This is a genomic window from Streptomyces sp. NPDC050528 (assembly GCF_044457795.1).
Classification (GTDB): domain Bacteria; phylum Actinomycetota; class Actinomycetes; order Streptomycetales; family Streptomycetaceae; genus Streptomyces.
Genome location: NZ_JBITHH010000009.1, coordinates 286,108 through 340,968 on the forward strand (window position 1 = coordinate 286,108; position 54,861 = coordinate 340,968).

The following is a 54,861-nucleotide window of genomic DNA, read 5'->3' on the forward strand; positions in this document are numbered from 1 at the left end:
GCTCCGGCGTCACCGGACTCGCCTCGTCGGTACCGTTCCTCTTCATCGCCCTGGTACTGGTCGCGCGCGGCCGGGCGCTCCCCCTGCGCGGCACGTTCCTCGACCGCCTCCCGGCACTGGGCACCGGCAAGGTGCGTCCGGTCCCGCTCGCCCTGGCTGTCGTGATCGGGCTGATCCTGGTGAGTGTGTCCACCCCACTGTGGGCCGACGCGATCACCAGCACCCTCGTACTCTCTCTCATCATCCTGTCGATCATCGTGGTCACCGGCTACGCGGGGCAGGTGTCGCTCGCGGCCTACGCCCTCGCCGGGACCGGCGCCTTCATCGCCGGACACGCGGCGGCGGACTGGGGCTGGCCCTTCGAACTCGCCCTGCTGGCAGGCGTGTTGGGCACCGTACCGATAGGCCTGCTGTTCGCGCTGCCGGCCGTACGCACGCGCGGGGTCAATCTCGCGATCATCACGCTCGGGCTCGGCACCACCCTGGAGGCGATGGTCTTCCAGAACACCGACCTGTCGACGACACCCGGCAGCGACGGCATCGCGGTCGGCAGGCAGACGCTCTTCGGCATCAGCATCTCCGGGGTCGACCATCCGCAGCGGTACGCCGCCGTGGTCCTGGTCCTGTTCGTCGCCGCCACGCTCGTGGTCGCGAACGTCCGGCGCAGCCGCACCGGCCGCCGACTCATCGCCGTACGGGCCAACGAACGGGCCGCAGCCGCCCTCGGTATCGACGTCCGCGCGGCCAAGCTCTACGCCTTCGGCCTGTCCTCGGCCATCGCCGCGCTCGCCGGAGTGCTGACCGGTTTCCGCTCGACCTCGGTCGTCTTCTCCGACTTCGCGAGCTTCGACTCCGTCACCGCGCTCGGGCTCGCCGTCATCGGCGGTGTCGGCTTCCTCGTCGGCCCGCTGATCGGCGCCACGTTCGCCGCCGGTACGGTCGGCGCCCGGTTCGGGGACCTGGTGGTGCCCGGGCTGAGCGAGTGGATGCCGCTGATCGGCGGGATCATCCTGGTACTGACCCTGGTGGGCAACCAGGACGGCATCGGCAAGGAACTCGGCAGGCAGGCAAGGGGACTTGAGCGAAAGCTGCGCCCACAGCGCGCTGCCGTCACACCCGAGGAGGAGACGGATCCCCTGCCAGACGTACCGCGCGCCGCACCCCTCCCCCTCCGGATACGCGACCTCACCGTCCGCTATGGCGGTGTCGTCGCCGTCGACGGGCTCTCGCTGGACGTCGAACCGGGCCGGGTGGTGGGTCTCATCGGCCCCAACGGCGCCGGCAAGACCTCCGCCATCGACGCCGTCACCGGCTTCACCCGGGCCGCGTCCGGCAGTGTCCGCCTCGGTGAGCGGGACGTGACCCGGGTGCCGGTGCACCGGCGGGCCGGGGCCGGGCTGAGCCGGTCCTTCCAGTCGCTGGAGCTGTTCGAGGACATGACGGTCCTGGACAACCTCTACGCCGCCTGCGAGCGGCCCGGGCGCTGGACCTGGCTCACCGACCTGGTCCGTCCCGGCAGCCGTCCGCTGCCCGCCCAAGTGCTCGTCGCCGTACGGGAGTTCGGGCTCCAGGACAGTCTGGACCGGCCGGTGGGCGACCTTTCGTACGGCGAGCGGCGGTTGCTGGCGATCGCGCGGGCGGTGGCGACCTCGCCGTCGGTGCTGCTGCTGGACGAACCGGCTGCGGGGCTGTCCGACGACGAGACACGGGAGTTGGCCCAGTTGGTGCGGCGGCTGGCCGAGGACTGGGGCATGGGGGTGCTACTCGTCGAGCACGACGTCGACATGGTGATGAGCGTCTGCGACCAGGTCGTCGTCCTCGACTTCGGCCGCCGGATCTGCGCCGGCACTCCGGACGAGGTGCGCCGCGATCCGGCGGTCCGGGCGGCCTACCTGGGCGACCTGGAGCCGGAGACGACGGCGTGAGAGCGGCCGCCCGGCCCGAGGCGACGACGTCCACCTCGGCCGGGCTGCCATCTCCCCCGCCACTCGGGTTCGGACGGTGGGCGGGCATGATGCCACCGGCCCGCGGGCTTCCGCGCCGTGGGCCGGTCGGAGGCGATCCGGTGGGTGAAGTGGCCGACGCCGACGCACAGTTGGCGGATCGCGTTGGTGCGGCGACGCTCGCAGATGTGCCCCCTGCGGGACCGTGTCACGCCTCGCGCAGGTCCGCCACGTAAGGCGCGTGGGACAGCAGTCCGCCGTCCACCCGCAGGGTGTGCCCGGTGACGAAGGCGGACTCGTCGGAGGCGAGGAAGACGACGGCCGACGCGACGTCCTCGGGTCGGCCGAGGCGCGGGGTGAGGTGATGGCGGAGCATCTTCTCCCGGATCGCCCCGTGCGCCGAATCGGCGCTCGCCTGCGTGACGATGAACCCCGGGGCGATGGCGTTGCAGCGTACGCCCTGCTTGCCGTACTGGGTGGCAACATACTGCGTGAGGTTGATGAGGGCGGCCTTCGAGGCTCCGTAGGCGGGGTTGCGCAGGTCGCCCGCGAGACCGGCGCCGGACGAGGTGTTGATGATCGAGCCGGCGCCGCGGGCGATCATGTGCGGGACGACGGCCTGGATCGCGACCATGGTGCCGCGCAGGTTGATCCGCATGGTGTCGTCCCAGACCGCCGGGTCGGCCTCCAGGACGGCGAGGTCCTTGCGGGCGGCCAGGTGGGTGGCCGCCGCGTTGTTGTGCAGGACGTCGAGGCCGCCGTAGGTGTCAACTGCCGTGGCCACCATGGCCCGTACGGAGTCGATGTCGCCCAGGTCGACCGGGACCGCCGTGGCGGATCCGCCGGCGGCCCTGATCTCCTCCGTGACCGCCTTGGCGCCGTCGAGATTCAGATCCGCTACGACCGTGTGGGCGCCCTCGGCCGCCACGCGCCGGGCGGTGGCGGCACCGATGCCGGATGCGGCTCCGGTGACGATCACGATCTTGTCGTCGAGTCGTCCCATGGCTCAACCACCTTTCTCAGTCGGTGAGTTCGCTGCCGACGACAGAGACGAAGGAGACGCATTCGCCGGGTCCGCCGCCGAGGTTGTGGGTCAGGGCGAGCGAGCGGCCCTCCGCCACTGACCCGACCGTGCGCTCAGGCGGTGCCTCGCCGCGCAGTTGGAGCCAGGCCTCGAACATCATGCGCAGGCCGGAGGCGCCGATGGGGTGGCCGAAGGCCTTGAGGCCGCCGTCCGGGTTGACCGGCAGCGAGCCGTCCAGGTCGAAGGCGCCGCTGGTGACGTCCTTCCACGCCTGTCCACGCTCCGAGAAGCCGAGGTCCTCCATGAGCACCAACTCCGTTGGTGTGAAGCAGTCGTGGACTTCCGCGAGGGCGAGTTCGGCGCGCGGGTCGGTGATGCCCGCCTGCCGGTAGGCCTCCTGGGCGGAGACGACGACCTCGGGGAAGGTGGTGAAGTCGTAGTCGGCGTCGAGGAGTCCGTCCGCCGGTCCCGCGACGAAGGACAGGGCCTTCACGAAGATCGGCTTGTCCGTGTACCGGTAGGCGTCCTCGGCGCGTACGACGATCGCCGCCGCCGAACCGTCGGAGACCCCCGAGCAGTCGAACACGCCGAGCATGCCCGCGACGATCGGCGCCGACCGGATGCGCTCCAGCGGCACCTCCTTGCGGAACTGGGCGCGGGGGTTGCGGGCGCCGTTGACGTGGTTCTTCCAGGCGATGCGGGTGATGACGTCCTTCAACTCCTCTTCCGCGAGGCCGTACTTGGCGGCGTAGGCGGGAGCGAGGAGGGAGAAGTTCGCCGGGGCCGTGATCTCGCCGCGGCTGTCGTCGCCGGCGCCCGGCATCGAGGTGCCCGAGAGTCCGGACATGCCGGAGTCCTTGAGCTTCTCCACGCCGACCGCCATCGCCACGTCGTAGGCGCCGGACGCGACCGCGTAACAGGCGTTGCGCAGCGCCTCGGAGCCGGTCGCGCACATGTTCTCCAGGCGGGTGACCGGCTTGTACGGCAAGTGCAGCGGGCGGCTGAGGGTCAGTCCGGAGACTCCGGAGGCCTGGGTGCCGAGCCAGAACGCGTCGATGTCGTCGAGCGTGATGCCGGCCGAGGTGACCGCCTCGCCCACGGCGTCGATCAGCAGGTCGTCCGCCGAGCGGTTCCAGTGCTCGCCGAAGGGCGTGCAGCCCATGCCGACGATCGCGACCCGGTCCCGGATTCCGTGCGAGCTCATGCGCCTGTCCCCTCGGTCTCGCCGGTGCGTACCGGCCGGGCCTTCCAGAAGTAGTTGTGGACGCCTGCGGCGGTGACCGTGCGCCGGAAGGTCATCTCGACCCGGGCGCCGATGACGGCGTCGGCCTCGGTGGCGTCGGTGAGCTGGCAGCGGAACCTGCCACCGCCGTCGTAGTCGACGACCACGACGAGCATCGGCGGGCTCGGGGTGTGCGCCAGCCGGTCCACGGTGAACGTGGCGACCGTGCCCCGCACCTGTTCCATCGGCTCGTCGGTCATGGCGTCGACACTCCGGCAGGAGACGCACACCCGGTCCGGCGGCAGATGCCGGGTCCCGCACTTCTCGCAACGCGAGGCGACGAAGCCGTACTTCCAGCTGTTGCGGCGGTGCGCGGGCGGGGCGTAGGGCGGCTCGGGGTCCGGGCGCCGGGGCGGTTCGCGGTCGAGGAGACCACGCCAGGAGAGGTAGGTGGCGTACGGCATGGGGGCACCGCCCTCGGCGATCTGCGCGGCGACCGGGCGGGCGGCCCGGTGTGCGGGCAGGGCGTCTGTGGTGCGCAGGAGCAGGACTCCTGCGCCGTCGCCGAGGACGACGAGCGCGATGATCCGGCCGGGTTCGGCCCGGTCGAGGACGTCGGCGAGGAGCAGACCGGGCTGGGCGGTGCCCGCGTTGCCGATCTCCGCGGTGAGGTCCGCGGTCGCCGCCTCGGGCCGTACGCCTGAGGTACGACGCACCGTCGCGCACGCGCGCGCGTGCAGGCCGGTGACGACGAGGTGGTCGATGGCGCCCCGGTCCAGGCCCGCCTGGTCGAGGGCGGCGGTGAGCGCCTTGTCCGCGAGGGACACGTAGATCTCCTCGGCGAAGCGCTCCTCCCAGACGCGGGAGGCGGGCGCGCCGGGCAGCCGCCAGCGGTCGAGGATCTCGTCGCTGACCGTGTCGTGGGCGAGCAGCTCCGCGATCACGGGAGCTCCGTTGCGGTGACCGCCGAAGGCGAACGCCGCCGCGCCGTCGCCGCCTGTGCTCTCCTCGGCGCCGCCGGGCAGGCCGGTGCGCAGGTCGGACAGGAGCGCGAGCGTCGGTACCGGGGAGCGGGCCGCGGTGACCAGGGCGCCGAGGCCGGAGCGGACGGAGCCCGCCATGTCGACGGCAAGGACGTGCGGGTCGAGGCCGAGCGCCGCGTGGACGGCGGTCGCGTTCGTCTTGTCGAGGTAGGCGGGCGCGGCGGTGGCGAGGAAGAGCTGACCGACGCGGGTCCGCAGCCCGTCCCTGGCCAGGGCGGACCGGGCCGCCTCGACGGCCATCGAGGTGGTGTCCTCGTCGTAGCCCGCGACCGCGCGCGTGCCCCGGGACGGGGTCGTCCCGAGGGTGGCGGCGATGTCGGCGCGGGCGAGACGGTGGTACGGCACGTAGGCGCCGTATGCGATCAGTCCGGCCATCAGCGTCCTCCCTTGGCGTTGGTCGTGTGGGTCGGGCGCTCGAAGACCGCGGCGAGGCCCTGGCCGCCGCCGAGGCACATGGTCTCCAGGCCGAACCGGGCCTGGCGGCGGTCGAGTTCGCGCAGCAGGGTGGCGAGGATGCGGCCACCGGTGGCGCCGACGGGGTGGCCCAGCGAGATACCAGAGCCGTTGACGTTGAACCGCTCGAAGTCGGCCTCGGTCAGGGCCCATTCGCGAGTGCAGGCGAGCACCTGGGCGGCGAAGGCCTCGTTGAGTTCGATCAGGTCGATGTCGGCGAGTTTCAGTCCCGCGCGCTCAAGTGCCTTGGCCGTGGCGGGTACCGGGCCGATGCCCATCGTCTCCGGCGGCACGCCCACCACGGCCCAGGAGACCAGGCGGGCCAGGGGGCGCAGGCCGAGTTCGGCGGCGCGCTCGGGGTGGGTGACGACGCAGAGGGCGGCGCCGTCGTTCTGTCCGCTGGCGTTCCCGGCGGTGACCGTCGCCTCGGGGTCCTGCCGTCCGAGTACGGGACGCAGGCTCGCGAGTTTCTCCAACGTCGAGTCGGGGCGCGGGTGTTCGTCGGTGTAGACGACCGTCTCGCCCCTCCTGGTCCGTACGCTGACGGGCACGATCTCGTCGGTGAAGCGGCCTTCCCGCTGGGCTGCGACCGCCTTCTCGTGGGAGCGCAGGGCGAGTCGGTCCTGCTCCTCGCGGGGGATGTCGTACTCGCGCCGCAGGTTCTCGGCGGTCTCCAACATCCCGCCGGGAACAGGGTGGTTGACGCCTCCGGAGGTGACCCGGCCGCGGGCCAGCCGGTCGTGCAGGGTGGTGCCCGCGCCGCGCACGCCGAAGCGGACGCCGGTGGTGTAGAACTCGGCCTGGCTCATCGACTCGACGCCGCCGGCCAGCACGAGGTCGCTCGCGCCGGTCTGCACCTGCATCGCCGCCGTGATGATCGCCTGCAGTCCGGAGCCGCAGCGGCGGTCGATCTGCAGTCCCGGCACCTCCACCGGCAGACCGGCGTCCAGTGCGGCGACGCGGCCGATGGCCGGGGCCTCGCCGTTGGGGTAGCACTGACCCAGCAGCACGTCGTCGACGGCGGCGGGCGGGATGCCGGTGCGGTCCAGTACAGCGCGTACGACGGCGGCGGCCAGCTCGGTCGCCGGTACGTCGCGGAAGACGCCTCCGTAGCCGCCGACGGGGGTACGCACGGGTTCGCAAATCACCGCGTCACGCAGGAGGGCGGACATCAGCCATGCCTTTCACGAGGGGTCACATGTACCGGCCGCCGGTCACCTCGAGAACGGCTCCGGTGATGTAGCTCGCCATGTCGGAGGCGAGGAAGAGGACGGCCTGGGCGACCTCGGCGGGCTCGCCCGCGCGGGCCAGGGGGATCTCGGCGAGCTTCGCGTCCCAGGCGGCCGGGGGCATCGCCTCGGTCATGGCGGTGCGGATCAGGCCGGGCTGTACGGCGTTGACGCGGATGCCCGCCTTCGCCAGTTCCTTGGCGGAAGCCTTGGTGAGGCCGATCAGTCCGGCCTTGGCCGCGCTGTAGTTGGTCTGGCCGAAGTTGCCGACCTTGCCGGCGATGGACGAGATGTTGACGATGCTGCCGCCGTGTCCGTGCGCGCGCATCGCCTCGGCGGCGTGCCGGGTGCCGTTCCAGGCGCCGGTCAGGTGGACGTCGACGACCGCCCGGAAGTCGGACAGGGCCATCTTGCGCAGGGTCGCGTCGCGAGTGATCCCGGCGTTGTTGACCATGACGCCGACCGGGCCGAAGGTGTCGGAGCAGTGGGCGACCAGAGCGGCGACTTCGTCCTCGTCGGTGACGTCGCAGCGCAGCGAGGTGGCAGCGACGCCGTTCTTGGCGAGGCGTTCGGCGGCTTCCGCCGCGGCATCCTCGTTGATGTCGCCGAGGACGACGGACGCGCCCGCCGCACCGAGGACACCGGCGATCTCGAAGCCGATGCCCTGTGCGCCGCCGGTGATCACCGCGTTGCGGCCGTCCAGAAGCCCCATGTCAGCCCGCCCTTTTGGCTCGACGCCGTCCCGCACTATTCCTTCTAAATAGATAACCTATTATGCTGAAACAATCAATACAGCGATCGGCTGGGGCGAGCGAGGCCGGGCGAGGAGAGCACACGGGTGGACATCAGCTATCCCGCGGAGACCGAGACGTTCCGCACCGAGGTCAAGGGGTTCCTCGCCGAGGCGTTGCCGCCGGGCTGGAAGGGCATCGGCGCCCTCGACGAGGAGGCCGCCTGGTCCTTCGCCCGGGACTGGCGGCGACTGCTCGCCGAGCACCGCTACCTCTCCCTCACCTGGCCCGAGCAGTACGGCGGCCGGGGCCTGTCCAAGCTCCACCAGGTGGTCCTGATGGAGGAACTGGCCCTGGCCGGTGTGCCGTTCGGGCTGCCGCAGGACACCTTCGGCGTGAAGATGCTGGCGAACACCCTGCTGCGCTGGGGCACGGACGAACAGCGGAGCCATTTCCTGCCGCGCATCCTCAGCGGTGAGGACACCTGGTGCCAGGGCTACTCGGAGCCCGACGCGGGATCCGACCTGGCCTCGCTGACGACACGCGCCGTCCGCGAGGGCGGCGAGTGGGTCATCGACGGCCAGAAGGTGTGGACGTCCGGCGCCCACCACAGCGACTGGATCTTCGTCCTGGCCCGCACGGACCGCGACGCTCCCAAGCACCGCGGCATCTCCTTCCTCCTCGTCCCCCTGGACCAACCCGGCGTCGAGGTACGGCCGTTCCGCATGATGAGCGGCCAACTCCACTTCAACGAGGTCTTCTTCAACGGCGCCCGCACCCGCGCCGACCTGGTCGTGGGCGGAGTCGACAACGGCTGGACCGTCGCCCAGAGCCTGTTGGGCGTGGAGCGCGGGGAGGAGGCGGCCACCAACCCGATCCTGTTCCGGGCCGAGGTGGAACGCCTGGTGAAACTGGCCCGCCTGTACGGCAGGGACCAGGACCCGGTCATTCGGCAGCGGATCGCCTGGTGCTGGTCCAAGGTCGAGATCATGCGCTATCTCGGCTACCGGATCCTCACCGGCTGGCTCAAGGGCGCGGAGCCGGGTCCCGAGTCGTCGATCGCCAAGCTGTACTGGAGCGAGTACCACACGAAGGTCACCGATCTCGCCATGGACATCATGGGCCTGCACGCCCAAGTACCGGTCGGCCGACCGCCGTTGCGCACCTACCGCACCGACGACCCCGGTGCCGCGAACTCCTCGGCGTCCTGGTCGACGACATACCTGATCGCCCGCTCCGGCACGATCTACGCGGGCACCTCGCAGGTACAGCGGAACATCCTCGCGGAAAAGGTGCTGGGGCTGCCGCGCGAGCCGAGGGCGACGGCTGGTTGAGGCGGGGCCGACGACGGTTGGGTGACGGCCGGCTCAGGGACTGCCCGTTACGGCTGCTTCGGCAGCGGCCGGTCGAGGTCGCTTCAGGGACGGCCGTTCGCGTCAGATTCGACGGCAGCCGGTCAACGCCGGCTCAGGGACCGCCGGTTACGGCAAGCTCCGCGAAGGCCGGTCAAGGTCTGGTTCAGCGGCTGCCGGTTATGGCGAGTTCGACGGCGACGGGTCAAGGCCGGCTCGGCAACGCCTCGGGGCTCGGTCGATCAGCATGGCTCACGCGCGATGGTCCGGCCGATCGGCCCATGTGGGAGGCGCTCGAACTCCTGGCGCGCATGTCGGTCGGTTACGGCCAGGCGCCGTCGGTCCGCGAATCCTCGGTCCGCCTGGTTGAGCTGGCGCCTGCCAGCCACCGGCGTGCGCCGCCGCGCCTCCGCCCGCGCGCGCCACGGTCCGCACCAAGATCACGCGGCTGCGGCCGTCCCGGTCGGGTCCAAGTAGGCCCGGTCGGGGCCGATTCCGCGTCCGCGCGGTCGGCCGCGACCGCCCCGCCTTCACCCGGCCACCCCTCAGCCCCGCGGCCTCACTCCCGCGTCTCGAAGGTCCCGAGTCCGGGAACCGGGCGCGGCCCGGTCCCCGGGCGCCAGCCCGCGTCGAGTTTGCGCAGGCCCACGCCGTCCGGTGCCCAGATGTGGCAGCTGTTCAGGACGCCGGCCGTGGCGCGCGGGCCGTTCGCGGGTTCGCCCGCCTCTCGGCGGCGCGCGTTGGCCGACATGGCCGCCTGCACCACGGCGGGGCCGAGCACCCGGGCCAGTTCGTAGAGGTGGGAGCAGCCCAGGACACCGCGGAACCGCTCCTGGATCGCCCGGTTGTATCCGGCGGTGACGCCGAGGCCGACCAGGCTGTCGAAGACCGGGGTGATGAACGGGCATTCAGCGTGCGGAAAGGTCAGCATGTCGGCCTCGGCGGCCACAATGGTCATGTCCGCGAGGCGTACCCGCACCGCCAGCACCATCCGGTGGATGTCGGCGGCCTCCGGCTCGGCCCACGGCCGTTCGTCCCGCAGCTCCGCCTCGACCGAGATCTCCTCACCGCCGGGCTCCTGGTGGGCGGTGACGGTGATGCTGCGGCGGTGCAGCGGGAGTTCGGCGCGGCTCACGACGAGGCCTCCGCCGGCTCCGGCACGCTCTCTCCCAGCCCGTCGAACTCCGGCGACCGGCGCTCGATGAAGCTGCGCACGCCCTCGCGGTAGTCGGGGGCGCGTTTCGCCGTGGCCAGCAGCGTGGCGGCGGTGTCGCGGCTCTCGGTGAAGCTTCTCGCCTGGTCGTCGGCGAGCTGCCGTTTGATGAGGGACATCGCGTACGGGCTGGCGGAGCGGGCCAGTTCCGTGGCGTACGCGAGCGCCGCCGGAAGCAGTTCCTCCGGCTCGACGAGACGGTTGACCAGGCCCATCGCCTTCGCCTCCGTGCCAGTGACACGGCGCGAGGACAGCAGCAGGTCGCTCGCGTTCCCGTAGCCGACGATCCGGGGCAGGAGCCAGGACACGCCGTCCTCGGCCACCAGGCCGCGCGCGCTGAACGCGGCGGCGAACTTGGCGCCCGGCACGGCGAACCGCACGTCGCACATCAGCGCCTGGTTGAAGCCGATGCCGGCGCAGGCACCGTTGACGGCCGCCACCAGGGGCTTGGGGAACGACATGGGCCGGGTGCGCGGCGGCAGCCGGTCGGTCGGCCACGGGCGCGCGCCGGAGGACGCGCCGTCCAGCACGCTCATGTCCATGCCCGGGCAGAAACTGCGTCCCGCGCCGGTGAGGACGACGGCCCGTACCGCCGGGTCCGCCTCCGCGCGGTCGAACAGCTCGTTGTAGAGCAGCTCCATCTCCAGGGTCCAGGCGTTGTGCCGCTCGGGCCGGTTCAGGGTGAGCAGCATGACTCCGTCGCCGGTCAGCTCACTCAGGATCACCGGGGCCGCATGCTCGTTCATCGAGGTCACTCCCAGAGCCCGTTGGCCTTATAGCTAGATGAATCATCTATATACCCAACCATGGCCAGGGCACCAGATCAGTCGCCGCCGAGAGAAGATCACCCAACCCTTGACCTGGTACCCTCGATGCACTAAGACGATTCATTTTGCTATATGACGGAGGAGCCCGCCGTGGCCGAGGCAGCCCGTGCAGAAACGCCAACCGTGCCCGTCCCCGCGCGTGGCCGCGTCGGACGTCAGGTGCGTGTCCCGAAGACCGCCGAGCTGGTCGCCGCGGAGCTGCGCCGCCAGATCGTACGAGGCGAGCTGAAGCCGGGCGACGCCCTGCCGCCGGAGTCGGCGCTGATGGAGCAGTTCGGCATCTCCCGGCCGACGCTGCGCGAGGCGTTCCGCGTCCTGGAGTCGGAGTCGCTGATCACGGTACGGCGCGGTGCGCACGGTGGCGCCCGGGTGAGCGCGCCGGACTCCGATGTCGCGGCCCGCTTCGCCGGACTGATCCTCGAGTACCGCGGTGCCACGCTGGGCGACGTCTACCGCGCCGCGGCCGTCATCGAGCCGCCGTGCGTGCGCCAACTGGCCGCCAAGCACACCACGGAAGACATCAAGCGACTGCGTGACGCGGTGGCGGCCGAGAAGGCGGTCCTCGACGACCCGCTGGGCCTGGTCGACGCCCAGGACACCTTCCACGCCCTGCTGGTCGAGCTGACGGGCAACCAGACGCTGATCCTCCTGTGCGGCATGCTGCGCAACATCATCGACCGGGCCAACGCCTCGTACACCGCCGCCGCCACCGACGCGGCGACCCAGAAGGCACAGGCCCTCAAGGGACACCGGGCCCATGTGCGCCTGGTCGGGCTGATCGAGTCCGGCAAGGCCGACGAGGCGGAGAAGCTGTGGCAGCGCCACATCAGCGGCGCCGACGACGTGGTGAACGGGGCCGGCCCCAAGACGGTGCTCGAACTCATCGACTGACCAGGCGAATCCTTCATCGACCGACCGCGCCGATCGAGGATCACCGAGCCGTTCCCGCCGCCACCCCTTGCGCCTCCGAAACAGTTAGATAATTATAGGAGGCGTACTGAATAGATCTGGGGTCCGGAGGCGACGGCCATGGCCGAACAGCGCAAGCGAATCTTCGACTGCGACCAGCACATGTACGAGGAACGGGACTCCTTCACCCGCTACCTCCCGAAGGAGTTCCTCGGCCAGGCAGTGGCCCCGGTGACACTCCCGGACGGCCGCGAGGTGATCCTCGCCGGGGACCGGATCGTGGTCTGCCTGGAGCCGGAGTTCGGGCAGGTCTACCGGCCCGGCTCGCTCAAGGAGATGCTAAAGGCGATGGCCTCGGGCAACCCCGACGAGACGTACCAGTTCGAGCCGATGCACGAGTCGTACCAGAACCGCGAGGCCCGGCTGCGCGTCATGGACGAGCAGGGCCTCGACCAGACGATCATCTACCCGGGCGGGTGGGCGCTGGTCGCCGAGGAGTACGTACAGGGCGTCGAGCCGCTCTACGCCAACTACCACTCGTTCAACCGCTACATGAACGAGGTGTGGGGCTTCAACCACCAGGACCGCATCTACTCCCCCGCGCTGCTGTCCCTGCGCGACCTGGACAGCGCGGTCAAGGAACTGGAGTACGTCCTGGAACGGGGCGCCCGGTTCATCATGCTGCCGACCGGACCGCAGTACGGCCGCTCACCGGGCGACCCGTACTTCGACCCGTTCTGGAAACTGGTCAACGAGGCCAAGGCCAGCGTCTGTTACCACATCAGCGAGTTCTACTACAACTCGCATGTCGCCCCGGCCTGGGGCCACGACGCGAGCCCGATCCACTTCCGGATGTCCGCGTGGCAGTGGATGAACACCTACGGCCAGCGCCCCATCGAGGAGACGCTCTCCGCGCTGATCTTCGACAACCTCTTCGAGCGCTTCCCCGACATCAACGTCCTGGTCTCCGAGTTCGGCGCCGAATGGGTGCCCCACTTCGTCCGGCACATGGACAAGAGCCGCGGCATGGGCCGCAACGGCCCCTGGATCGGCGGGCAGTTGAGTGAGCGGCCCAGCCAGGTCTTCCGCAAGCACATCCGCGTGGTGCCCTACCCGGAGGACGACATCCCGAGCCTGGTCAAGCGGCTCGGCTACCACGAGTCGATCGTGATGGGCTCGGACTTCCCGCACGCGGAGGGCATCGCCAACCCCGCCGACTACCGCAAGCTCCTCGCGGAACTCGACGAGTCCGTCCAGGACGACATCATGTACAACAACGCCCAGCAGCTGATCAGCCGTTGAGCCCCTGACGCCCCAACAGAACGGGCCCGGTACCGATTTCGGTACCGGGCCCGTTCCCGTTTCACCGCGACTCATCCCAGGTCCGCCGCCAGGTTCGCGATGTCGGCGAGCAGCGCCGTACCGCGCGGGGTGTGGTCGTAGCCGGCGAGTGGATAGCCGTTGCTAAGGCAGGCGAAGGACAGGCCCGACTCCGGGTCCATGAAGCCGAGTTGGTAGGCGGCGCCCGCGCTGCCGAAGAGTGACGGCGAGCCGGTGGACGGGAGTTGGCTGCCGGCGTCCGGCCCGGCCACCGTCACGAACAGACCCATACTGGTGCGACGACTGCCACCACCCCCGTAGATCTGCTCCCCGTACGGGAGTTGGGTCAGCCGGATCCGGGTGCCCTCCGCCACCGCCTCCGGCTTCCACAGGCCCGAGTGCTCCAACGCCTGGAAGTACAGGGCGACATCGGCGGCGGTGGCGACCAGCGCGTGGCTGGGCTCGCCGGCCGCCAGGACGCGGGGGTCGGCGAGGTACCACGGCCCCCAGGGGTCGGGTTCCTGGGTGTCGTCGGTGCGGTCGGTGGCGACCATCGGGGCGACGGTGCCGGGTTGCCGCTCGACCGGGACGCCGAGTTCGATCGAGGTGAGGCCCAGCGGCCGGGCGATCCGCTCGTGGAGGTAGTCGGCGAAGGGCAGCCCCGTACGCCGCTCGACGATCTCGGCGATCAGCCAGGCGGCGGCGGTGAGATGGAACTGGAAGCGGGTGCCGGGCGGGGTGTCGAGCCGCCAGCGCCCGAAGGCGGCGAGCCGCTGCTCCCGGTCCAGCATCTTCGGGTAGCCGAGGGGTGCGAAGGGGAAGCCGGCGGTGTGCGTGAGCACCTGCTCGACGGTCACCGTCTCCTTCCCGTTCGGCGCGAACTCCGGGATGATCGCGGCGACTTGCTCGTCCAGGCGCAGGAGTCCCTCGCCCAACAGTTTCCACACGACACCGGCGACGATCGACCGCCCGACGGACTGCAGGACGTATCGGGTGTCCGGTCCGGCGTCCCCCCAGGTCTCGAACGCCACCAGGCGACCGCCGCGCGCGACGGCGACCTGCGCGGACGGGAGTGGCCCGTGCTCGACCTCCAGACGGATCCGGCGCAGCAGGACGTCCAGCCGGTGCGGGTCCACCCCCACGCTCTCCGGGTCGACGACGGAGTGGTCAGTCATGGGCTTCTCCTTGGCCGGGTTCGCGCAGCCGACGCCGTACGACCTTGCCGTTGGCGTTGCGCGGCAGGTCGGCCACGAACCACCAGCGGACGGGGACCTTGAATCCGGACAGCCGGGCGCGGGCGTGCGACCTGAGCGACGCCGGTTCCGGTAGGGCATCGGGGTCGGCCGGTACGACGAAGGCGACGACGGTCTGGCCGAGCCGTTCGTCGGAGGCGCCCGTGACGGCCACGTCAGCGACGCCGGGGTGCGCGGCCAGGACGGTCTCGACCTCCAGCGGGTGGACATTCTCGCCGCCCCTGATGATCATGTCGCTGCCCCGGCCGTACAGGTAGAGGTAGCCGTCCTCCGCCACACGGCCCAAGTCACCGCTGTGCAGCCAGCCTTCGGCGTCGATCCGGAAGAAGTGGTCGGCGCGGGCGTGGATCTCGCCGATGCCGTCCGGTCCGGTGTCCCGCACCCGCAGATCGACCCCAGGGGCGGACCGTCCCACGGACCGCAGTAGTTCGGTGCGGCCGGCGACCGCCTCCCGGTGGTCCTCGGGGGTGAGCACGCTGATGGGCGAACCCTCGGTCTGCCCGAACATGTTGAGCATGCGGACGCCGGGCATGGCCTCGTACGTCCGCCACAGGGTGCCGGGGCGGACCGGCGCGCCGCCGTACTGGAGGGTGCGCAGCGTTTCGTGGTGCGCCTGGCCCGCCGCCAGCAGGGTCTCCAGCATCGCCGGGACCATGCTCGTGTGGGTGGTGCCGAGTTCACGCAGGAGGGTCCAGCCGTCGACGGTGAAGCGGGGCAGCCCGGTCACCAGTGCCCCCGCGGCGAGGGCGACGGCGATGTTGCCGAGGCCGGCGATGTGATGGAAGGGCGCGCTGCCCCCGTAGAAACTGTCCGGATCGAGCGCGCAGAGACGGCCGTTGACGCGGGCGCGGGCGGCCAGGCGGCGCTGGGTCATGCGGACGGGTTTGGGGAGGCCTGTCGTGCCCGAGGTGTGCAGGACGGCGGCGAGGTCGTCGGGCTCGGCGGTCAACGGCCTTGTGCTCGGACGGAGTTCGGGGACGACGACGGCCCGGCGGCCGGACAGTTTGGCGACCTGCTCGCCGAGTTCGGCGAACTCGGGCTGTGCAACGAGGAGTTGAGCCCCCGACGCCTCGACCACGGCCGCGATCTCGTACGCCGTCATACGGACGCCGAGCGGGGCGAGCGGGTGGCCGGACCCGGCGCCGCCGATGACGAGCGCGAGGGCGTCGGCGGAGGTGGCGGCCAGGGCGGGTACCGGGGCGCCGGGGGCGAGGCCGAGGGTGTCCAGCCAGTCGGCGGCGCCGGCCGCCCGGTCGAGGAGTTCGCGTCCGGTCCAGGTGAGGTCACCGAACCGGACGGCGGGACGGGAGTGGTCGTAGGCGGCGACCACCGTCGCCGTCCAGGTCAACTCCTGCTCGGCGCCCACCGGTTCAGGGCTCCAGCAGGGCCGTCGCGGTGCCGGTGACCACCTCGGCGCCGTCCTGGGTGACGGTTCGCAGCGAGAAGTGGGCGACCGGGCCGTCCGGCGAGTCCTCGACCGCCTCGACTGTCGCCGTGGCGGTCAGGGTGTCACCGGGCCACACCTGGGCCTTGAAGCGCACCCCGAAGGTCAGCAGCGCCTCGACGCCGACCCAGTCGGTCAGGACGCGTCCCGTCATGCCCATCGTGAGCATCCCGTGGGCGAAGACGCCGGGGTAGCCCGCGACCTCGGTGGCGAACCGCTCGTCGGTGTGCAGCGGGTTGAAGTCGCCGGACGCGCCCGCGTATTGGACGATCCGGGTGCGCTTCAGGTCGTCGACCAGCACGCTCTCGCGGGTCTCACCGACCTTGACGTCGTCGGCACTCAGGTTCATCGGGCGTCCTTCCTGGTCGCGGGGCCCTCGGGCACGACGGCCACGGTGCGGGCGCTGACGACCGGTTCGCCGTCGGCGTCCCGGTACTCGGTGATGCGCTCGCTGAACAGCAGACGGCCGGTGCGGCCCTGCTTCTCCCAGCTGCGTCCGGCGACGGTGGTGGCGTACAGGGTCTCCCCCGCGCGCACCGGCCGGTGGTACTCGAAGTGCTGCTCGGCGTGCAGGCCGCCACCGCCCTCGGGCATCACGCCCGGCCCGGCGCCGGACCCGAACCACTCCTCGCCCGGTTTGGGCCGCAGCCGGTAGTCGGGATCGTGGTCGGCGCTCGCCATGGTGAAGGTGGGCGGCGCGAGTGCGCTCTCGCCGACGTAGGCCGGGTTCTCGTCGCCGATGGCCCGGGCGAACGTCAGGATGTGCCCGGCCTCGACCGGGAAGGGCTGCCCTGTCATCTTCCAACTCCTCGGTCAGTACGGCAGGAACGCGTCGCGGGTGGCCTCGTCCGGGTCGAAGTCCGGGGGCAGTCCCTCGAACTTGGGCTCCCGTTTCTCCACGAAGCTGGCGACCCCTTCGCGGAAGTCCGGCGAGCCCGCGAAGAACTCCATGGCGGAGTAGGAGCGGGCGAGTGCTTCGGTGAAAGGCCGGTCGAGATCGCCGTAGACCTGGTGGCGTACGACGGCCATGGCGCGCGGTGAGCAGTTGCGGGCGATGTCTCGGGCGTAGGCGCGGGCCGCGTCGAGCAGGTCCTCGGGCTCCACGACCCGGCTGACGAGGCCGAGTTGCTTTGCCTCGTCGGCGTCGAAGACGCGGCCGGACAGAAGGAGGTCGAGGGCGTTCTCCAGGCCGACGACGCGCGGCAGCACGTAGGGGAGGTTGTACTCGCCGGCGAGGCCGCGGCGCGTGAAGGCGGTGGTGAAGCGGGCGCCGCGGGCAGCGAAGCGTACGTCGCAGATCAGGGCCTGGACCAGTCCGATGCCCGCGCAGGCGCCGTTGACGGCCGCGATGAGCGGCTTGGGCATGTTGCGCCTGCTGTACATGGGCACGCGGGCCTGGAGGTTGAGGGACTGGCCCGGCTGTGCGTTCTGTTCCAGCCGCTGGACGTCCATGCCGGGGCAGAACGCCCGGCCGGCGCCGGTGACGATCACGACGCGGACGGCGGGGTCGGCGGCGGCCTCGTCCAGGAGGGCGAAGAAGCGGCGCTCCATGGGGAGGCTCCACGCGTTCTTGCGCTCGGGCCGGTTGAGGGTGACGGTGGCGACACCGTCCTCGTCGACCTCGTACAGCACCAGGTCCTGGTCCTGGTCGGGTTCGTCGGGCATCGCGTCACTCCTCGGTCAGCGGATCGATGGGGTCGATGGGTTGGATGGGTTCGCCGACGCCCGGTCGCTCGCCGGAGATCGTCACCACCACCTGCCCCCGGGCGCAGACCACCCCGTCGGTCATCACGTCGACGTCGGCGAAGTGCAGCCGGCGGCCCCGTCGGACGCAGCGCGCGTAAGCGACGGCTTCCCGGCCCCGGGCGGGTGCGAGGTACTGCACCGACATCGAGACGGTGCTGAGCCGACTGCCCTTCTGGAAGTCGTGCCCGGCGATCACGGCTCCCGCGCCCGCGGTGTCGATGAGTGCGGAGAGCACCCCGCCGTGGAACACGCCTTCGTGGGCGGTGAGTTGCTCGGCGTAGGGAAGGACGACCTCCACGCCGTCGGGGTCCCAGCGGACCATGCGCAGACGACAGAGGCGGTTGAACGCGACGCCGCGCTCCCAACGGACCCGGAACCACTCGCGGCGTTCGCGCTGTTCCTGGTCGGTGAGGGTTCTCGCCGCGACGGTCATCCGCACGCCCTCCGGTCTCGGCCGGTCAGCCGATCCATATAGTTACATGAATTGGATAGTTGAAGCAATCACACGGGACGCAGCCAGGGCGCCAGATGTATTATTTATATAACTGATTCGATGCCTGTGAACAGAGGGAGACCCAGATGCCGTCGACCGCCCTGGCCGGGATCCGCGTCCTCGACCTGTCCCGCATCCTCGCGGCGCCCCTGGCGACCCAGATGCTGGCCGACCTCGGCGCGGAGGTCATCAAGGTCGAGCGGCCGGGAACCGGCGACGACTCACGGACGTACGGTCCGCCGTTCGCCCCCGGCACGGACACCGCGGCCTTCTACCTCTCCTGCAACCGCAACAAGCAGTCCGTCACCGTCAACCACGCCACCGCCGAGGGGCGGGAGCTGATCCGCTCTCTCGCCGCCCGCTCGGACGTCCTGGTCGAGAACTTCCGCGCGGGGACGCTGGCGAAGTACGGCCTCGACCACGAGAGCCTGCTGGCGCTCAACCCGCGCCTGGTCTACCTGTCGGTCACCGGCTTCGGCCAGACGGGACCGTACGCCCAACGCCCGGGCTACGACGGCATCTTCCAGGCCATGTCCGGGATGATGAGCGTCTCCGGACACCCCGACGAGCCGATGAAGGTCGGCGTCAGCATGGTCGACATCCTCACCGGCCTGTACGCCTCGACGGCCGTCCTGGCGGCACTGCGACACCGGGACGCCACCGGCGAGGGCCAGTTCGTCGACCTCTCCCTGCTGGACTGCGGGCTGGCCTCGCTGTCGCACTTCGCGATGAACTACCTGGTGTCCGGGGAGGTTCCGCAGCGGCGCGGCAACGGCGGCTACGGCGGAATCCCCTCGCAGGCCTTCCAGGGCGCGGACAAGCCGCTCTTCCTCGTCGCGGGCAACGACAAGCAGTTCGCCGCGTTCTGCGCGGCGGCCGACCGCACCGACCTGCTCCAGGACCCCCGGTTCGCCACCACCTCCGCCCGGATCACCCACCGGGAAGAGATCCTGCCGGTCCTCGAAGACATCATGCGAACCCGGACCCGGGACGACTGGCTGGCCCTGCTGGACCAACACGACGTGCCGGCGGGCCCGTTCAACGAGATGCCCGAGGTCTTCGCCGACCCCCAGATCCGGCACCGGGAGATGCTGGTCGAGGTCGACGATCCGGTGTCGGGTCGGCTGCCGCTGCTCGCCAATCCGATACGGCTCACGGCGACCCCGGTCGAGGGCTACGCCCCGCCGCCCGCGCTGGGCGAGCACACTGCCGAAGTCCTGTGCAGGCTCGCCGGAGTGACGGAGGATCAGCTCGCGGGACTGCGCGCGCGGGGGGTCGTGTGACGCCTCACCCGATCAGGGTCCGGCCGCCCTCCAACATCAGCGTCGCGCCGGTCAGATACGCCATGTCGTCGCTCACCAGCGCGGCCACCGCCCGGCCGATGTCCGCCTCAGGTGCGCCGAGCCGCCCCAACGGGATCTCCCTGGCCAGTTCCTCCGCCTTCTGCGGATGCGCGGCCAGATAGTCCTCCGCCGCCGGGCTGAGCGCGGCCGGGCAGACGACGTTCACGCGGATCCCGTACCGTCCCCACTCCCGCGCGGCGACCCGGCTCAGCCCACGGATCGCCTCCTTGGCCATGGCGTAAGCCGCGAATGTCGCCTCGCCCTGCACCGCCGCCGAGGAACCGAGGTTCACGACGCTGCCGCGGCTCTCCTTCAGGTGGGGCAGGGCTGCCTGCATCGCGTGGAAGACTGCCAACGGCCCGCTGCGGTAGGTGAGTTCGACATCGTCGTACGACGTCTTCTCCAGCCGTCGCTGCACCGAGGACTGGGCGTTGTTGACGAGCACGTCGAGCCCGCCGAACTCCCGTACCGTCTCGGCCACCATCCGGTCGACGTCGTCCCGCTCCCCCACGTCCCCGACCACGGTGTACGCCCGCCCGCCGCGCTCGGCGATCTCCCCGGCGGTGTCCTTCAGCTTGGTCTCCGTGCGGCCGGTGATGACCACGGCCGCGCCCTCGGCCGCCAGCGCGAGAGCGATGCCGCGACCCACGCCCTGACCTCCGCCGGTGACCAACGCCGTCCTGCCTGACAACCGTGTCATCACGTCTCCTTCCAGAAGGTCGTCCAGGTGGGGAAGGCGTCGGGCAGCGCCGGTTCCCCCGCGCCCTCCCAGCCGGTGAAGCCCACCGCCTGGGGGCGGTCGGTCACGTCGGCCGCGTACCAGTGCTGTTCGCGGCGCCGGGAGAAGTACCAGTCGCCGTCGACGCGCGCGTAGTCGTCGAAGTAGCAGATCGCCATCACGATCCACCGGTCGCCGACCTCGTGCTCGGCGCGGCAGTAGACCGCGCCGGTCGCGGTGTCGCGGCCGGTGAACTCGATGCGGTGGCCGCAGAGTTGATGCACCGACCGGTGGAAACCGCGCACCAGCGGCTCGATGTGCTGCCGCAGGACCTCTCGTCCCCGGCCGTGGCGCCCCATGTCGACGTCGGGGCGAAAGCAGCCGACCCAGGCGTCCAGGTCGCGGGAGTCCACGGCCAGGGCGTAGCGGATGGGCAGTTGCTGGATGGCCAGGTGCGACTCGATGCGGTCGAGGCGGTCCTCGATCGAGGTCATGGCCGCGGCTCCCTCGGCAGACCGAGGAGCAGTTCCCCGATGATGTTTCGCTGGATCTCGCTCGAACCGCCGTAGATCGTCTCCGCGAGGGAGAGCAGGAACGAGCGCTGCCGGGTGTCGAGTTCGTAGTCCTCGCCCACGATCTGCCCGGCGGGTCCGGCCAACTCCATGGCCAGATGGCCGAGTTGCTGGTGGCGGGTCGAGGCGTAGAGCTTCGCCGTGGTGGCCTGGGCGCCCGGTGTGCGGCCCGCGGTCAGTTCGGCGATGGTCCGCAGGTTGGTGGTGCGCATGATGCGTACGGAGATCCAGGCATCCAGGATCCGGCGGCGCAGCATGGGGTCGTCGAGCGCGCCCCGCGCGCGGGCCAGGTCGATCAGTGCCTCGGCCTCGCGCTCGAAGCCGAGCTGCTGGGGCAGCAGGGTGGTGCCGCGTTCGATGCCGAGCGTGGCCATTGCCGTGCGCCAGCCCTGGCCGACCTCGCCTACGGCCATGTCCGCGCCGGTGCGCGCGTCGGAGAGGAACACCTCGGCGAACTCGTCCTGGCCGGCGAGGTTGCGGATGGGGCGGATCTCCACACCCGGCTGGTCGGTCGGGAGGAGCAGCAGCGTGAGGCCTTTGTGGCGCCGGGAGTCGGGGTCGGTGCGGGTGAGGACGTAGAGCCAGTCGGCGTGGACGCCGAACGAGGTCCACACCTTCTGCCCGTTCACCACCCACTCGTCACCGTCACGCTCGGCGCGGGTGCGGACGGACGCCAGGTCGGAGCCCGCGCCGGGCTCGCTGAAGCCCTGCCCCCACAGTTCCTCGACGGCGAGGATCGGTGGCAGGAAGCGCTTCTTCTGGGCCTCGTCGCCCATCGCGAGGAGCATCGGGCCGAGCAGGTCGAGGGCGTTGACGGTGGCGCGGTAGGGGGCGTTCACGCGGGCGTACTCGTACTCGAAGACGATCTCCTCGATCAGTCCGAGGCCGCGTCCGCCGTACTCCTTCGGCCAGCCCACGCCGAGCCAGTTCCCGGCCGACAGCTCGCGGTCCCAGGCCAGGCGTACGTCCCAGGCCGCGCCGTCGGTGGGGCCGCCCACGCCCCGGTGCTCGGCGAACTCCCCCACGAGGTGTTCCGCGAACCAGTCCCGCAGTTCGTCGCGGAAGTCGCGTACGGCGGGCCCGAAATCCACTTCCATGTCTGCCTCTCCTGGTGTCAGATGCCGAGCCGGGCGGCGAGCAGTTCCCGGTGGTACGCGGGCGTGCCGAGCAGCGCCTCGGAGCTCTTCGCCCGCTTGAGGTAGAGGTGCGCGGGGTGTTCCCAGGTGAAGCCGATGCCGCCGTGGACCTGGATGGTGTCAGTGGCCACCTTGGTGAATGCCTCGGAGCAGAAGGCCTGGGCGAGGGCCGCCGCGACGGCGATCTCCGTCTCGTCACCGGCGTCCAGGGCCCACAGTCCGGCGTACGCGGCCGAGCGGGCGGACTCGATCTCGACGAGCATGTCGGCGCACTTGTGCTTGATGCCCTGGAACGAGCCGATGGGGCGGCCGTACTGCTCGCGGATCTTGGCGTAGCCGACCGCCGTGTCCAGAGCTGCGGCGGCTCCGCCGACCTGTTCGACGGCCAGGAGGACGGCGGCCGTCGCGAGGGTGCGTTCGAGCACCGGCCAGGCCGTGCCGTCGGTGCCCAGCAGGCGGGCGGGGGTGTCCGTGAAGGTGACGCGGGCCTGTTTGCGGGTCTGGTCGAGGGTGGGGAGGGGGGTGCGGGTGAGGCCCGGGGCGTCGGCGGTCGTGACCGCGAAGAGGCTGACGCCTGCGGGGGTGCGGGCGACGACCAGGAGCAGGTCGGCGAGGTGTCCGTCGGGGACGTAGGTCTTCACGCCCGTGAGTCGCCAACCGCTCGCTCCGGCACGGGCGTTGAGGTGGATGCCCGGCTCGTCCCAGCGCCCGCTGTCCTCGGTGAGGGCGAGCGTGGCCACCGTCTCGCCGGAGGCGATGCCCGGGAGGAGATCGGCGCGTGCTGCCTCGTCGTCGCAGCGCAGCAGCGCCTCGGCGGCCAGGGCGACGGTGGCGAAGTACGGGGCGCACAGCAGGGCGCGGCCCGTCTCCTCGAAGACGACGCCGAGATCGACGTAGCCGAAGCCTGAGCCGCCGTACTCCTCCGGTACGGCGAGTCCCTGGAGTCCGATTTCCGTGGCCATCCGCCGCCAGATCCGCGGATCGTGTCCGCTCGGGTCGGCGGCCAGGCGGCGCACGTCCGCCTCGGTGGCGTGCCGGGTGAGGAACGACCGTACGACCGTGCGCAGTTCGTGCTGTTCCTCGCTGAAGGTGAGATCCATGCCGAGCTTCCCGTCCTCGGTGCGCCCGTGTGCCGGACGCTTGCCGCCCGCCTCTCGATACAGTTAGATAATTATAGTATACGTACTGAATACACCAGGAGCGCGACGTGACCGATCCCTACTCACCGTTCACGAGCCTGACCTTCGAGCGGCCCGCGCCCGGTGTGCTGCGCATCGTGCTCGACGCGCCGAACCTCAACGCCGTGGATCCGCGCATGCACGGGGAACTGGCCGACGTCTGGCCCGTCATCGACCGGGACGAGGAGACCCGCGCGGTCTTGGTCCAGGGGGCCGGCAAGGCGTTCTCGGCGGGCGGGACCTTCGACTCCATCGAGGCGATGACCGAGGACTACGCCGTGCGCGCCCGGACGATGCGGGAGGCGCGGGACATGGTCTACGGGGTGATCAACTGCTCGAAGCCGGTGGTCTCCGCGATCCACGGCCCGGCGGTCGGCGCGGGGCTGGTCGTCGGCATGCTGGCGGACATCTCGATCGCCGGACGCAGAGCGAAGATCGTCGACGGGCACACCCGGCTCGGGGTGGCGGCCGGCGACCACGCGGCGATCTGCTGGCCGCTGCTGTGCGGGATGGCCAAGGCCAAGTACTACCTGCTGACCTGCGAGGCGCTGACCGGCGAGGAGGCCGAGCGGATCGGCCTGGTGTCGAAGTGCGTGGACGACGAGGACGTGCACGCCGAGGGCCTGCGGGTCGCGACCCTGCTGGCCGCCGGGCCCGCCAGTGCCCTCAGCTGGACCAAGCGGTCCCTCAACCACTGGTACCGCACGGCCCAGCCGCTCTTCGAGGCCTCGCTGGGGCTGGAGTTCTTCGGGTTCGGCGGGCACGAGGTCGTCGAGGGACTCGCCGCCCACCGCGAGAAGCGCGCCCCGGACTTCGAGGGCGTGGGCGGCAAACACCCGATCGACCTGTGACCCACGGACGCACGAGGCACGAGGAGCGCGCGATGACGGCAGAGCCCACCACCGCCACCGAAATCCCCCCGCTGGTACGGGGGTTGACCTACGAGGAGATGCCGGTCGGGCAGGTCTTCCGCACCGCCCGCCGCACGGTCACCGAGACTGATCTCATCAACTTCGTCACCTGGGGCGGCTTCAACGAGCCCCTCTTCTGGGACGCCTCGCACGCGGCCGACGGCGGCTACAGCGGGCGGCTGGTGCCGGGCGCGTTGACGTACTGCATCGCGGAAGGGCTCGTGCTCCAGACGAACGTGCTGCACGGCACGGGTCTGGCGTTCCTGCACATGGAACTGACCGTGCAGGGCCCGGTGTATGTCGGCGACACGCTGTACGCCGTCGTGGAGACCACAGGGTGTCGGCCGTCCGGCAAGCCCGGCCGGGGTGTGGTGACGAGCCGTATCACCGTACGCAACCAGCGGGACGAGGATGTGCTCGTCTACACGCCGGTGCGGCTGATCCGGGGCCGGGACTACGAGGCTCCGACGCGCTGATCCCGGGGGCCTGGCGGGACCAGGGTCAGCCCGGCCGCCGGGCCCTGTGTCTCGGGTCCGGCGAAGGCTCCGGCCCGCATCCAGTCCGAGGGCATGGGCGGGCGCGGCGGGGGCTCGTGGTCGGGTACCGCCATCGCGTAGAGACGGGTGTAGCGGAACTTCGCCTCCAGGTTGTCGAGCACCGACCAGTACTCGTAGCCGCAGATGTCAACACCCCGCTGGATCACCCGGCCCAGCCAGGACAGCCGGGCGCGCAGCAGGGCGAGGCGCCGGGCGTCGTCGCTGTGGCCGGTCTCGTCGACGAGGTCGAGGTCGCCCATGCCGTTGTCGACGACGGACAGCGGCGGCAGCAGGTCGCCGTAGAGATCGTGGAGGTCCGCGACGGCGTCGGCCAGGCCCTCGGGGAGGATGGGCCAGCCGTACGCCGTCGTCTCCACGTCGTCGAAGGGGACGACCGCGAAGCCCAGGCCGACCAGGAGGCGGTTGACCTCGTTGAGCCTGCTCTGGCACTTGTCGGCCGGCAGCGCGCGGGCGAGGTTCTCCGGTGCGGTGACGCGGAACGGGGTGTGCCAGGACAGGCCGAGCAGGTCCTGCGGGGTGGCGATGACGTCCAGGTCCCCCGGGCGTACGCAGCCGGTGTCCTGGACCGGTGAGACGTCGTCGTCCTCGGTCACCATGTGCTCGCCGAGCAGCAGGGGGTCGAGGAAGAGGCGGTTGGTCCAGCTCAGCAGGCGGTCCAGGGCGAGCCGGTCGAAGGGATCGTCGGTGGCCGCGTAGCCGCCGACGAGGGTGACCGTGGTCCCGATCCGGCCGCTCACGCCGACGGCACGGAGAGCGCGGGTCGCAAGTCCGTTGGCGAGCAGGATGTGGTGGACGGCGGGCAGGCCGGCGCGGCCGATGCCCCGGCCCGGGGTGTACATCCCGGCCACGTGGTCGGCGAGGGTGGGTCCCGCGAGGTCGGTGGAGGTGATCCAGCGGGTGACGCGGTCGCCGTAGCGGCGGCCCAACTCGGCGGCGTAGGCGGCGAAGTGCTCGGCTGTGTCGCGCTCCAGCCAGCCCCCGCGCTCCTCCAGCCACTGCGGCAGCGACCGGTCGAACAGGGTGAGGCAGGGGCGCAGGCCGAGTTCGAGCAGGGCGTCGAGTTCGCGGTCGCAGCGGTCCAGGGCCGCGTGGTCCCAGCTGCCGGGGCCGTCGGGCTGGAGCAGCGGCCATCCGGCGACCATCCGGTGCGTGTCGGGCGTGACGCCGACCAGCTGCCGGATGTCGTCGGTCCACTGCCTGAAGTGCCCCGCGCGTTCCGGCGGGGGCGGCGGTGGGGCCGCGATGGCGTCCGCGGTGGCGACTCCCCAGTCGACACCGTGGAAAGACTCATGCAGGAAACCATCGCTCATGGTCACCGTCCCGGGCGGAATAGCTAACGCATTCAACTGAATGCCCGCCGTCCGGACGCTAACACTTCGGGGATACGACGACAATGTTTCGGACAGATCTCATCGGTCCGTCAAAGTGTCGGGGCGGGGTCGGCCCGTGTACAGGGTGGGGTCGGCGGGCCGCCGGCCATGGCCGTGATCGTCGCGTCGAGGTCGCGGGAGAACATGGCCGGCAGGGCCGAGCGGTCGACGATCCGCAGGCCGGCGGTGCCGCGCGGGCGCGGACGGGCGTCCACGAGATCATCCGCGACCGGGCGCGCCAGGCGAATGCCGACCACATGATGGCCGCGGCGGCCGTGGTCGAGGGCCGCGTCGACGATCTCCTCGTCGTCGCGGGCGGTGAAACCGGGGAGCGTTTCGGCCATGATCCGGTCGGTGATCGCGGTGGCCCCGGAGTCCTGACGCATACGGCGGAAGGAGGCGGCCCCGGCGCGGCGGACGTGCTCGGAACCGTGGTGGTTCGGCGTGGGCGGCGGAGGTGAGCACCTCGATGTTCTTGTCGTCGGAGTCGTCGGAGTCGTCGCGGTGAGAGGTGCCTCCGAGGCGGCGCGGCGGCGCCCCTCGACTGTGGGCGCAGGACATGCCCGATGCCCGTGCCGAGATGCCAACGGCCGTTCCACACACCGGAGTCCGCGAGCGAGCGCGCCGCCCCCGGCTCCGGTGCCGCCTACTCCCCGAAGGGCCGGAACTCCTCCTCCGGCCACCAGGGATAGACTGCCGGCATGTCCTTGCTGACCCGGCCCGGGAACTCGGGGGGTCGTTTGGCGAGGAAGGACTCGACGCCCTCCATGGGGTCCGGGCCGCCGCCGATCTGGCTCATGATCCGCGAGTCGAGCCGGTGCGCCGCCATCGGATGCGGCTCGCCCAGCATGCGCCACATCATCTGGCGGGAGAGGGCGACCGAGACCGCCGAGGTGTTGTCGGCGATCTCCCGGGCGAGTTCGTACGCGGCCGGCAGCAGCTCCTCTGGCGGATGGACAGAGCGCACCAGCCCGGCCGACAGGGCCTCGTCGGGGCCGAAGACGCGGCCGGTGGCCACCCATTCCATGGCCCGTTGCATCCCCACGGCCCGGGGCAGGAACCAGCTCGCCGCGGATTCCGGCACGATGCCCCGGCGCGCGAACACGAAGCCGAACTTCGCCGAGGTCGAGGCCAGCCGGATGTCCATGGGCAGGGTCATGCTGGCCCCGACGCCTGCTGCCGGGCCGTTGATCGCCGCGATGACCGGCTTGGTGCTGGAGAAGATCCGCAGCGCGACCCGGCCACCGGTGTCCCGGTGCCAGGCACCCGCCCGGCGGTGGTCGAAGGAGGACCCGCCGGAGCTGACGTCCGCGCCCGCGCAGAACCCGCGCCCGGCTCCGGTCACCACGATCACCCGCACGTCGTCGTCGGCGTCGGCCGCGTCGAAGACGTCGATGAGGTCGCCCATCATCTGCGGATTGAAGGCGTTCAGCCTCTCGGGCCGGTTGAGCGTGACGGTGAGGATCCGGTCCCTCACCTCGGCCCGCACGGTCTCGTACTCCTGCTCCGGCATGCGCGTCCTCCGTCGGGCTCGTCACTCCGCGACCTGGTTCTCATAGAGCTCAATTAGTTATAGCATTCAACTCTACTGAACTGTTCCTGGATGGTGGCGGTGGAGATGACGGATCTGGTGGTGACGGCCCTCGGGCCGGTCCGGCTGATCGAGCTGAACCGGCCCGACCAACTCAACGCGATGAGCGAGGAGTTGCACTCCGGCCTCGCGTCGGTCTGGGACACGGTCGCCGACGACCCGGAGGCGCGGGTGGTCGTGCTCACCGGACGGGGACGGGCGTTCAGCGCGGGCGGCAACTTCGACATCATGACCCGGGTCCAGCGCGACCCCGTCTTCCGGCAGCAGAACGTCGACGAAGCCCGGCGGATCATCACCGGCCTGGTCCGCTGCCCATTGCCGGTGATCGCCGCGGTCAACGGGCCCGCCGTGGGCCTCGGTTGCAGCCTGGCCCTGCTGAGCGACCTGGTGCTGATCGCGGACGACGCCTATGTGGCCGACCCGCACGTCCAGGTCGGTCTCGTCGCGGGCGACGGCGGCGCGCTCGTCCTACCGCTGCTCGTCGGCCTGACCCGCGCGAAGGAACTCCTGTTCCTGGGCGACCGGGTGAGCGCCGAGGAGGCGGTCCGGCTCGGCATCGCCAATCGTGTCGTGCCGAAGGACAAGCTACTGGACGAGGCCATGGACATGGCCGGACGGCTGGCCGCCCTGCCCGCGCAGGCGCTGCGCGGCACCAAGCGGGCGGTGAACCTGCATCTGGAGCAGGCCATGGCCGCCGTACTGGAGCCGGCACTGCTCGCGGAACAGGACAGCATGCACGACCCGGACCACATCGCCACAGTGGAGAAGATCATCGCCTCGCGCGGCCGTCGCCGAGCCCGTGCGGAGGGCTGAGCGGCATGGACTTCGCCTTCAGTGACGAGCAGGACGAACTGCGGCGCACGGTACGGGCGTTCCTCGCGGACACCTCGCCCGAGACCGAGACGCGGCGGCTGATGGAGACCCCGGAGGGCTTCGACCGGGCGCTGTGGCGCCGGATGGGGACGGAACTCGGCCTGCAGGGGCTGGCCGTTCCCGAGGAGTACGGCGGTGCCGGGTGCGGTCCGGTCGAAGTGGGCGCGGTCATGGAGGAGTTGGGCCGGGCGCTGGTGTGCACGCCCTTCCTCGCCTCGGCCGTACTGGCGACGACCACGCTGCTGCGCAGCGACGACGAGGACGCCCGTAAGCGTCTACTGCCGGGGCTCGCTTCGGGTGAACTGGTCGGGACGCTGGCCCTGACCGAGGACTCGGCATGCTGGGACGCGACGGGAATTCAACTCAACGCCCGTGCGGCAGACGGGTGTTGGCTGCTCAGCGGGCACAAGATGTTCGTCCTGGACGGCGCCACCGCCGATGTCGTCCTCACCGTCGCCCGCACCGACGACGGCATCGGCGTCTTCTGGGTGGACGGCGACGCGGCCGGACTGACCCGCGTTCTCCTGCCCACGATGGACCCGACCCGCCGACAGGCCCGCCTCGACTACGACGACGTGCCGGCGACCCGGCTGCGGACGCACGGCGACGGCTGGGATCTCGTCTCGCAGGTGCTCGACCGGGCCGCGGTGGCGCTCGCCGCCGAGCAGGTCGGGGTGGCCTCCCGCGCACTGGGCATGGCAGTGGAATACGCCAAGGTACGGCACCAGTTCGGGCGGCCCATCGGTTCTTTCCAGGCCGTGAAACACCTGCTCGCCGACGTCCTCCTCGAAGTGGAGTCGGCGCGTGCCGCCGCGCACTTCGCGCTGCTCGCCGCCGAGGGCGAGGACCCGGAGCTGCCCGCGGTGGCGAGCCTGGCCAAGGCGTTCTGCTCGGACGCCTGTCTGCAGGCGACGGAACAGAACATCCAGGTCCACGGGGGCATCGGCTTCACGTGGGAGCACCCGGCCCACCTGTATCTGAAGCGGGCCAAGACGTCACAACTCCTGTTCGGGGACCCGGCGTACCACCGCGAACTCCTCGCGCGGCGCATCGGGTTGGACACGGTCACGGCAAAGGGAGCGGCATGAAGGTCGACGGCAAACTCAGCGTGTGGGGCACCGCGGAGGTCGTGGCGGAGGCCCTCCACCACGAGAAGGCGGGCTACGACGGCCTGTGGGCCTCGGAGTCGAAACACGACCCGTTCCTGCCGCTGCTGCTCGCGGCCGAGCACACCGAGCGGCTGGAGGTGGGCACCGCGATCGCGGTGGCGTTCGCCCGCTCCCCCATGCAACTCGCCTACACCGCACACGACTTGCAGACCTACTCCGGCGGGCGTTTCTCGCTCGGCCTGGGCAGCCAGATCAAACCGCACGTCGAACGGCGCTTCTCGATGCCGTGGAGCCGCCCCGCCGCCCGTATGCGGGAGTACGTGAGCGCGCTGCGCGCCATCTGGTCCGCCTGGAACGAGGGCGAGAAGCTCGACTTCCGCGGCGACTTCTACACGCACACGCTCATGTCCCCCTTCTTCTCTCCCCCGCCCGCCCCCGGCGGCGCCCCGAAGGTCTTCGTGGCCGCGGTCGGCGAGGCGATGACCCGGGTGGCGGGCGAGGTCGCCGACGGGCTCCTGGCGCACGGCTTCACCACCGAGCGGTATCTGCGGGAAGTGACCCTCCCGACCGTCCAGTTGGGCCTCGAACGGTCCGGTCGCACGCGCGACGACTTCTCCGTCTCCCATCTCCTCCTCACCGCGACCGGCCGCACCGAGGAGGAGCTGGCCCGCGCGATCGACGGCACCCGCCGCCAGATCGCCTTCTACGGCAGCACACCCGCGTATCGCGGCGTCCTGGAGCTGCACGGCTGGGGCGAACTCGGCGACGAACTCAACGCGTTGTCGAAGTCGTCCCGCGAGGACAAGTGGGACGCGATGGGCGGCCTCGTCGACGACGAGGTGCTCCACACCTTCGCGGTCGTCGCGGAGCCGGAGCGGGTGGCGGGCGAGATCAGGCGCCGGTACGGGAGTCTGGTCGACCGGGTGTCCTTCTACACCGCGTACGAGATCGACGCCGAGGTGTGGGAGCCCATCGTGCAGGAACTGCACGGGAGTTGACGGTACGTCAGCCGAGCAGGTCCAGGACCGTCGTCATGGACCTGCTCTGCAGCAGGTAGTCCTCGGCCTCCTGGAGATGGAGGCGCCACAGTTCCTCGGCGGCCTCGGTGCGGCGCCCGGCGACCAGTTCGACGAGGGCGCCGTGGGCGCGGAAGCCCCGGCGGTTGGCCCGGATGTTCTCGGGGCTGCCGGCGTCGAGGTCGACGTGGGACCAGTTCGCCTGGTCGATGATGTGCCGGACCATGCCGTTGAGGACGCTCAGCGTCTCGTTGCCGGCGAGTTCGACGACGAGGGCGTGGAACTCCATGTGGGCGCGGATGAAGGCCGAGGGGTCGTCCATGAGCCTCTCCGCCTCGGCGACGGAGGCCCGCAGCCGCTCCAGGTCCCGGTCCGTGCGGCGCTCGGCCAGCAGACCGGCGCACGGCGCCTCGATGACCGTACGGGCGTCGTAGACGTCCTTGAGGGTCGTGCCACGGTACTCCAGGACGACTCCCGCGTAGCGGGCGGCGACCGTGCCCTCCGGGACCTGCACCCGTGCCCCGCCCCGGGCGCCCCGGCGCACGCTGATCAGTGACTCCGACTCCAGGACCCGGAACGCCTCGCGCAGGGTCGGCCGGGAGACGGCGAACTCCGCCATCAGGGCCGTTTCGGCGGGCAGCGCCTCACCCTCGGCCAGTTCCCCGCGCACGATCTTGCGGCGCAGCTGTGCCGCCACCAGCTCGGCCATCTTGGGGACCCGTACCGGCGTGTTCGTCACGGCATCCAACTCCTTCAGTCGGCTGGGAGCGGCACGAAGTACGGCAGGGTGATCTCGTCGGTGAGGGGCCGGAAGTCCACCCGCACCCGCATGCCGATGACGACGTCGTCCGGGTCGCCCGCGTCGACGTGGGACAGCAGGGTGCCGCCCTCGTCCAGGTCGATCACGGCCAGCGCGAACGGTGTCTCGAAGCCGGGCCCGGGTGCGCGGTGGACCACGGTCACCGAGTAGACGGTGCCCCGGCCGGCACTGGGCACGTACCGCCAGTCCGTCGACATGCAGCCGGGGCAGGCGGGTTCGGGCACGAGGAAGCGCAGCCCGCAGGCCGGGCAGTGCGGGACGACCAGGTCACCGCGCCGGGCCGCGTCCCAGAACGGCTGGGACAGAGGGGTGGGCACGGGCACGGGGCGGCTCATCGTGTCCTCCCCAGCACGCTCATCTCGTAGTGCTGCGCGCCGGAGCCGGCGTTGCCGACGACCGCCAGCTCCGCGCCCTCGACCTGGTGGACGGCGGTGCCGCGCAACTGCCGTACGGCTTCGACGACTTTGAGGGTCATCTGCTGCGTTCCGTTCCACGCGTACGCCAGGCAGCCGCCGTCGGGATTGACGGGGTGCTTGCCGCCGACGGCGATGGCACCGCTGGCCGCCAGGGGGCCTCCCTCGCCCTCGCCGCACAGCCCGAGGATCTCCAACTGCCGGATGATCTCGAAGGAGTTGGGGTCGTAGAGGGAGAAGACGTCCACGTCCTGCGGGCCGATGCCCGCCATGTCGTAGGCACGGGTGGCCGCGTCCCGGCCGAGCTGTCCGACCTCGCGGTACAGGGCGGGGTTGGCGTACGCGGCCTGGTGGTACTCCATGCCGCCGCCGAGTACGGCGACGGGCGGGTGGGGCAGGTCCCGGGCCCGTTCGGCGGTGGTCACCACGAGGGCGGCGCCGCCCTCGCCGACGATGCAGCAGTCCAGCAGGTGGAACGGGGTGGCCACCATGCGGGAGGCGAGCACGTCGTCCGCGGTGTACGGGCCGCGGCCGTACATCATCGCCTCCGGATTGGTGGTGCCGTTGTTGCGGACGGTGGCGGCGACCTCGGCGAGCTGGCGGGCGGTCGTCCCGTACTGGTGCATGTGCCGGGCCGCCACCAGCGCGAACTGGGCGACGACGTAGCTGCCCCAGACGTCGGCGAACTCCAGCGGCACTCCGGCTCCGACGGGACCCGTGCCGCGCGAGACCAGCTTGCAGCCGCCGACCACGACGGTGTCGGCGAGCCCGGCCCGTACGGCCGCCGCCGCCTTCAACAGGCCCCGCGAGCCCGCATTGTCGAGCATCGAGTCGCTGGTCCAGCGCAGGTCCCGGCCCAGCATCCGCGCCCAGGAGCTGCCCTCGCCGGGCACACCGCCCGGACCGGGCCAGTCGACCTGGGCGCCGTCGACGTCCCCCGGGGTCAGCCCGGCATCCTCGATCGCGCCGCGTACCGCTTCGAGGGCGAGGCCCATCGCGTCGCGGTGCGGAAGGGACAGGGCCTGCTCGGTGGCGTGCACGCCGACGACGACGGGCTGGCGGTCGCTCATGCCGTCACCGCCCCGCGCCGAGCTGCTCGCCGCCGGGGTAGCCGCCCCCGCCGAAGCGCTCGTCGAGCGCCTCGTAGTCCTTGGCGAAGTCCTTGGTGCGCGGCAACGCCTCGACGAACTCCACCGTCTTCGGCTTCTTGTACGAGGCGATGCGCGCCCGGCAGTGCTCGATGACGTCCGCCGCCGTGACGGGTTCGGCGTCCGGGTGGAGGACGACGACCGCTTTGACGTCCTGCGCCCAGCGCTCGTTCGGGACGCCGATGACGGCGGCCTCCTTCACCGCCGGGTGGGACTCGATGCAGTTCTCCACCTCGGCCGGGAAGATGTTCTCCGCCGCCGACTTGAGCATGCGGGTCGTGGTGCCGAGGAAGCTGATCGTGCCGTCCGCCTCGCGCCGGCCGAGGTCGGTGGTGTGCCACCAGCCGAAGCGGAAACGCTCCTCGTTGATCTCGGGCCGGTTCCAGTAGCCGAGGTGCACCAGGTCGCCGCGGACGCAGATCTCGCCGGCCTGACCGACCTCGCACTCCTTGCCGGTGCCGTCCAGGATGCGTACGGCGGTGAAGGGGCCGGGGCGTCCCGCGTTGCCGGTGCCCGTGCCGCCGTAGGCGCCGGTCACGGCGAAGCCGGTCACCTCGGTCTGGCCGTAGCCGCGGCCCTCGCCGCCGCCGTTGCGGGTGAAGCGGCTGGTGTCGGTGGGGACCGTGCCCTGCCACAGGGGGGCGGCGACGCTGGCCCGCAGGTGCGAGAGGTCGTGGCCCGCTTCCCTGTTGAGCGCGACGAGTTGGGCGATCGTCGGGGGCATCAAGTACGCGTGCGTGCAGCGCTCCGCCGCCAGTAGCGGGAGCAGTTCCTCGGCGACGACCCGGCGGACGACGACGTTCTTGCCGCCGTGCACGAAGGCCGGGACGCTCCAGAACTGGTAGTTGCCGATGTGGAACATCGGCCCGGCGCCGAGGAAGGCGGCCTCGGTGCCGATGTCCCCCATCCAGGCGGAACTCGCGCCCATGGCGAGGAGGTTGCGGTGCGAGAGCATCGAGCCGGACTGGCGTCCGGAGATCGCCGCGGTGTAGATGACCAGGAGCGCGGAGTCCGGGTCGACGTCGACGACCGGGTCCTCGGCCGTGCCGGAGGCCAGGAACGCCTCGTAGGAGCCGGGGCCCTCCGCGTCGTGCCGCAGCCACAACGCCCGGTGGTCGCTGCCCAGTTCGGCCCGTGCCTTGCCGATCGTGTCGCCGATCTCCTCGTCCTGCCAGACCACGACCTTGGGGTCGAAGTCCTCGACGGCGAACGCCATTTCGGGAGCGGCCCAGCGCCAGTAGCCGGGACAGACCATGGCACCGACCTTCGCGGCGGCACCGAGCAGCTCCCAGATACGGAAGGAGTTCTGCCCCAACCAGAGGATCCGGTCGCCGGGGCCGACCCCGGCGACCGTGAGGGCTTGGGCGAGGCGGTTGGTGCGCTCGTCCAACTGCGGCCAGGTCAGCCGGACTTCGCCGTCGACGAGGGCGATGCCGTCGGGGAAGGACCTGCGGTGCTCACGGATGATGTCGCCGAACGTCAGGCGGCGGGCGGAATGCATGCTCTTGACTCCAAGGGCTTTCGGAAGGGGTCGGAAGTCGGAAGCGGCCGTGCACTCATCCAGGTTAAATAGCTAACCTATTTATCCAAGGTAGTCAATGAGTGCACCCGATGTCAGAGCCCCAGCGAACGCCCGATGATCTCCTGCATGATCTCCGAGGTGCCGCCGAAGACCCGCTGCACCCGGCTGTCGCGCCAGATCCGGGCGATCTCGTACTCGTTGACGTAGCCGTAGCCGCCGAACAGCTGCATACAGCGGTCGATGACCTGCCAGCCGGTCTCCGAGGTCCAGTACTTGGCCGCCGCGGCCTCCTCGGCCGTCAACTCGCCCTGGAACAGGGCCATGATGCAGCCGTCGACGTAGACGCGGGCGGCGCCCAGCTTGGCCTTGATGTCGGCGAGGGCGAACCGGTTGGCCTGGAACTCCCCGATCGGCTGCCCGAACGCGGTGCGGGTCTTGGCGTAGTCCAACGCCAGTTCGTATGCCCGCTCGGCGGCGGCCAGCGAGGAGACCGCGATGGCGAGGCGCTCGGTCGGGAGGTTGCCCATCATGTGGTAGAAACCGCGGTTCTCCTGCCCGATGAGGTTCTCGGCGGGGACGCGGACCTCGTGGAAGAAGAGTTCGGCGGTGTCCTGCGCCTTCATCCCGACCTTGTCGAGCTTGCGCCCGCGCTCGAAGCCCTCCGCATCCCGCTCGACGACGATCAGGCTGATGCCCTTGTGCCCGGCGTCCGGGTCGGTCTTGCAGGCGACGATGACCAGGTCGGCCAGGATGCCGTTGGTGATGAAGGTCTTGGAGCCGTCGATCACCCACTCGTCGCCGTCCCGGCGGGCGGTGGTGCGGATGGCCTTGAGATCGGAGCCGGCGGCCGGTTCGGACAGCGCGAGCGCGCAGATCGTCTCGCCACTGGTCACCCCGGGCAGCCAACGGGCCTTCTGCTCAGGGGTGGTGAGGTTCGTCAGATAGGGCGGGATGACGTCGTTCTGCAGCCCGAGCCCGATGCCGACCGAGCTGGTGGCCGCCATCTCCTCCGCCATGATGGCGTTGTAGCGAAAGTCCCGGATCCCCTGGCCGCCGTACTCCTCCGGGAACTGCCAGCCGATGAGTCCGGCCTTGCCCGCCGCCGTCCACGCGGCCCGGCTCACCTGCCCATCCCGCTCCCACTGCTCGGCGTACGGGGCGCATTCCCGCAGGTAGTAGGAGCGGGCGGTCTCCCGGAACAGCTCGTGCTCCTCGGTGAAGATCGTTCGGCGCATGCTGGACTCCGCTCAGGCATCTCGCTTATTTAGCTGAAGTAGTTATATGATAGCGCTGTATCGACAGCCGGGCGAGGGAGGGCGCGTGAGCGTACGGGACAAGGTGGCGCTCGTCACCGGAGCGGGCCGCGGCATCGGCGAGGCGATCGCCGGCCGGCTCGCCGCCCAGGGAGCCGCGGTCGCCGTCTGCGACCTGGACGCGGAGGCGGCCGGCAAGGTCGCGGGCCTGCTCGCGGAGCGGTACGGCGTGCGGGCCACGGGAGTCGGCGCAGACATCTCCGACAGCGCGGCCGTGCGCACGGCCGTGGAACGGGTGGCCGCCGAACTCGGCCCGGTGGACGTCCTGGTGAACAACGCGGCCGTCGACGTCATCGGCCGGTTCACCGACAGCTCCGAGGAGACCTGGGACCGGATCATCGCCGTCAATCTGCGCGGGACGATCACGATGACCCGGGCCGTCCTCGACCCGATGATCGAGCGGGGCGACGGCCGGATCGTCCACATCGCCTCGGACGCCGGCCGGGTCGGCTCGTCCGGTGAGGTCGTGTACTCGGCGACGAAAGGCGGGGTCATCGCCTTCGGCAAGGCCCTGGCCCGCGAGGTGGCCCGGCACGGCATCACCGTGAACAGCGTCTGCCCGGGTCCGACCGACACCGCGCTGCTCGGGCAGGTCGCCGAGTACAGCCAGAAGATGTACGACGCGACCGTGCGGGCGATCCCGCTGCGCCGCGTCGCCCAGCCCACCGACATCGCCGGTGTGGTGGCCTTCCTCGCGTCCGACGACGCCGCCTACATGACCGGGCAGACGCTCTCGGTCAGCGGCGGACTCACGATGGTCTGAGGTGAGCACCGTGCTGCGTGTCGAACTCCGGGACAGAATCGCCGTGTTGACCCTCGACCGGCCGGGACAGCTCAACGCGATCGGCTCCGAGACCGTGGACCAGCTGACGCGGGCGCTGAACGAACTGCGCGACAACGACGACGTACGCGCCCTGGTCGTGACCGGGGCCGGCCGGGCCTTCTCGGCCGGGGCCGACATCGGTGAGATCGAGTCGTTCACCGCGCCCCGGCAGTTCCATTCCTTCGTCCAGCAACTCACCGACGCCTACGCGCTGTTGGAGGACTTCCCCAAGCCCTCGGTCGCGGCCGTCCACGGGTTCGCCTTCGGCGGCGGTCTGGAGCTGGCGCTCGCCTGCGACCTGCGGGTGGCGGAGCGCGGCGCACGGCTGGGCCTGCCCGAGATGAAGCTCGGTGTGCTACCGGGCGCGGGCGGCACGCAACGCCTGCCGCGTCTGATCCCGCCCACGATCGCCAAGCAGATGATCCTCACCGGCGAACCGATCGACGCGGAACGGGCGTACGCGCTCGGCCTGGTCAACGAACTCGCCGAGCCCGGCGCGGCGTTGGGCGTCGCCAAGGCACTCGCCGCCGCGCTGACGGCCGGTGCCCCGCTGGCACTCGCGGCGGGCAAACGGCTGATCGACTACGGCCTCGGGATGGATCTGGAGGCGGCGATCTCGTACGAGCGCGAGACCGTCTCGGTGCTGTTCTCGACCGAGGACCGGATCGAGGGACTGAAGGCCTTCCGGGAGCGCCGACCCGGCGACTTCCAGGGCAAGTAGCGGGCGGACCGACAGACAGGGAGGTGGGCCGTGCGGCCACTGGAAGGCATTTCGGTCGTCGAACTGGGCATGTGGGTGGCGGCACCGGCCGCGGCCACCATGCTCGCGGACTGGGGCGCGGACGTGGTGAAGGTGGAGGCGCCGACCGGCGATCCCAACCGCTACACGCTCCGCCATGTCGGCCAGGACATCGACAGCGCGCCGCCGTTCGAGACCGACAACCGCGGCAAGCGCGGGATCGTCCTCGACCTGCGCTCGGAGGACGGCAAGGACGTACTGGAACGGCTGTTGAAGCGCGCCGACGTCTTCGTCACCAACCTCCGCCCGGGCGCGCTGGAACGGCTGGGCCTGGCCCCGGACGAGCTGCGCGCCCGCCATCCCCGCCTGGTCGTCGGCACGTTGACGGGCTACGGCTGGACGGGCGCGGAGCGCGACCGCGCCGGGTACGACGTCTCCGCCTTCTGGGCGCGCCCCGGCATCGCCGCCATGCTCAACCCGGCCGGTGAGCCTCCGCCCGGCATCCGGCCCGGACTCGGCGACCGTACGGCCGCCGCCAACCTGGTGGCCGGCGTCCTGGCCGCGCTGCTGCGCCGCGAACGCACCGGCGAGGGCGGCGTGGTGGACGTCTCGCTGCTCCGCTCCGGCACCTACGCCAACGGGAACGACCTCGCCCTGCAGAACTTCTTCGGCAGGCGCGGCCGCACCCGGCACCGCACCGAGCACGAGTCCCCGCTCTACAACTCCTACCGGGCCGCCGACGACCGCTGGTTCTGGCTGGTCGGTCTGGAGGGCAACCGGCACTGGCCCGGCGTCGTCAAGGCGCTCGGCCGCGCCGACCTGGAGACGGACGAGCGGTTCGCGACGGGCAAGCAACGGCGAGCGCACGTACGGGAGTTGATCGCCGTGTTCGACGAGGAGTTCGCGCGTCGGCCACTCGACGAGTGGGCACGGCGGTTCGACGCCGAGGGCGTGTGGTGGGCGCCGGTGCAGACCCTGGCCGAGGTGGCGGCCGATCCGCAGGCAGAAGCGATCGGCGCGTTCGTCGAACAGCCCGGCATGGGTGACGCCCCGCCGCTGCGGACCGTGGCAACACCCGTCAGTTTCTGGGGTGTTGACGACAAACCACGCAGCGGTGCGCCGACGCTCGGCGAACACACCGACGACGTACTCCGCGAACTCGACACAACCGGGAGGTAGCAGGTGGGCATCCTCGACGACAAGGTCGCCGTCGTGACCGGCGGTGGCAGGGGGCTCGGCCGGGCGCACTGCCTGGCGCTGGCCGAGGCCGGCGCGACCGTGGTGGTGAACGATCTCGGCTCCGGCCTGCACGGGGAGAGGACCGGCGACTCCCCCGCCGACGAGGTGGTCGCCGAGATCACCAAGCTCGGCGGGCAGGCGGTCGCCAACCACGCCTCGGTGACGGACTGGACGGCCACCGAGACCCTGGTCGCCGACACGGTCGCGGAGTTCGGGCGCCTCGACATCATCGTGAACAACGCGGGGATCGTGCGCGATCGCATGCTGTTCTCGATGACCGAGGCCGAGTTCGACTCCGTGATCGCGGTCCACCTCAAGGGCACGTTCGCGCTCACCCGGCACGCGTGCGCGTACTGGCGCGAGGCGTCGAAGCGTGGGGAGCGCGTCACCGGCCGCGTCATCAACACCACGTCCGGGACCGGCCTGTTCGGCAACCAGGGGCAGTCCAACTACGGTGCCGCGAAGGCCGGGATAGCCGGTCTCACGGTCCTCACCGCCCTGGAGATGCGCAAGTACGGCGTCACCGCGAACGCCATCTCGCCGATCGCCGCCACGCGGATGACGGACGGCCTGTCCGTCGGTGAATCGCTGCGGGCCGTCGACGGCTTCGACCCGCGCGACCCCGCCAACGCCTCGGGCGTCGTCGTCTACCTGGCCTCCGACAGCGCGGCCTGGCTGACCGGCCAGGTCCTGCGCATCGAGGGCAACCGACTGAACCGGCTCCAGGGCTGGACCGTCGCCGCCGTCCACCCCAGCGAGTCGGGCCAGGCCCTCACCTACGACGAACTCGTGGACGCCGTACCGCAGTTGTACGGTGTCGCCCCTGCGGGACGGGCCACGGGAGTCGGCCAGTGACGGCACGGGGCCACGACGTCGCCGCGCTCGTCCTGCGCGCGACCCTCGGCCCGATGCTCTTCGCGCACGGCTGGAACAAGGTCGCCGGGCCGGGCGGGCTCAAGGGCACGACGGGCTGGTTCGAGGCACTCGGACTGCGGCCCGCCGAGGTGCACGCGCGTATGGCGGCCGGGACGGAGATGGCGGCCGGCATGGGGATCACGCTGGGCGCGGCAAATCCCCTACCAGCGGCGGCCGCCGTCGGTCTGATGACCGTAGCGGCCCGAACCGACCATCGCGGCAAGGGTTTCTTCGTCTTCAAGGGCGGCTGGGAGTACGTCGGTGTCGTGGGCGGAGCGGCCGTCACCCTGGCCGCGCTGGGCCCCGGCAAATACTCGCTGGACGGAGTCCTGCGTCGCCAACGCGCGGGCGCGGGGCCCGCGTTGCTGGCCGTGGGGGTCGGTACGGCGAGCGCCGCCGCGCTGCTGGCCGCGTGCTACCGGCCGGAGCGGAAGCCGGACGAGACAGAAACAGATAACCAAGGGCAATAAGGGAGTCGACATGGACGCGGCTGACTTCAGCGCGGTGCTGTCCGAGGTCCGGCGCTTCGTGCGCGAGCGCGTCGTACCGCTTGAAGCGGAGATCGACGAGAAGGACGAGATGCCCGCGGAGATCCGCGAGGCGGCCAAGAAGATGGGCCTGTTCGGCTTCGCGCTGCCCGAGGAGTACGGCGGGCTGGGGCTGTCGATGTACGAGGAGGCCCAGTTGATGTTCGAGCTGGGGTACACAACCCCGGCCCTGCGCTCGATGTTCGGGACCAACAACGGCATCGCCGGGCACGTCCTGATGGTCGGCGGCACGGAGGAACAGAAGGCGGAGTGGTTGCCGAGGATCGCCTCGGGTGACGTCCTGGCGTCGTTCGCGCTCACCGAGGCGGAGGCGGGTTCCGACCCTTCGACCCTCACCACCAGGGCACACCTGGACGGCGACGAGTGGGTGATCAATGGTGCCAAGCGGTACATCACCAACGCCCCGCTGGCCGACGTCTTCATGGTCTTCGCCCGCACTGATCCCGACGCCCCGCGCACCCGCGGCATCTCCACCTTCCTTGTTCCGGCGGGCACTTCGGGCCTCACCGTGGCGCCCAAGGACCACAAGATGGGCCAGTTCGGCGCCTGGACGGCGGACGTGTACTTCGACGACGTACGCGTACCCGCGTCCGCCCTCGTCGGCGGCGAGGCCGGCCTCGACCGGGGTTTCGGCACGGCGATGGGCTGCATCGCGCACGGCCGGGTGCACATCTCGTCCCTGTGCGTGGGCATGGCCGAGCGGCTCGTCGACGAGACCGTGGAGTACGCCCGCACCCGCCGCCAGTCCGGGAAGCTCATCGGCTCCTTCCAGCTCGTCCAGGGCCTGATCGCCGACTCCATGACCGACTACTACGCCGGCCGTGCCACGGTCCTGGAGGCGGCCCGCGCGTTCGACGCCGGAACGGACACCAAGATCGGCCCGTCCTGCACGAAGTACTTCGCCAGCGAGATGGTGTGGCGGGTCGCGGACCGCGCGGTCCAGGTCCACGGCGGGGCGGGCTACATGCGCGGGGTCGCCGTCGAGCGCTTCTACCGCGATGCCCGGCTCTTCCGTATCTACGAGGGGACGAGCCAGATCCAGCAGGTCATCATCGCGAAGGCCCTGCTGGGCGAGGCGGCCCGGGGCTGACGGACATCGACGACGAGGGCCCCGGGGTAGTCCCGGGGCCCTCGTCTTCGTGCTCGCCTCAGATTCCGAGCCGGTCCAGCAGCCGCTCGTGGTACACGGCGGGCCCGCCGAAAAGCAGCTGCGAGGACTTGGCCCGCCGGAAGTACAGATGCGCCGGGTGCTCCCAGGTGAAGCCGATGCCGCCGTGGACCTGGATGTTCTCCATGGCCGCGAACATGTACGCCCGTGAGCAGCAGGCGTGGGCCACGGCCGCGGCGACGGCGAAGTCCGCAGAGCCCTCGTCGGCCAGTCGCGCCGCCTCCCGGGAGGCGGCTTCGGCCAGTTCGACCTGGACGAGCGTGTCCGCGCACTTGTGCTTGACCGCTTGGAAGGCACCGATCGGCCGGCCGAACTGGTGCCGGGTACGGGCGTGTTCGGTGCTCATCTCCAGGCACCTGCGGGCCCCGCCCGACTGCTCGGCGGCGAGGGCGACCGACGCGACGTCCAGGACCTTGGCCATGGTGCGCCCGCCCGCCCCGTCCGAGCCGACGAGTGTCGCGGGCACCGCGTCGAACGTCAGCCGGGCCATCGCCCGGGTCGCGTCCAAGGTCTCCATCGGTTGGGCCGCCAGTCCCGGGGCGTCCCGGTCCACGGCGAAGAGCGAGGGACCGGCGACAGTTCGGGCGACGACCAGGACCAGGTCAGCGGTCGTACCGTCGATGACGAAGGACTTGCGGCCGGTCAGCTTCCAGCCGCCGTCCCCGTCCGGTACCGCACGCGCCGAGATCAGCGCGGGGTCCCAGGATCCGCTGTCCTCCGCCACCGCGAGGGCGGCCGTCGTCCCGCCGGCTGCGATGCCGGGGAGGTGACGTGCGCAAGCCTCCCGGTCACCGGAGGCGAGCAGGGCCTGGGCCGCGAGCACGACCGTCGCGAAGAAGGGGGCGCACAGCAGGGCTCGGCCCATCTCCTCCAGTACGAAACCGAGTTCGACCAATCCGAAGCCGTCACCGCCGTACTCCTCCGGGATCACCAGGCCCGGCAACCGCAGTTGGTCGGCCGCCTGAGCCCACACCGCCGGGTCGAAGCGCGGCTCGCTCTCCATGAGCTTACGGACGGCTTCCTCGGGTGACTTGGCTTCCAGGAACTCCCTTACGGAGAGCCTGAGTTCGCGCAGTTCGGTCTCGTCGGCGGTCATGACCGCACCTCCTTGGGCAGTCCGAGGACGCGTTCCGCGAGGATGTTCTTCATGATCTCCTCGGTGCCGCCGAGGATGCGCAACGCCGGGGTGGCGAGGAGCAGTTCGGACCAGGCGTAGGTGCCCCACTGTCCGGTGTCGGCGATGATCCGGGGTCCGAGTGCGTCGGACACGAAGTGTGCGGCGCGGGTGAGGTTCTGGCCGTACATCAGCTTCGAGACGGACATCTCGGGACCCGGCGTGCCACCGGCGCGCAGACCGCGCAGGGCACAGGAGTTGAGGTACTCCGTGGCCAGGGCGTCCGTGAGAAGTTCCGCGAGCCGGGCGCGCAGGGCGCGGTCGTCCCAGGTCCAGGTGGCGCGCATCAGGGCCGAGAGGTGGTCCGGGGACAGCGCGGCGGCCACCGGTCCCGCACCCTCGCTGCCGACCGTCGCGCGCTCGTTCATCAGGGTGGTCAGGGCGACCGTCCAGCCGCCGTCGACCTCGCCGAGCCGGTGGTCGTCGGGGACGCGGACGTCGGTGAGGAAGACCTCGTTGAAGTCCGCGCCGCCGGTCATCTGCCGAAGCGGTCTGACCTCGACGCCAGGGGCGTCCATGGGGACCAGGAAGGCCGTGATCCCGCGATGTTTGGGCGCGTCCGGATTCGTGCGGGTGAGGGCGAGTCCGATCTGGCTGTGCTGGGCGACCGAGGTCCACACCTTCTGGCCGTTCAGCACCCAACTGTCGCCCTCGCGCACCGCCTTGGTGGCCACGCTCGCCAGGTCGGATCCGGCGCCGGGTTCGCTGAACAACTGGCAGGCGATGGCGTCCCCGCGGTACATCGCGGTCAACCACCGCTCCTTGATGGGTGGTTGGGCGTGAGCGAGGATCGTCGGCCCGATCATGCCGAGGCCGATCACGCTGAGCACACCGGTGTCGGCGACGTCGTACTCGGACTCGACGGCGTCGTAGACCAGGTCGTGGACGGGGGTCAGGCCCCGGCCGCCGTATTCCACCGGGCCGGTGATCCAGCCGAAGCCGTTCTCGTGGCGGACGCGCTGCCAGTCGCGCGCCCGCTGGACGTGCTCGCGTTCCGCCTCGGGCGGGAGGCTGCTGAAATAGGCCATCGAGTCGTCGCCCTCGCCCCAGACGGGGGCGGTGCGGTCGGGGGCCTTGGCCGCGTGGGCGTCGAGGAAGGCGCGTGTCTCGGCCGCGAAGTCCTGCATGTCGTCTGCCATGTTGGCTCTGTCCTCAGGTGCTCAGGATGGTGACCGCCGACACGCCCGGCGCGCCGTACAGGTGGGTGTAGCCGACGTGCGGTGTGCCGGGGATCTGTCGGTCTCCGGCCGTGCCGCGCAGTTGGAGGACGATCTCGTGGATCTGGCGCAGTCCGGACGCGCCGATCGGTTCGCCGTTGCCGAGGAGTCCGCCGTCGGTGTTGACCGGGAGTCTGCCGCCGATCTCGGTGGCGCCCTCGGCGATGAGGCGTTCCTGCTCGCCGTCCTTGCAGAGGCCGTTCTCGGCCATGTGGATGACCTCCGATCCGGCGTCGGTGTCCTGGAGTTGGGCGACGTCGATGTCCTCGGGGCCGATGCCCGCGCGTTCGTACGCCTCCCGCGAGGCGTCCACGGTCGGGCTCGCGACGATCTCCCCGACCGGGAAGGACGGGCTCTGCACCTCGAAGGCGCCGAGCCGGCGGCTGCGCAGGGCTGTTGACCGGATCCGTACGGGCTTCCCGGTGTACTTGTGGGCCTGGTCGGCACGGCACAGCACGAGAGCTGCCGCTCCTTCGTCCGGGCCGCAGTACATGTACTGGCGGAGGGGGTAGTTGAGGACCGGGGAGGCGAGGATCTCCTCCACGGACAGGGGAGTTCGGCGCCAGGCCTTCTCGTTCCGGGCCGCGTTGCCGAAGTTCTTGGCCGCGACGCGCGCGAGTGTCTCGTGGGAGATGCCGTGGTCGTGCATATAGCGGTTGATCTTCATGCCGAAGAAGTGGGTGGTGAGGAAGAGGCCGGTCTGTCCGTACCAGGAGGGGATGCCGGCCACGGACGGGTCGGCGGCGAACGCCCCGCGCGGGTGCTTGTCCAGGCCGATCGCGATGGTCAGGTCGTGCTCGCCGGTCTCGATGGCGCGGGCGGCCAGCGCCACCGAAGTACCGGCGGTGGCGCAGCCGTTGAACACCCCGCGCAGGGGTACGCCGGTCAGGCCGAGCCGGGCGACGATGGCGTCCGGGTTGGCGACCTCGTAGCTGCCGATGTAACCGCCCTGGATCTGCGGCCAGTTGACGCCCGCGTCGGCGAGCGCGAGCCGTACCGCGTCCGCGCCCATGTCCAGTGCGGGCTTTCCGGGGAACCGGCCGAAGGGATGGAGTCCCACGCCGATGATGACGGCCTCTGTCACGGTGTCTCCTCCTCGGCCGGGGCGAACGCGAACGTCATGACCTCGGTGCCGTCCTCCTGCACGCGGTACGGCACGAGCGTCAGCCGCATGTCCTGCCCGATCCGCAGCCTGTCCGGGTCGGGTTCGGTCAGGCGGGCCTCGACCAGCAGTTCGCCGGGGAGTTCGATGTACCCGACCGCGTACGGCTCGAAGGCCTCGGGGCCGTCGTACGGCGGGGACGGCGGCCTGAAGTCCTGGGTGGTGTACGTCCAGAGCGTCCCGCGGTCCGCAAGGAGCCGTTCCTTGGCCTCCGTGCTCGCGCAGCGGACGCAGTCCGATGCGGCGGGGAAGCTCACCAGTCCGCAGGCCGTGCACTCGGAGCCGATGAGCCTGAGGGGCGTGCTCTCGTCGGGCGGCCAGGTGAACAGGCCCTCGGCTACTGGTATTTGAGTGGTCGTCATGTCTTCACGCCCCGTTCCGGTTGCCCAGGGCGTCGGCGTTCGGAGCCGCCTTGGCCACCAGGTTCGGGACGACCGAGGTCAGTTCCTCGGGCGTCCAGCGCGACTCCGCGCTCGCGCCGGGTCCGTTGACCCAGCCCTCCAGGACCGTGATGCGGTTGCCGACGACGCCGAAGACCCGGCCGGTGACCTCGCGCGAGGCGGCCGAGCCGAGCCACACGACGAGCGGGGAGATGGCTTCGGGGGTGAGGTCCTGCGCCTCGGCGGCCCGTTTCATCATCTCGATGTCCTCGGTCAGCCGGGTGAGCGCGGTGGGCGCGATGGCGTTCACCGTCACGCCGTAGCGGGCGAGTTCGGCGGCGGCGATGACGGTGAGGCTCGCGATGCCGGCCTTGGCGGAGCCGTAGTTCGACTGGCCGGGGTTGCCGAAGATGCCGGACGGGGAGGTCGTGTTGATGACCCGGGCGTCGTTGCCGTGACCGGCCTTGGCACGCTCGCGCCAGTACGCGGCGGCGTGGTGCAGGGTGGCGAAGCTGCCCTTGAGGTGGACGGCGATCACACTGTCCCAGTCCCGCTCGGTCATCGACACGATCATCCGGTCCCGCAGGATGCCCGCGTTGTTGACCAGGACGTCCAGGCCGCCGTAGGTGTCTACGGCCTGTCGGACGAGCCGGCCGGCGCCGTCCCAGGCGGAGATGTCGTCCGTGTTGGCCACGGCCTCGCCGCCGGCCGCGACGATCTCGTCGACCACGGTCTGGGCGGGCCCGGCCGAGGTGCCTCCGCCGTCGCGCGCGCCGCCCAGGTCGTTGACGACGACCTTCGCGCCGTGCGCGGCGAAGGCCAGGGCGTGGGCCCGGCCGATCCCGTTGCCGGCGCCGGTGACGACCACGACCCGGCCGTCGACCACTCCTTCGGACATCCTCAACTCCTCGATGACGGTGACTGGTTGGTGGTCCCGGCAAAGAGGACCCGCGGATCCTCGCTGCCACAGGCGCAGCGGCCGGTGAGCACGCGCCCGGCGATGCCGAGCGGGGTCTCGGGCAGCAGCGAGGTGCGCTCCTCCCCCGCCGCCACGGACAGTTGCCCGTCCCGCACACCGACCCGCCACTCGGCGGCGTTGACGTGCGCGCCGCCTCGCTCGGGGCACTCGAGTGCGAGGGCCGGTCCGACGGTCGCGATCAGGGCGGCGGACACGCCCACCCCGCGCAGCACCGGTACGGCGGCGGGCCGGGCCAGCACGACCGACGTCGTCCGGAACATCTCACCGACGTCGGCCGCACCGGCCAGCCCCTCAAGGGTCTCGGCCGACAGGCCGATGACCGCGTGCGGGTCGAGTTCGCGGTGGAAGACCGCGGTCCTGCGGTGGTCCCAGCCCATCGCCTCGGCGATGCCGTACGTCACCTTCAGGGTGCGCAGGGCGCCGATCACGGCGTGGCCCCAGAAGCCCTCGAAGCCGGAGGTGGTCAGCAACGCCCGCTGTCCCGCGGCCAGTCCGTGGTCCCGCAGCCTGGCGGTGGCCCAGTCGGTGTCGCGGGCGAGTTCCGCCCAGCTCAGTTCCACGTCCCGGATGCCGTCGGCGGTGGGGAAGCGTACGAGGTAGGCGAGTTCGGGCCGGTCGAGGGTGCGGGCCCGGGCCAGGGTGTCGGCGCGGGTCATCAACTCTTCACCACCCGGGGGAACTTGGCGACGCTGGTCATGGTCTTCAACAGGTCCTCCTCGGTGCGCATGTCGAGCACGGGCTTGACGCCAGTCCGCTCGCGCACGGCCTCGCCCAGGCGTCCGGCCAGGGCGTCGACGTCGTCGGTGAGCCGGGGGTCGTAGCCGACGCGCAGCCGCAGTTCGTCGACCTCGCGTCCGGCGCGGACGATCTGGAAGACGCCCGCCACGGTCTCGGGCTGGTCCTCGACCGCCTGCCAGATGTCCCGCAGGACCACGGAACGCCCCTGGACGAGGGTCTCGTCGCCGCGCCTGCCGGCCACCCACATCCGGGCGTGGGTGCGCCCGCAGCCGCAGCGGTCGCGGGAGAGGCGGACGAGGTCCTCGCTGCGGTAACGGATCAGCGGCGCGGCCCGGTTGTCGAGGTCGGTGGCGACCAGTTCGCCGAGGTCGCCCTCCGCCGCGTCGCGCCAGCCGTGCTCGTCGACCTCGACGCACTCCGCGAAGACGGTGTCCTCCCAGAGGTGGAAGCCGTCGTGCTCGCGGCACTCCCAGGCAGTGCCGGTGTCGGCGGCGCTGGTGTACTCGTAGACGTCGATGCCCCAGTCCTCGCGGATCCGCTCGCGCATCTTCCGGCTGAGGGGCTGCCCGGCGCAGGAGGCACCCTTGAGGGAGGAGAACGCCTCCTTGAGGTCCGTCCGGCCGGCCAGGTGCTCCAGCTCCACCATCTGCGGATACATCATCTGGAGGTAGGCCGGGCGGTAGGTGCGCAGGGCCTCGACGACCTCGTCCATCTTCCCGAGCCAGGTGTCCACCTCGATGACGACCGCGCCGAGCGCCTGGTAGCCGGGGTCCATGAGGTTGCGGAAGGTGCCGGGCGGGCTCAGCACCCGGTCTCCGGGACGGAGGCCGAGTTCCCACAGGTCACGCACCTGCGCGGTGACCAGGGGCGGCGCGTCCTCCCAGATCTCGGCGAAGAACTCCGGGTCGCCGGTGGTGCCCGAGCTGGAGGAGACCGAGGTCAGTTCCTCGGTCGGGACGCAGAGCAGTCCGCCGAAGGGATCGCCGGTGCGGGTCCGGTGGGCGCGCACCATGTCCTTGGTGATGAACGGGATGCGGGCCCGGAAGTCGTCGAGGGTGCGGACGTCGCGCGGGTGCACCCCGTGCTCGTCCCAAAGTGCTCGGAAGAAGGCGGAGTTCGCGTAGGCGTACTCGACGAGTTCCACCACCCGCTCTTCCTGCCGTGCCCGCAGCTGGTCCCGGGCCATGGTCTCCACCTGTGGCTCGAAGTACCTGTCAGCGGTGTCCCTGTCCCCGGCCATGGCGCCTCCTCGCGGCTCAGCTGCCCAGATCTTCCAGCTATCAGCGCAATCAGTCAACTAATTCGACTGAATCTCGGGGAAGTCTCGCGCTCGCTCGATCTATATAGTTAACTATTAGCACTCATTAGACCCTCGGGAGGGCGATGTGAAGATCGTTGTCTGCGTGAAGCACGTGCCCGACGCCACGGCGGACCGCACCTTCACCGAGGACGGCACCACCGACCGCGCCTCGGTCGACTCGCTGCTGTCCGAACTCGACGAGTACGCCGTCGAACAGGCCCTGCGGATCGCGGAGTCGGGCGAAGACGTCGAGGTCTCCTACCTCACCGTCGGCCCCGACGACGCGAAGGACGCCCTGCGCAAGGCGCTCGCGATGGGCGGCGACTCGGCGATCCACGTGAGCGACGAGGACATCGCGGGCAGCGACGTGTTCGGCACCTCGCTCGTACTGGCCGGGGCGATCGAGCGCCAGGGCTTCGACCTCGTCCTGTGCGGGATGGCCTCGACGGACGGCACCATGAGCGTCGTACCGGCGCTGCTGGCCGAACGGCTCGGGGTCCCCGCCGTCACCCACCTTGAGGAACTGACGGTGGAGGACGGCACGGTGACCGGCCGCCGCGAGAGCGATTCCGCGACCGTGCGGGTCCGCAGCGCGCTGCCGGCCGTGGTCTCGGTGACCGACCGTTCCGGTGACGCCCGTTACCCCTCCTTCAAGGGGATCATGGCCGCCAAGAAGAAGCCGCTGGAGACTCTCGGCCTCGCCGATCTCGGCATCGACACCGAGCGGGTCGGCCGGACCGGTGCGCGATCCGCCGTCGACACCGCGACCAGGCGTCCACCGCGCACCAAGGGAGAGAACGTCGCCGACGACGGCGCGGGCGGCGCCGGTCTGGCCGCGTTCCTCACCGCCAGGAAGTTCGTCTGAGCCACACGTCCGTCCGACCGACCCAAGGAGCGCAGCACCGTGGCCGAGATCCTCGTACTCGTCGACCACCTGGACGGCACCGTCCGCAAGCCGACCCTCGAACTGCTCACCCTGGCCCGCCGGTTGGGCGAGCCGTCGGCCGTCTTCCTCGGCCCGGGCGCGGACGCCGCGGCCGAGACCCTCGGCCGGTACGGCGCGCACAAGGTGTACGTCGTGGACGCACCCGAGGTCGAGGAACTCCTCGTCACTCCGGCCGTCGACGCCCTCACCCAGATCGCCGGCAGCACCGCCCCGGCGGCGATCCTGCCGCCGTCGAGCCCGGACGGCAAGGAGACCGCCGCACGGGTCGCGCTCCGCCTGGAGTCGGGGCTGATCACGGACGCGGTCGACATCACGGCGGGCGAGGACGGCCGCCCGATCACCGAGCAGTCCGCGTTCGCGGCGACCCACCAGGTCACGGCGCACATCACGCGGGGCATCCCGGTGATCACGGTGAAGCCGAACGCCACCGCACCCGAACCGGCCCCTGTCACGGCCGAGTTGGAGAAGTGGGACGTCACCTTCGGCCCGACCTCCGCCGCCGTCAAGGTCCTCTCCCGCACGCCCCGGGAGCGCGGCGACCGCCCCGAACTGACCGAGGCCGACATCGTCGTCTCCGGCGGGCGGGGCGTGAACGGCGCCGAGAACTTCACCCTCATCGAGCGCGTCGCCGACACCCTGGGCGCGGCCGTCGGAGCGTCCCGGGCCGCCGTCGACGCGGGCTGGTACCCGCACAGTCACCAGGTCGGCCAGACCGGCACCCAGGTCTCCCCGCAGCTCTACCTCGCCGCCGGGATCTCCGGAGCGATCCAGCACCGCGCGGGCATGCAGACCTCCAAGACCATCGTCGCGGTCAACAAGGACAAGGACGCCCCGATCTTCGAACTCGCCGACTACGGCGTCGTAGGAGATCTCTTCCAGGTGCTCCCACAACTGGTGGAGGAGATCGAGCGGCGCCGCAGCTGATCTCCACCCTTCCCGGCCTTCCACTCGGCGGCCGATACGATTAAAATCGCTAACTGATTGCATCTATTGACCCGAAGGAGCGCCATGACGAAGATCTGGGTCAACTCCGGGGACTCCCATGTGATGGAACCCGACGACCTGTGGATCCAGGCGCTGCCGCCGCGCCTCGCCGACCGGGCGCCGCGCAGTGAGCGCGGCGACAAGTACGAGGTGCTGTACATCGACGGCGAGCGCATCGACCGCCAGCTCAACGACTTCATGGACGCCATGCGGCCACCGGGCGCCCGTGACCTCCAGGTCCGGCTGAAGGACCTGGACCAGGAGGGCGTGTGGGGTCAACTGGCCTTCCCCTCCATGGGGTTCTGGCTGGTGTCGATCACCGAGCGGGAACTCGCCCGCGAGACCGTACGGGCCTGGAACGACTGGGCGCACTCCGAGGTCCTCGGGAAGCAGAAGCGCATCATCACCCCCGCCTGCGTGTCCACCGCCAATGTCGAGGACGCGGTCGCCGAGGTCGAGCGCGTGGCGGAGATGGGCTTCCAGTCCGTCTTCCTGCCGTGCCAGACACGGCCCGGCGAGGAGTACGCCCTCGACCGCTGGGAGCCGCTGTGGGCAGCGGCCGAGCGGGCCGGACTGACCCTGGGCTTCCACATCGGCACCGGTGGCGAGAACGTCGTCTTCCGCGGGCCCGGCGGCGCCGTCGTCAACTACATGGAGACGACGTATCCGGGCATGCGCGTCGTGTCCCACATGGTCGCGGGCGGTGCCCTGGACCGGCACCCCGACCTGAAGATCCTCATCGCGGAGGGCGGCGCGGGCTGGGTGCCGGCCATCGGCGACCGGATGGACGAGGCCTACCGTCAGCACGGCATGTTCGTCCGGCCGAAGCTCAGCCGGCTGCCCAGCGAGATCATCAGGCAGCAGGTGTACGCCTCCTTCCAGCACGACAAGAGCTCGGTGGAGATCGTCGAGTCGACCGGCTACCGCAACGTGATGTGGGGCGACGACTACCCCCACCTGGAAGGCACTTACGGCCACACCCAGTCGACGCTGCACGAGCTGTTCGACGGCGTGTCCGCGGACATCCGCGAGCGGGTCACCCGCGGCACCTTCGACGAGCTGTTCAGCCTGCCCGAGCAGACTCCCCAGGAGGCGGCCGTCTGAGCGGCGACACCCCGATGAGCAGTCCGCCGTATCCCGAGGACCTGGAACGACCGGGCCTCGTGCGCACCGGCCGGTCGACCTTCGTCCGGCCCGTCCGGCCGGAGGACGCCGACCGCCTGGTCGCCTTCGTCGGCGGACTGTCCCGGGCGACCCTGGCCTATCGCTCGCTCGGCCCGGTGGTGCGCGCCCGCGACGACGTGATCCGGCGCGGCGCGCACGTGGACTACCTGAACGAACTGGCGCTCGTCGCGCTGGCCGGCGACGAGATCGCGGGCCTGGTGCGCTACGTCCGTGATCCGGAGGAACCGGAGCACGCGGAGGTCACCTTCACCATCCGCGACGACCACCAGAGCGAGGGGTTCGGCAGGCTGCTCCTGGAGCACATCGCAGCCGCCGCGCGCACCCGGGGCATCCGGGTCCTGGAGGCCGACGTCCTCGCCGACAACACCCGCATGATCAACGTGTTCCTCGGCTCCGGCTTCCGGGTCGAGTCCGGGCCGCCCGGCCAGATCGTCCACTTCGAGATCGCCGTCGACCCGCAGGCCCAGGCCGTGGCTCGCGCCGAACGCCGCGAGCACACGGCCGTACGGCGTTCCCTGCGACCGCTGCTCGAACCCCGCTCGGTCGCGGTGATCGGCGCGAACCGCAGCCCCTTGACGATCGGCCACGAGATCGTCGCCAACCTGCTGCGGGGCGGTTTCCGCGGTTCGGTGTTCCCGGTCAATCCGCGGGCCGAGCAGGTCGCCGGGACGCGGGCGTATCCGACCGTCCGGGAGCTTCCCGAGGTCCCGGACCTGGCCCTGGTCGCCGTACGGGCCGACGCGGTACCCGATGTCGTACGGGAGTGCGCGGAGGCCGGCGTCAAAGCCGTGGTCGTCGTATCGACCGGCTTCGGGGAGACGGGAGTCGAAGGCCGGTCCACCGAGCTGGAGTTGGCGCGCTTCGCCCGTGCCTCCGGGATGCGGCTGGTGGGCCCGAACTGCATGGGCGTGGTCAACACGACGCCCGCGGCCCGGCTGGCCGCGACCTTCTCCCCCGCGCTGCCGACGCCGGGCCGGGTCGCGATGTCCAGTCAGTCCGGGCCGCTCGGGCTCGCGGTGCTCGACTTCGCGCGGCGGCTGCGGCTCGGCTTCTCCGGGTTCGTGTCGGTGGGCCACGCCGTGGACGTCTCCACCAACGACCTGCTCCAGTGGTGGGAGGAGGATCCCGAGACCTCGGTGGTCCTGCTGCACGTCGAGACCTTCGGCAATCCGCGCAGGTTCGCCCGCATCGCGCGCCGGGTCGCGCCGCGCAAGCCGATCGTCGCGGTGCACCCGGGACACGCGGACGCGGCGGTCGACTCGCTGTTCGCCCAGTCCGGCGTCATCCGCACCCGCAGCCTCCAGGAACTCTTCGACGTAGCACTGCTGTTGGCGCACCAGCCGCCCCCGCCGGGCAACCGGGTCGCCGTGATCACCAACGCGGGCGGTCCCGCCGCGCTGACCGTCGGAGCGTGCGAGGCGAGCGGCCTGCGGGTGCCCGAACTCGGCGAGCTCGTACGGCACTTCCTCCGTACGGCTCTCTCGCCCCGCGCGGACGTCACCAACCCGATCGACCTCACGCCGACGGCCACAGCCGCGCACTACCGGCAGGCGCTGGACGCGGTACTGGCCGACGACGGCATCGACGCCGCCGTGGTCCTCTTCATGCCGCCGCTGGCGGACAAGCCCGACGAGGTGGCGGCGGCGATCCTCGACGCGGCCGAAGCCGCCCCCGGGAAGCCGGTGTTGGCGAGTTTCCTGGGCGGCGCGGGCGTCGCCGATCTCCTGCACCGGGGTGAACTCGTTGTCCCGACCTACGCGTTCCCCGAGTCCGCGGCGACCTCGCTCGGCCACGCGGCGGCGTATCAGGCGTGGCGCAGCACCCCTGCGGGAGTCATACCGGACCTCCCGAAGGTCGACACGGACCGGGCCCGCTCGCTGATCGCCGGGTGTGCTCCCGGAGCCGTATCGCCGCAGGTCGCCGCCGAGTTGCTGGACTCGTACGGCGTCTCCGTCCGGGACGCGGACTCCCACGGCCCGGACGCGTTCCTCTCCGTGCGCGCGGACCCGGTCTTCGGCCCGGTGATCGCGTTCGGGCTCACCGGGGACTACGCCGACCTCATGGCCGACGTCGCCCACCGGATCACTCCGCTCAGCGACCGCGACGCCCGCGAGATGATCCGCTCGCTGCGGGCGGCCCCGCTGCTGGACGGCCGGGTGGGCGGCCCGGGCGTGGACCTGACGGCCCTCGAAGACGTCGTGCTGCGGATCTCCGCGATGGTCGAGGACCTGCCCGAGATCGAGTCGATGGAGCTGCGTCCGGTACGGCTGCTGCCGCCCGGGGACGGAGTCGCCGTGGCCCACGCGACGATCCAACTCACCGACGACACAAGGAGAGGCGGCCCCTCATGAAGGTCGGCATCTACTTCGACATGCGCAACCCCCCGCCCTGGCAACGGAATTGGTCACGCGTCTACGGATTCGCCCTGGAGATGTGCGAGGAGGCGGACCGGCTCGGCCTCGACTCGGTCTGGTTCTCGGAACACCACGGTTTCGAGGACGGATACCTCCCGCAGCCGCTCACCATGGCCGCCGCGGCAGCGGCCCGCACCCGCCGTGTCCGCCTGGGCACCGCGGTGATCCCCGCGCCCCTGCACGCGGCCCCCGAGATCGCCGAGCAGGCCGCGCTCGTCGACATCATCAGCGACGGCCGCCTGGACCTCGGACTCGGCACCGGATACCGCCTACCCGAGTACCAGCTGTACGGCGCCGACCTCGCCAAGCGCTACTCCACGACGGACCAGCGGGTGCGGGAGATCCGCGGCCTGTGGTCGGAGTCCCTGGTCACCCCCGGCCCGGTCCAGGACCCGCTGCCGATCTGGCTCGGCTACCAGGGCCCGCAGGGCGCACGCCGGGCCGGACGGCTGGGCACCGGGCTGCTGTCCCTCAACCCTGCCCTGCTCACGCCGTACCGGGAGGGGCTCGCCGAGAGCGGTTACGACGTGTCGACGGCCCGGATGCAGGGTTCGTTCACGACGTTCGTCACCGAGGACCCCGACGGCGACTGGCCGGTCGTGCGCAAGCACCTGGCGTACCAGTGGGACAGCTACCGCCGGTACATGGTCGAGGGGACCGACCAGCCCGCTCCCCGCCCCATCGATCCCGAGAAGTGGCGGGAGACGGGGCTCCAGGCGACAGGTGTCGGTCAGTTCCTCTACGGCACCCCGCAGGACACCGCCGAGGCCATCAAGGCGTACGTCGCCGGGTTGCCGGTCGAAGGGGTGTTCCTGTGGGCCTCGCTGGCCGGGATGCCCGAGGAGATGGTCGCCCGCCAAGTCCAGCTGATCGCGGGGAAGCTGCGCCCGCTGCTAGCCGATGTCTGACACGAGGAGTTCGAGGATGTCGATGGGAACCGGTGAGACCGGAGTGTGGGCGGGGTCGGACTTCCAGGAGCCGCCCCGCACCCAGGGCGGGGTGGCGCTGTGCGGTGCCTGCCGTGTCACCGGTTCCTGCCGCCTGGGCGTGGAGCGCGAGCGGCTCGACGAGGATGGCGTGGCGTGCTTCGGACTCGTCTGCCCGCGCTCGCAGGAGGGCGGCCCGAATGTCGCGCACGGCGGTTGGACGGCGGCCGTG

The 54,861-nt window shown here is 71.0% G+C and carries 54 protein-coding genes (2 of these 54 cut by a window edge); 22 read left to right on the forward strand and 32 right to left on the reverse strand.

Annotation, left to right across the window (positions count from 1 at the left end; genetic code table 11):
- Window positions 1–1,925: the 3' portion of an ATP-binding cassette domain-containing protein gene (locus ACIBK4_RS30445; protein WP_398999686.1), read on the forward strand. The gene continues 772 nt to the left of window position 1, outside the view; the window shows 1,925 of its 2,697 coding nt (coding positions 773–2,697); its start codon lies off the left edge, out of view; the stop codon is at window positions 1,923–1,925.
- Window positions 1,926–2,151: 226 nt separating this feature from the next.
- Here the strand turns inward: ACIBK4_RS30445 and ACIBK4_RS30450 are convergent, their stop codons facing one another.
- Genes ACIBK4_RS30450 through fabG form a run of 5 tightly spaced genes read right to left on the reverse strand, consistent with a single transcriptional unit; the run spans window position 2,152 to window position 7,626 of the window.
- Window positions 2,152–2,946 carry an SDR family NAD(P)-dependent oxidoreductase gene (locus tag ACIBK4_RS30450; RefSeq protein ID WP_398999688.1) on the reverse strand — a complete coding sequence of 265 codons (795 nt, stop codon included), beginning with the start codon at window positions 2,944–2,946 and terminating at the stop codon, window positions 2,152–2,154.
- Window positions 2,947–2,962: 16 nt separating this feature from the next.
- Window positions 2,963–4,171, reverse strand: coding sequence for an acetyl-CoA acetyltransferase (locus tag ACIBK4_RS30455; RefSeq protein ID WP_398999690.1), 1,209 nt, complete (start codon window positions 4,169–4,171; stop codon window positions 2,963–2,965).
- Entirely contained in the window at window positions 4,168–5,607 is a 1,440-nt protein-coding gene (locus ACIBK4_RS30460; RefSeq protein WP_398999692.1) for an OB-fold domain-containing protein, read from the reverse strand. The genes ACIBK4_RS30455 and ACIBK4_RS30460 overlap by 4 nt, the downstream gene beginning before the upstream one ends.
- The gene (locus tag ACIBK4_RS30465; RefSeq protein WP_398999694.1) at window positions 5,607–6,857 is read right to left on the reverse strand and encodes an acetyl-CoA C-acetyltransferase; all 1,251 of its coding nucleotides are present in this window, start codon (window positions 6,855–6,857) and stop codon (window positions 5,607–5,609) included. Before ACIBK4_RS30465 ends, ACIBK4_RS30460 begins: the two co-directional genes overlap by 1 nt.
- 22 nt (window positions 6,858–6,879) lie before the next feature.
- A complete protein-coding gene (gene fabG, locus ACIBK4_RS30470; RefSeq protein ID WP_398999696.1) occupies window positions 6,880–7,626 on the reverse strand; it encodes a 3-oxoacyl-ACP reductase FabG in 747 nt (248 codons plus the stop codon).
- Window positions 7,627–7,752: 126 nt separating this feature from the next.
- Here fabG and ACIBK4_RS30475 point away from each other — a divergent pair, with 126 nt between their 5' ends.
- Window positions 7,753–8,979 (forward strand): acyl-CoA dehydrogenase family protein, encoded by a 1,227-nt coding sequence (locus tag ACIBK4_RS30475; RefSeq protein ID WP_398999699.1) that lies wholly within the window; start codon window positions 7,753–7,755, stop codon window positions 8,977–8,979.
- A gap of 577 nt (window positions 8,980–9,556) precedes the next feature.
- On the opposite strand, the gene ACIBK4_RS30480 is transcribed toward ACIBK4_RS30475, so the two are convergent.
- Complete coding sequence (locus ACIBK4_RS30480) at window positions 9,557–10,132, reverse strand: DUF2889 domain-containing protein (protein WP_398999701.1); 576 nt, start codon at window positions 10,130–10,132, stop codon at window positions 9,557–9,559.
- Entirely contained in the window at window positions 10,129–10,956 is an 828-nt protein-coding gene (locus ACIBK4_RS30485; RefSeq protein WP_398999703.1) for an enoyl-CoA hydratase-related protein, read from the reverse strand. The genes ACIBK4_RS30480 and ACIBK4_RS30485 overlap by 4 nt, the downstream gene beginning before the upstream one ends.
- Before the next feature lie 171 nt (window positions 10,957–11,127).
- On the opposite strand from ACIBK4_RS30485, the gene ACIBK4_RS30490 reads away from it, so the two are divergent.
- Both ACIBK4_RS30490 and ACIBK4_RS30495 read left to right on the forward strand, forming a co-directional pair.
- Window positions 11,128–11,928 (forward strand): FadR/GntR family transcriptional regulator, encoded by an 801-nt coding sequence (locus tag ACIBK4_RS30490; RefSeq protein ID WP_398999705.1) that lies wholly within the window; start codon window positions 11,128–11,130, stop codon window positions 11,926–11,928.
- 138 nt (window positions 11,929–12,066) lie between these two features.
- Window positions 12,067–13,248 (forward strand): amidohydrolase family protein, encoded by a 1,182-nt coding sequence (locus ACIBK4_RS30495; protein ID WP_398999707.1) that lies wholly within the window; start codon window positions 12,067–12,069, stop codon window positions 13,246–13,248.
- A 71-nt stretch (window positions 13,249–13,319) separates the two neighbouring features.
- Here the strand turns inward: ACIBK4_RS30495 and ACIBK4_RS30500 are convergent, their stop codons facing one another.
- Genes ACIBK4_RS30500 through ACIBK4_RS30525 form a run of 6 tightly spaced genes read right to left on the reverse strand, consistent with a single transcriptional unit; the run spans window position 13,320 to window position 18,142 of the window.
- Entirely contained in the window at window positions 13,320–14,441 is a 1,122-nt protein-coding gene (locus ACIBK4_RS30500) for a serine hydrolase domain-containing protein (RefSeq protein WP_398999710.1), read from the reverse strand.
- Complete coding sequence (locus ACIBK4_RS30505) at window positions 14,434–15,885, reverse strand: class I adenylate-forming enzyme family protein (RefSeq protein ID WP_398999712.1); 1,452 nt, start codon at window positions 15,883–15,885, stop codon at window positions 14,434–14,436. Before ACIBK4_RS30505 ends, ACIBK4_RS30500 begins: the two co-directional genes overlap by 8 nt.
- 4 nt (window positions 15,886–15,889) lie before the next feature.
- Window positions 15,890–16,312 (reverse strand): MaoC/PaaZ C-terminal domain-containing protein, encoded by a 423-nt coding sequence (locus ACIBK4_RS30510; protein WP_398999714.1) that lies wholly within the window; start codon window positions 16,310–16,312, stop codon window positions 15,890–15,892.
- Complete coding sequence (locus tag ACIBK4_RS30515) at window positions 16,309–16,761, reverse strand: MaoC family dehydratase N-terminal domain-containing protein (RefSeq protein ID WP_398999716.1); 453 nt, start codon at window positions 16,759–16,761, stop codon at window positions 16,309–16,311. The genes ACIBK4_RS30510 and ACIBK4_RS30515 overlap by 4 nt, the downstream gene beginning before the upstream one ends.
- A 15-nt stretch (window positions 16,762–16,776) precedes the next feature.
- Window positions 16,777–17,628: an enoyl-CoA hydratase-related protein gene (locus tag ACIBK4_RS30520; RefSeq protein WP_398999718.1), complete on the reverse strand. Its 852-nt coding sequence runs from the start codon at window positions 17,626–17,628 to the stop codon at window positions 16,777–16,779.
- A 4-nt stretch (window positions 17,629–17,632) separates the two neighbouring features.
- Window positions 17,633–18,142: a PaaI family thioesterase gene (locus tag ACIBK4_RS30525; RefSeq protein ID WP_398999720.1), complete on the reverse strand. Its 510-nt coding sequence runs from the start codon at window positions 18,140–18,142 to the stop codon at window positions 17,633–17,635.
- A 146-nt stretch (window positions 18,143–18,288) separates the two neighbouring features.
- Here ACIBK4_RS30525 and ACIBK4_RS30530 point away from each other — a divergent pair, with 146 nt between their 5' ends.
- Entirely contained in the window at window positions 18,289–19,485 is a 1,197-nt protein-coding gene (locus ACIBK4_RS30530) for a CaiB/BaiF CoA transferase family protein (protein ID WP_398999722.1), read from the forward strand.
- A 4-nt stretch (window positions 19,486–19,489) separates the two neighbouring features.
- Here ACIBK4_RS30530 and ACIBK4_RS30535 read toward each other — a convergent pair whose 3' ends face one another.
- From ACIBK4_RS30535 to ACIBK4_RS30550, 4 genes are read right to left on the reverse strand one after another with little or no spacing between them, the layout of a single operon-like run.
- Complete coding sequence (locus ACIBK4_RS30535) at window positions 19,490–20,245, reverse strand: SDR family NAD(P)-dependent oxidoreductase (protein WP_390168225.1); 756 nt, start codon at window positions 20,243–20,245, stop codon at window positions 19,490–19,492.
- A complete protein-coding gene (locus tag ACIBK4_RS30540; RefSeq protein ID WP_398999724.1) occupies window positions 20,245–20,757 on the reverse strand; it encodes a nuclear transport factor 2 family protein in 513 nt (170 codons plus the stop codon). The genes ACIBK4_RS30535 and ACIBK4_RS30540 overlap by 1 nt, the downstream gene beginning before the upstream one ends.
- Complete coding sequence (locus ACIBK4_RS30545; RefSeq protein WP_398999726.1) at window positions 20,754–21,932, reverse strand: acyl-CoA dehydrogenase family protein; 1,179 nt, start codon at window positions 21,930–21,932, stop codon at window positions 20,754–20,756. The genes ACIBK4_RS30540 and ACIBK4_RS30545 overlap by 4 nt, the downstream gene beginning before the upstream one ends.
- A gap of 17 nt (window positions 21,933–21,949) precedes the next feature.
- Window positions 21,950–23,071: an acyl-CoA dehydrogenase family protein gene (locus tag ACIBK4_RS30550; RefSeq protein ID WP_398999728.1), complete on the reverse strand. Its 1,122-nt coding sequence runs from the start codon at window positions 23,069–23,071 to the stop codon at window positions 21,950–21,952.
- A 107-nt stretch (window positions 23,072–23,178) separates the two neighbouring features.
- Here ACIBK4_RS30550 and ACIBK4_RS30555 point away from each other — a divergent pair, with 107 nt between their 5' ends.
- Both ACIBK4_RS30555 and ACIBK4_RS30560 read left to right on the forward strand, forming a co-directional pair.
- A complete protein-coding gene (locus ACIBK4_RS30555; RefSeq protein WP_398999730.1) occupies window positions 23,179–24,000 on the forward strand; it encodes an enoyl-CoA hydratase/isomerase family protein in 822 nt (273 codons plus the stop codon).
- A gap of 32 nt (window positions 24,001–24,032) precedes the next feature.
- On the forward strand, window positions 24,033–24,536 hold the full coding sequence (locus tag ACIBK4_RS30560; RefSeq protein ID WP_398999732.1) for a MaoC family dehydratase: 504 nt from the start codon (window positions 24,033–24,035) through the stop codon (window positions 24,534–24,536).
- Here the strand turns inward: ACIBK4_RS30560 and ACIBK4_RS30565 are convergent.
- The 3 genes from ACIBK4_RS30565 to ACIBK4_RS30575 form a co-directional block, all read right to left on the reverse strand.
- Window positions 24,515–25,927, reverse strand: a complete 1,413-nt coding sequence (locus ACIBK4_RS30565; RefSeq protein ID WP_398999734.1) for a glycoside hydrolase family 1 protein — start codon at window positions 25,925–25,927, stop codon at window positions 24,515–24,517. The genes ACIBK4_RS30560 and ACIBK4_RS30565 overlap by 22 nt on opposite strands.
- 110 nt (window positions 25,928–26,037) lie before the next feature.
- The gene (locus ACIBK4_RS30570) at window positions 26,038–26,670 is read right to left on the reverse strand and encodes a GMC oxidoreductase (RefSeq protein WP_398999736.1); all 633 of its coding nucleotides are present in this window, start codon (window positions 26,668–26,670) and stop codon (window positions 26,038–26,040) included.
- A complete protein-coding gene (locus ACIBK4_RS30575; RefSeq protein ID WP_398999738.1) occupies window positions 26,634–27,500 on the reverse strand; it encodes a crotonase/enoyl-CoA hydratase family protein in 867 nt (288 codons plus the stop codon). The genes ACIBK4_RS30570 and ACIBK4_RS30575 overlap by 37 nt, the downstream gene beginning before the upstream one ends.
- A gap of 90 nt (window positions 27,501–27,590) precedes the next feature.
- On the opposite strand from ACIBK4_RS30575, the gene ACIBK4_RS30580 reads away from it, so the two are divergent.
- Genes ACIBK4_RS30580 through ACIBK4_RS30590 form a run of 3 tightly spaced genes read left to right on the forward strand, consistent with a single transcriptional unit; the run spans window position 27,591 to window position 30,558 of the window.
- A complete protein-coding gene (locus tag ACIBK4_RS30580) occupies window positions 27,591–28,391 on the forward strand; it encodes an enoyl-CoA hydratase/isomerase family protein (protein WP_398999740.1) in 801 nt (266 codons plus the stop codon).
- Between the two features lie 5 nt (window positions 28,392–28,396).
- A complete protein-coding gene (locus tag ACIBK4_RS30585) occupies window positions 28,397–29,539 on the forward strand; it encodes an acyl-CoA dehydrogenase family protein (RefSeq protein WP_398999742.1) in 1,143 nt (380 codons plus the stop codon).
- A complete protein-coding gene (locus ACIBK4_RS30590; protein ID WP_398999744.1) occupies window positions 29,536–30,558 on the forward strand; it encodes an LLM class F420-dependent oxidoreductase in 1,023 nt (340 codons plus the stop codon). The genes ACIBK4_RS30585 and ACIBK4_RS30590 overlap by 4 nt, the downstream gene beginning before the upstream one ends.
- Before the next feature lie 7 nt (window positions 30,559–30,565).
- On the opposite strand, the gene ACIBK4_RS30595 is transcribed toward ACIBK4_RS30590, so the two are convergent.
- The 5 genes from ACIBK4_RS30595 to ACIBK4_RS30615 form a co-directional block, all read right to left on the reverse strand.
- Window positions 30,566–31,315: a FadR/GntR family transcriptional regulator gene (locus ACIBK4_RS30595; protein ID WP_398999746.1), complete on the reverse strand. Its 750-nt coding sequence runs from the start codon at window positions 31,313–31,315 to the stop codon at window positions 30,566–30,568.
- Between the two features lie 14 nt (window positions 31,316–31,329).
- Window positions 31,330–31,731 carry a Zn-ribbon domain-containing OB-fold protein gene (locus ACIBK4_RS30600; protein ID WP_398999749.1) on the reverse strand — a complete coding sequence of 134 codons (402 nt, stop codon included), beginning with the start codon at window positions 31,729–31,731 and terminating at the stop codon, window positions 31,330–31,332.
- Complete coding sequence (locus tag ACIBK4_RS30605) at window positions 31,728–32,879, reverse strand: thiolase family protein (protein ID WP_398999751.1); 1,152 nt, start codon at window positions 32,877–32,879, stop codon at window positions 31,728–31,730. Before ACIBK4_RS30605 ends, ACIBK4_RS30600 begins: the two co-directional genes overlap by 4 nt.
- 4 nt (window positions 32,880–32,883) lie before the next feature.
- Window positions 32,884–34,458 carry an AMP-binding protein gene (locus ACIBK4_RS30610; RefSeq protein ID WP_398999753.1) on the reverse strand — a complete coding sequence of 525 codons (1,575 nt, stop codon included), beginning with the start codon at window positions 34,456–34,458 and terminating at the stop codon, window positions 32,884–32,886.
- A gap of 113 nt (window positions 34,459–34,571) precedes the next feature.
- A complete protein-coding gene (locus ACIBK4_RS30615) occupies window positions 34,572–35,714 on the reverse strand; it encodes an acyl-CoA dehydrogenase family protein (protein WP_398999755.1) in 1,143 nt (380 codons plus the stop codon).
- 85 nt (window positions 35,715–35,799) lie between these two features.
- Here ACIBK4_RS30615 and ACIBK4_RS30620 point away from each other — a divergent pair, with 85 nt between their 5' ends.
- The 6 genes from ACIBK4_RS30620 to ACIBK4_RS30645 are packed head-to-tail and all read left to right on the forward strand — an operon-like array spanning window position 35,800 to window position 41,146.
- Window positions 35,800–36,555: an SDR family NAD(P)-dependent oxidoreductase gene (locus tag ACIBK4_RS30620; RefSeq protein WP_398999757.1), complete on the forward strand. Its 756-nt coding sequence runs from the start codon at window positions 35,800–35,802 to the stop codon at window positions 36,553–36,555.
- Between the two features lies 1 nt (window position 36,556).
- On the forward strand, window positions 36,557–37,336 hold the full coding sequence (locus tag ACIBK4_RS30625; RefSeq protein WP_398999760.1) for an enoyl-CoA hydratase/isomerase family protein: 780 nt from the start codon (window positions 36,557–36,559) through the stop codon (window positions 37,334–37,336).
- Between the two features lie 30 nt (window positions 37,337–37,366).
- Entirely contained in the window at window positions 37,367–38,533 is a 1,167-nt protein-coding gene (locus tag ACIBK4_RS30630) for a CaiB/BaiF CoA transferase family protein (RefSeq protein WP_398999762.1), read from the forward strand.
- A gap of 3 nt (window positions 38,534–38,536) precedes the next feature.
- The gene (locus ACIBK4_RS30635) at window positions 38,537–39,448 is read left to right on the forward strand and encodes an SDR family NAD(P)-dependent oxidoreductase (RefSeq protein WP_398999765.1); all 912 of its coding nucleotides are present in this window, start codon (window positions 38,537–38,539) and stop codon (window positions 39,446–39,448) included.
- Window positions 39,445–39,978: a DoxX family protein gene (locus ACIBK4_RS30640; RefSeq protein WP_398999767.1), complete on the forward strand. Its 534-nt coding sequence runs from the start codon at window positions 39,445–39,447 to the stop codon at window positions 39,976–39,978. The genes ACIBK4_RS30635 and ACIBK4_RS30640 overlap by 4 nt, the downstream gene beginning before the upstream one ends.
- Window positions 39,979–39,988: 10 nt before the next feature.
- On the forward strand, window positions 39,989–41,146 hold the full coding sequence (locus ACIBK4_RS30645) for an acyl-CoA dehydrogenase family protein (RefSeq protein ID WP_398999769.1): 1,158 nt from the start codon (window positions 39,989–39,991) through the stop codon (window positions 41,144–41,146).
- Between the two features lie 58 nt (window positions 41,147–41,204).
- Here ACIBK4_RS30645 and ACIBK4_RS30650 read toward each other — a convergent pair whose 3' ends face one another.
- Genes ACIBK4_RS30650 through ACIBK4_RS30680 form a run of 7 tightly spaced genes read right to left on the reverse strand, consistent with a single transcriptional unit; the run spans window position 41,205 to window position 48,114 of the window.
- Entirely contained in the window at window positions 41,205–42,320 is a 1,116-nt protein-coding gene (locus tag ACIBK4_RS30650) for an acyl-CoA dehydrogenase family protein (RefSeq protein WP_398999771.1), read from the reverse strand.
- The gene (locus ACIBK4_RS30655; RefSeq protein ID WP_398999773.1) at window positions 42,317–43,537 is read right to left on the reverse strand and encodes an acyl-CoA dehydrogenase family protein; all 1,221 of its coding nucleotides are present in this window, start codon (window positions 43,535–43,537) and stop codon (window positions 42,317–42,319) included. Before ACIBK4_RS30655 ends, ACIBK4_RS30650 begins: the two co-directional genes overlap by 4 nt.
- Window positions 43,538–43,550: 13 nt before the next feature.
- The gene (locus ACIBK4_RS30660) at window positions 43,551–44,699 is read right to left on the reverse strand and encodes a thiolase family protein (RefSeq protein WP_398999775.1); all 1,149 of its coding nucleotides are present in this window, start codon (window positions 44,697–44,699) and stop codon (window positions 43,551–43,553) included.
- A complete protein-coding gene (locus ACIBK4_RS30665) occupies window positions 44,696–45,139 on the reverse strand; it encodes a Zn-ribbon domain-containing OB-fold protein (RefSeq protein WP_398999777.1) in 444 nt (147 codons plus the stop codon). Before ACIBK4_RS30665 ends, ACIBK4_RS30660 begins: the two co-directional genes overlap by 4 nt.
- 4 nt (window positions 45,140–45,143) lie before the next feature.
- The gene (locus ACIBK4_RS30670) at window positions 45,144–46,055 is read right to left on the reverse strand and encodes an SDR family oxidoreductase (protein ID WP_398999779.1); all 912 of its coding nucleotides are present in this window, start codon (window positions 46,053–46,055) and stop codon (window positions 45,144–45,146) included.
- A gap of 2 nt (window positions 46,056–46,057) precedes the next feature.
- On the reverse strand, window positions 46,058–46,792 hold the full coding sequence (locus ACIBK4_RS30675) for a hypothetical protein (RefSeq protein ID WP_398999781.1): 735 nt from the start codon (window positions 46,790–46,792) through the stop codon (window positions 46,058–46,060).
- Window positions 46,792–48,114: a phenylacetate--CoA ligase family protein gene (locus tag ACIBK4_RS30680; RefSeq protein WP_398999783.1), complete on the reverse strand. Its 1,323-nt coding sequence runs from the start codon at window positions 48,112–48,114 to the stop codon at window positions 46,792–46,794. Before ACIBK4_RS30680 ends, ACIBK4_RS30675 begins: the two co-directional genes overlap by 1 nt.
- A gap of 163 nt (window positions 48,115–48,277) precedes the next feature.
- Between ACIBK4_RS30680 and ACIBK4_RS30685 the strand changes: the two genes are divergently transcribed.
- The 6 genes from ACIBK4_RS30685 to ACIBK4_RS30710 form a co-directional block, all read left to right on the forward strand.
- Window positions 48,278–49,039, forward strand: coding sequence for an electron transfer flavoprotein subunit beta/FixA family protein (locus ACIBK4_RS30685; protein ID WP_398999785.1), 762 nt, complete (start codon window positions 48,278–48,280; stop codon window positions 49,037–49,039).
- Window positions 49,040–49,078: 39 nt separating this feature from the next.
- Window positions 49,079–50,044 carry an electron transfer flavoprotein subunit alpha/FixB family protein gene (locus ACIBK4_RS30690; RefSeq protein ID WP_398999787.1) on the forward strand — a complete coding sequence of 322 codons (966 nt, stop codon included), beginning with the start codon at window positions 49,079–49,081 and terminating at the stop codon, window positions 50,042–50,044.
- Between the two features lie 84 nt (window positions 50,045–50,128).
- Entirely contained in the window at window positions 50,129–51,208 is a 1,080-nt protein-coding gene (locus ACIBK4_RS30695) for an amidohydrolase family protein (RefSeq protein ID WP_398999789.1), read from the forward strand.
- A 14-nt stretch (window positions 51,209–51,222) separates the two neighbouring features.
- Entirely contained in the window at window positions 51,223–53,640 is a 2,418-nt protein-coding gene (locus ACIBK4_RS30700) for a GNAT family N-acetyltransferase (RefSeq protein ID WP_398999791.1), read from the forward strand.
- Window positions 53,637–54,611 (forward strand): LLM class flavin-dependent oxidoreductase, encoded by a 975-nt coding sequence (locus tag ACIBK4_RS30705; RefSeq protein WP_398999793.1) that lies wholly within the window; start codon window positions 53,637–53,639, stop codon window positions 54,609–54,611. The genes ACIBK4_RS30700 and ACIBK4_RS30705 overlap by 4 nt, the downstream gene beginning before the upstream one ends.
- A 16-nt stretch (window positions 54,612–54,627) precedes the next feature.
- Window positions 54,628–54,861, forward strand: partial view of a PaaI family thioesterase gene (locus tag ACIBK4_RS30710; RefSeq protein ID WP_398999795.1) — the 5' portion only. Its footprint extends 357 nt past the window's final position; the window shows 234 of its 591 coding nt (coding positions 1–234); the start codon lies at window positions 54,628–54,630; its stop codon lies off the right edge, out of view.

What these genes read in the sequence shown, in the direction of transcription:
- ACIBK4_RS30450 (WP_398999688.1), bottom strand. Translation starts at nt 2,946, where the DNA reads ATGGGACGACTCGACGACAAGATCGTGATCGTCACCGGAGCCGCATCC.
- ACIBK4_RS30455 (WP_398999690.1), bottom strand. Translation starts at nt 4,171, where the DNA reads ATGAGCTCGCACGGAATCCGGGACCGGGTCGCGATCGTCGGCATGGGC.
- ACIBK4_RS30460 (WP_398999692.1), bottom strand. Translation starts at nt 5,607, where the DNA reads ATGGCCGGACTGATCGCATACGGCGCCTACGTGCCGTACCACCGTCTC.
- ACIBK4_RS30465 (WP_398999694.1), bottom strand. Translation starts at nt 6,857, where the DNA reads ATGTCCGCCCTCCTGCGTGACGCGGTGATTTGCGAACCCGTGCGTACC.
- fabG (WP_398999696.1), bottom strand. Translation starts at nt 7,626, where the DNA reads ATGGGGCTTCTGGACGGCCGCAACGCGGTGATCACCGGCGGCGCACAG.
- ACIBK4_RS30485 (WP_398999703.1), bottom strand. Translation starts at nt 10,956, where the DNA reads ATGAACGAGCATGCGGCCCCGGTGATCCTGAGTGAGCTGACCGGCGAC.
- ACIBK4_RS30495 (WP_398999707.1), top strand. Translation starts at nt 12,067, where the DNA reads ATGGCCGAACAGCGCAAGCGAATCTTCGACTGCGACCAGCACATGTAC.
- ACIBK4_RS30500 (WP_398999710.1), bottom strand. Translation starts at nt 14,441, where the DNA reads ATGACTGACCACTCCGTCGTCGACCCGGAGAGCGTGGGGGTGGACCCG.
- ACIBK4_RS30510 (WP_398999714.1), bottom strand. Translation starts at nt 16,312, where the DNA reads ATGAACCTGAGTGCCGACGACGTCAAGGTCGGTGAGACCCGCGAGAGC.
- ACIBK4_RS30515 (WP_398999716.1), bottom strand. Translation starts at nt 16,761, where the DNA reads ATGACAGGGCAGCCCTTCCCGGTCGAGGCCGGGCACATCCTGACGTTC.
- ACIBK4_RS30520 (WP_398999718.1), bottom strand. Translation starts at nt 17,628, where the DNA reads ATGCCCGACGAACCCGACCAGGACCAGGACCTGGTGCTGTACGAGGTC.
- ACIBK4_RS30525 (WP_398999720.1), bottom strand. Translation starts at nt 18,142, where the DNA reads ATGACCGTCGCGGCGAGAACCCTCACCGACCAGGAACAGCGCGAACGC.
- ACIBK4_RS30530 (WP_398999722.1), top strand. Translation starts at nt 18,289, where the DNA reads ATGCCGTCGACCGCCCTGGCCGGGATCCGCGTCCTCGACCTGTCCCGC.
- ACIBK4_RS30535 (WP_390168225.1), bottom strand. Translation starts at nt 20,245, where the DNA reads ATGACACGGTTGTCAGGCAGGACGGCGTTGGTCACCGGCGGAGGTCAG.
- ACIBK4_RS30540 (WP_398999724.1), bottom strand. Translation starts at nt 20,757, where the DNA reads ATGACCTCGATCGAGGACCGCCTCGACCGCATCGAGTCGCACCTGGCC.
- ACIBK4_RS30545 (WP_398999726.1), bottom strand. Translation starts at nt 21,932, where the DNA reads ATGGAAGTGGATTTCGGGCCCGCCGTACGCGACTTCCGCGACGAACTG.
- ACIBK4_RS30550 (WP_398999728.1), bottom strand. Translation starts at nt 23,071, where the DNA reads ATGGATCTCACCTTCAGCGAGGAACAGCACGAACTGCGCACGGTCGTA.
- ACIBK4_RS30560 (WP_398999732.1), top strand. Translation starts at nt 24,033, where the DNA reads ATGACGGCAGAGCCCACCACCGCCACCGAAATCCCCCCGCTGGTACGG.
- ACIBK4_RS30565 (WP_398999734.1), bottom strand. Translation starts at nt 25,927, where the DNA reads ATGAGCGATGGTTTCCTGCATGAGTCTTTCCACGGTGTCGACTGGGGA.
- ACIBK4_RS30575 (WP_398999738.1), bottom strand. Translation starts at nt 27,500, where the DNA reads ATGCCGGAGCAGGAGTACGAGACCGTGCGGGCCGAGGTGAGGGACCGG.
- ACIBK4_RS30580 (WP_398999740.1), top strand. Translation starts at nt 27,591, where the DNA reads ATGGTGGCGGTGGAGATGACGGATCTGGTGGTGACGGCCCTCGGGCCG.
- ACIBK4_RS30585 (WP_398999742.1), top strand. Translation starts at nt 28,397, where the DNA reads ATGGACTTCGCCTTCAGTGACGAGCAGGACGAACTGCGGCGCACGGTA.
- ACIBK4_RS30590 (WP_398999744.1), top strand. Translation starts at nt 29,536, where the DNA reads ATGAAGGTCGACGGCAAACTCAGCGTGTGGGGCACCGCGGAGGTCGTG.
- ACIBK4_RS30600 (WP_398999749.1), bottom strand. Translation starts at nt 31,731, where the DNA reads ATGAGCCGCCCCGTGCCCGTGCCCACCCCTCTGTCCCAGCCGTTCTGG.
- ACIBK4_RS30605 (WP_398999751.1), bottom strand. Translation starts at nt 32,879, where the DNA reads ATGAGCGACCGCCAGCCCGTCGTCGTCGGCGTGCACGCCACCGAGCAG.
- ACIBK4_RS30610 (WP_398999753.1), bottom strand. Translation starts at nt 34,458, where the DNA reads ATGCATTCCGCCCGCCGCCTGACGTTCGGCGACATCATCCGTGAGCAC.
- ACIBK4_RS30615 (WP_398999755.1), bottom strand. Translation starts at nt 35,714, where the DNA reads ATGCGCCGAACGATCTTCACCGAGGAGCACGAGCTGTTCCGGGAGACC.
- ACIBK4_RS30645 (WP_398999769.1), top strand. Translation starts at nt 39,989, where the DNA reads ATGGACGCGGCTGACTTCAGCGCGGTGCTGTCCGAGGTCCGGCGCTTC.
- ACIBK4_RS30650 (WP_398999771.1), bottom strand. Translation starts at nt 42,320, where the DNA reads ATGACCGCCGACGAGACCGAACTGCGCGAACTCAGGCTCTCCGTAAGG.
- ACIBK4_RS30655 (WP_398999773.1), bottom strand. Translation starts at nt 43,537, where the DNA reads ATGGCAGACGACATGCAGGACTTCGCGGCCGAGACACGCGCCTTCCTC.
- ACIBK4_RS30665 (WP_398999777.1), bottom strand. Translation starts at nt 45,139, where the DNA reads ATGACGACCACTCAAATACCAGTAGCCGAGGGCCTGTTCACCTGGCCG.
- ACIBK4_RS30670 (WP_398999779.1), bottom strand. Translation starts at nt 46,055, where the DNA reads ATGTCCGAAGGAGTGGTCGACGGCCGGGTCGTGGTCGTCACCGGCGCC.
- ACIBK4_RS30675 (WP_398999781.1), bottom strand. Translation starts at nt 46,792, where the DNA reads ATGACCCGCGCCGACACCCTGGCCCGGGCCCGCACCCTCGACCGGCCC.
- ACIBK4_RS30680 (WP_398999783.1), bottom strand. Translation starts at nt 48,114, where the DNA reads ATGGCCGGGGACAGGGACACCGCTGACAGGTACTTCGAGCCACAGGTG.
- ACIBK4_RS30695 (WP_398999789.1), top strand. Translation starts at nt 50,129, where the DNA reads ATGACGAAGATCTGGGTCAACTCCGGGGACTCCCATGTGATGGAACCC.
- ACIBK4_RS30700 (WP_398999791.1), top strand. Translation starts at nt 51,223, where the DNA reads ATGAGCAGTCCGCCGTATCCCGAGGACCTGGAACGACCGGGCCTCGTG.
- ACIBK4_RS30705 (WP_398999793.1), top strand. Translation starts at nt 53,637, where the DNA reads ATGAAGGTCGGCATCTACTTCGACATGCGCAACCCCCCGCCCTGGCAA.